Origin of the sequence: Nocardioides sp. (genome assembly GCF_036493135.1) — a bacterium.
In the GTDB taxonomy this organism is placed as follows: Bacteria; Actinomycetota; Actinomycetes; order Propionibacteriales; family Nocardioidaceae; genus Nocardioides.
This window is the reverse complement of record NZ_DASXQG010000031.1, coordinates 1-41,388: the sequence shown is the minus strand read 5'-3', so window position 1 is coordinate 41,388 and position 41,388 is coordinate 1. Positions and strand designations below refer to the sequence as shown.

Below are 41,388 nucleotides of genomic sequence, written 5' to 3'. Positions count from 1 at the left end.
CAGGACGACGCCGCACGCGAGGATAGTCAAGAGCGACAGCACCGCGACGCGCGACGGACCGCTGAGTAGCGCACGGTCACTGGGAGTTGACACCTAGACAGCCTGGCACACGAAGCCGCGCATCCTCGGACCCGCCAACAGCGGCATATGAAGTCGTACCAGGTCGTGCCCCTTTGTCTTCAGCCATGCCTGCAGCACACGGTCTTGATACTGGCCCGCCACGGAGACGCCACCAGCAGCAGGGCCGCTCTCCCAGCCGCACTGGCAGTGCAGCTGATGTTCTGCGGCTGAACCTCTCCGTCGGACCCTCTGTATAGCGGCAGGTAGACAGTCCTTGTTCGGTGGTGGTTCCGGAGGAAGCGCGCACATCGGCATTGAGATCACCAGTCGAACAACGCCTGGCCGGATCGCCCTGAAGTAGGTCGGCCCCACCCCCCGGGACAGACGCCACAGCTCGCGCAAGCGGCTGTTCTGTGGAGACGCAGTCACCGACCTCGCGCAGTTACCCGTGGCGTGGACGTGGACGACATCGCCGACATGGACCGTGACGCGACGCCGCTGGTCCCACGACGACGGGATGAACACCGTTCGACCATCCGTCTTCACGAACGTTCGGGGACCTTCGCAGGTGGTGCGGGTGGAATCTGCGTTCGTGACCGGCGCTGAGCCCGAAACTTCTCGTGCGGCAGTGCCATGGGCTGATGCGCTGGTTGTCACCGGTCCTTTCACGATCACGAGGCTGGATCGAGTGACCGGTCCGCGGACGCGCGCTGACCCGTCGTACCCGCGCGCTGTTACGGTGATCCCCTCATGATGCGCAGCCTCCTCCTTCGCTGCCGCAGCGAGGTCTGACAGGCCGGACCTCCTCGCTGCGGAGTGATCGCGTGCGCGCCGGCCACCCGCCCTCTTGCGAGCAGGACCGGATCATGACCCTCCAGCACTCAGGCTTCACCAATACCCAGCAGCCCAGCCCGATGCCGTTCGGGCGCTATCGCGCCTTCGAGCCCATCGACCTGCCCGACCGCACCTGGCCCACGAGGCAGATCACCGAGGCACCGCGCTGGCTGTCCACCGACCTCCGCGACGGCAACCAGGCGCTGATCGACCCGATGAGCCCGGCCCGGAAGCTGCGGATGTTCGAGCTGCTCGTGCAGATGGGCTACAAGGAGATCGAGGTCGGCTTCCCGTCTGCGAGCGAGACCGACTTCGCGTTCGTCCGGCAGCTGATCGAGCAGGACCGGGTACCCGAGGACGTCACGATCTCGGTGCTGACCCAGGCGCGCGAGGACCTGATCGAGCGGACGGTGCACTCACTGGTCGGGGTCCACCACGCGAACATCCACCTCTACAACGCGCTGGCGCCGCTGTTCCGCCGTGTCGTCTTCCGGGCGAGCGCCGACGAGATCAAGGACATCGCGGTGCGCGGCACCGAGGTCGTGATGAAGCACGCGGAGAGCGTGCTCGGCCAGACGATCATCGGCTACGAGTACAGCCCGGAGATCTTCACCGGCACCGAGCTGCCCTTCAGCGTCGAGGTCTGCGAAGCCGTCAGCGACGTCTGGCAGCCGGACGACGGCCGCGAGATCATCCTGAACCTGCCGGCGACCATCGAGATGGCGACGCCGAACGTGTACGCCGACCAGATCGAGTGGTTCTCCCGTCAGCTGACCCGGCGCGAGTTCACCACGATCTCCCTGCACCCGCACAACGACCGGGGCACCGCCGTGGCCGCCACGGAGCTGGCGATGATGGCCGGCGCCGACCGGGTCGAGGGCTGCCTGTTCGGGCACGGCGAGCGCACCGGCAACGTCTGCCTGGTGACCCTGGGCATGAACCTGTTCAGCCAAGGTGTGGACCCCAAGATCGACTTCGCCATCGACGGAGGCATCGACGAGATCCGTCGCACCGTCGAGTGGTGCACCCAGCTGCCGGTGCACCCGCGGCACCCGTACGCCGGTGACCTGGTCTACACGGCGTTCTCGGGTTCGCACCAGGACGCGATCAAGAAGGGACTGGAGGACCTCGAGCGCCAGGCGGCCGAGGCCGGCCGACCGGTCGGCGAGATGACCTGGGAAGCGCCCTATCTGCCGATCGACCCCAAGGATGTCGGCCGGTCGTACGAGGCGGTCATCCGGGTCAACAGCCAGTCCGGCAAGGGCGGAGTGGCCTACGTGCTCAAGGCCGAGCACAAGCTCGACCTCCCACGTCGCGCGCAGATCGAGTTCTCCCGGGTGATCCAGGAGCGCACCGACGCCGAGGGCGGCGAGATCAGCCCGGCCGCAATCTGGGAGGCGTTCACCGAGGAGTACCTCTCGCGCGAGGCGCCGCTGAAGCTCAACTCCGTGCACACGTCCTCGGCGGCCGGCGAGAAGGATCGGCTCGACGTCAACGTGTACGTCGACGGCGAGCTGCACGAGCTCACCGGCGAGGGCAACGGCCCGATCGCGGCGTTCGTCGACGCGATCAACGCGGTCCAGCGGCCGCGCGGATCGTTCGACATCCGCGTCCTCGACTACGCCGAGCACGCCCTGAGTTCGGGCGGCGACGCGATCGCGGCGGCGTACGTCGAGTGCGCGGTGACGGGTGCGGACGGCGAGACCAGGGTGCTCTGGGGCATCGGCCTCGACGCCAACATCGTCACCGCGTCACTCAAGGCGGTGATCAGCGCGGTCAACCGCGTCGGGTAGAACCGTCGCGGTCGGCCGGCGGCTCACCTCGCGGTGACCGCCCAGGTGCCGGAGGCGGCCCGTCAGTCGCGACGCAGGACCATCAGCTCGATCTGCAGGTCGGAGCCGGGCCGGAGCGGCTCGACCTCGCCGGTGCCGACGAACCCGTAGCGCTCGTACACGATGCGGGCGTCGCCGTTGGTGATGTTCACGTCCAGCTGGGCCGATGTGTCGGGCGGGATGAGGGCGTCCAGGATCCGCCGGGCGTGGCCGCGGCCGCGGTGGTCGGGGTCGGTCCACATGCCCCAGATGTGCGGGGTGCCGTCGTTGTCGAAGGTGCCGCCGACGGCGACCGGGTGCGGGTCCTCCACGACGTACACCGGGCCGGTCAGGCGCCGCCGCCAGTCGTCCTCGCCGTACGGCTGCTCGCGCGCGAGCGTCGAGCCGAAGGCGTCGGGGGAGTCGGCGAGAGCCGCGAGCCGGATCGTCCGGAACGTCTCCCAGTCGTCGGGTCCGAGCCGTCGCAGGGTGGCCATGCGGGTCAGGCTGACACTCTCGGGCGGAGCGGGCGACCGGATTTCAGGCCGGGTGACGGCAGAATGGACCGGGTGCCCCTCTACCGCGACGAGGCGATCGTCCTGCGCACCCACAAGCTGGGTGAAGCAGACCGCATCATCACCCTGCTGACACGTCAGCACGGGCGGGTGCGCGCGGTGGCCAAAGGGGTGCGGAAGACGACCTCGCGGTGGGGCTCGCGGCTCGAGCCGTTCACCCACGTCGACCTGCAGCTGGCCGAGGGCCGCAACCTCGACGTGATCACCCAGGCCGACACGCTCGACGCGTTCCCGTCGCGGCTCGGCGACCACTACGACCGCTATACGGCCGGCACCGTGATGCTCGAGACCGCCGACCGCCTGGTGACCGAGGAGAAGCAGCCCTCGCTCCAGCAGTTCCTGCTGCTGGTGGGCGGGCTGCGCGCGATGACCTCGGGGGAGCGGGCGCCGGCCCAGGTGCTCGACTCCTACCTGCTGCGCTCGCTGGCCGTGGCCGGCTACGCCCCGTCGTTCACCCACTGCGCCCGCTGCGGCGACCCCGGACCGCACCGGTGGTTCTCGCCGTCGGCCGGCGGGGCGCTGTGTGCCGACTGTCGGGTGCCCGGAGCCGCGTCGCCGTCCACGGGGACGCTGGAGGTGATGGGCGCGCTGCTGGCCGGCGACTGGGTGATCGTCACCGCCGCCGACCAGCGACACCTCCGCGAGGCCTCGGGGATGGTCGCGGCGTTCCTGCACTGGCACCTCGAGCGCGGCCTGCGCTCGATGGAGTACGTCGAGCGATGAGGCGCGCCGTACGACGCCCGCACCCGCACCCGTCCGGCGCCCGGCCGCCGGACATCCCGCAGGCGCTGGTGCCACGGCACGTGGCGATCACCATGGACGGCAACGGCCGGTGGGCCAAGGCGCGCGGGCTGCCCCGGACCAAGGGTCACGAGATGGGCGAGGCCGCCTTGTTCGACGTGGTCGAGGGTGCGATCGAGATCGGCGTGAAGGCGATCTCGGCGTACGCCTTCTCGACCGAGAACTGGACCCGTTCGCCCGAGGAGGTCCGCTTCCTGATGGGCTTCAACCGCGACGTCATCCGCCGGCGTCGCGACGAGATGCACGAGCTGGGCGTGCGGGTGACCTGGTCCGGTCGCGCACCGCGGTTGTGGAAGTCGGTGATCACCGAGCTGCAGGTCGCCGAGGAGCTCACCCGCAGGAACGACGTCCTGACCCTCAACATGTGCGTCAACTATGGCGGTCGCGCCGAGGTCGCCGACACCGCACGCGCGATCGCCCGGGAGGTCGCGGCGGGTCGGCTCGACCCCGAGAAGGTCGACGAGAAGACGTTCGGTCGTCACCTCTACGTCCCCGACCTCGCCGATGCCGACATGCTGTGGCGGACGTCGGGGGAGAACCGGCTCTCCAACTTCATGCTCTGGCAGGCGGCCTACGCCGAGCTGGTGTTCACCGACATCCTCTGGCCCGACGTCGACCGCCTGGCTCTGTGGAAGGCGATCGAGCTCTACGCCCGGCGCGACCGGCGGTTCGGCAAGGCCTGAGCACGTGGCGACGGCAGACGACGGGACTGGACATGAGGCGAGGTCGACAGTGCCGATGATGCCGTTGCTCTCCCGCCTGGTCCGGCGCTGGGGAGTCCGAGCCGTCGGCCTGGTGCTGACCGCGATCGGGCTGTACGTCGTCTTCCCGGGCCTGCTGACCCTGTTCGGTTCCTGGCCACGGCTGCGGGACGTCACCTTCTGGTGGTTCTTGGTCGTGGTGGTGCTGGTCGTGGGCAGCATGGCCTCGCTGTGGTGGCTGACGCGACTGGCGCTGCGCCACCGGACGGGACCCGACGACACCTGGTCGACCGTGAGCTGGGGAACGGCCGCCTCCGCGCACCTGGCCGGGAACGCCGCCGGCAAGGTCGTCCCGGGCGGTCCCGCCACCGCCGGGGTCGTCCAGGCCCGGCTGCTCATCCAGTCCGGTCAGCCGGCGTCGGCGGTGGCCTCCGCCATCACCGCGATGGGCCTGCTCACCACCGGGATCCTGCTGATGCTGCCGATCCTCACGATCCCGGCGCTCCTGATCGGTCCGCCACCGGCTCGGCAGCTCGAGTACGGGCTCCTGGTCTCGGTGGTCGTGGCGGTCGTGATGGTCGCTGTGAGCACGGCGATCCTGGTGTGGTCGCCGTTCGTCGTGGCGATCGGGCGGCTGTCGGGTCGCGCTCTCCACGTCGTGAAGCACGACATCACCGCCGACTCCGCCTCCGCCGCGTTGGTCACGGCGCGCGACCGGGTCGCCGCGTCGTTCAGGGGTCGCCGGACGCGCGCCGTCCTCGCCGCGGCCGGCAACCGGATGTTCGACTACGCCGCTCTGGTGGCCGCGCTGGCTGCGCTCGGCGCGCACGTCCGCCCGTCCGAGGTGATGATGGCCTACGCCGTCGCGCAGGCGCTGGCCCTGATCCCGATCACCCCGGGCGGGCTCGGTTTCGTCGAGTCCGGCTTGACCACGCTGCTGGTCCTGATCGGCGTGACCGCGGACCAGGCCGTCGTGGCAACCCTGCTCTACCGTCTGATCGCCTTCTGGATGCCGATCCCGCTCGGGGCGCTGGCCTGGGCCGGGTGGCGGCTCAACCGGCACCTCACCGGTCGCGGAGCGGCGTCGGACGAGGCCCAGCCGGAGGAGTGAGCGAGGGGGGCTGGTGCCTCATCGCTGCGGATTCCGTGGGTAAAGAACGGGTCTCGCTACGGATCGCGGCATTGACCAGCGATTTTCGTGACGTTACGTTGCCCGCACAACGGTTGACCGTCCCCGTGGTCGGGGTGGTGGCGGTCGCTCTCGATCAGCTGGGCGACTCGGGCTCGCCCCGCCTGGGGAGGCAGCGCACGTGAGCTCCGGCGGACACGGATCGGCGTACGACGTCGAGTTCCGTTCGGTCACCAAGCGCTTCGGCGACCTGACCGCTGTGAACGCCGTCTCCTTCCAGGTGCAGCAGGGTGAGTTCCTCTCCCTGCTGGGCCCGTCCGGGTGTGGCAAGACGACGTCGCTGCGGATGATCGCCGGCTTCGAGCAGCCCGACGACGGCGAGATCCTGATCGGCGGCGAGAACGCCGTCGGTACCCCGCCGTACAAGCGCGACGTCAACACGGTCTTCCAGCAGTACGCGCTGTTCCCGCACATGACGATCCTGGACAACGTCGCCTACGGCATGAAGCAGCAGCGCGTCTCGAAGTCCGAGCGGTATGCGCGGGCGCGGGAAGCCCTGGAGCTGGTGCGGCTCACGGGACGTGAGAAGCACCGCCCGTCGATGCTTTCCGGCGGCCAGCAGCAGCGCGTCGCACTGGCGCGGGCGCTGGTCAACCGACCACGCGTGCTGCTCCTCGACGAGCCGCTGGGCGCGCTCGACCTCAAGCTCCGCAAGGAGATGCAGATCGAGCTCACCCGCATCCAGCAGCAGGTCGGGATCACGTTCATCTACGTGACCCACGACCAAGGGGAGGCGCTCTCCATGTCCGACCGCATCGCGGTCATGTCGGACGGCGTGATCGAGCAGCTCGACACTCCCGCGGAGATCTACGACCGGCCGCTGACCGCTTTCGTCGCCGACTTCATCGGCGAGATGAACTTTCTGCAGGGCCGGGTGACAGAGGCCCGCGACGGCGAGTACGACCTCGACACCGGCACCGGAGTCGTCGTCCGCGCCCGCGGTGAGGCCACCCGTGGACAGGCGGCCCGGGTCGGCATCCGGCCGGCGCGGCTGCGGATCGCCGCCGGGTCGACCAACGCAGCGATCCACGGGGCGATCAACGCGGCACGCGCGGTGGTCGACACCAAGATGTACCTCGGGGACGAGGTGCAGGTCGTCGTCACGCTCGACGGCGGCACCCAGATGGTGATCCGGGAGCAGCGCGTCGACTCCGACGAGTCGCACGACGCGATCCGCCCGGGTGACCCGATCACCATCCAGTGGGACCGGACAGCCCCGGTCCTGCTGGCCGAGCCTCCGGCGCCGGACCCGACGCCGGCTGAGGACTGAGGTAACCATGACCGACCACCCCGACCACCTGAACATCCTGGCGCCGATCGAGTCGAAGCCGAAGCTCGATCTGCTGTACCGCGACGTCGTGCGAGCGGCCGGTCGGCCGCTGACGCGTCGCTCCGCCCTCGGCATCGGCGGCCTGATGCTGCTGAGCGCCTGCGGCAGCACGTCGACCGGCAACGACGCGACCGGGAACAGCACGGCGAGCGCAGACGCTTTGGCCGGCAAGCCGATCGAGGACCACCTGGAGATCTACAACTGGTCCCAGTACGACGACCCCTCGACGTACAAGAAGTTCAAGGCACTGCCGGACGTCGCCAAGGCCGGTCTGACGCTCAACGAGACCTACTACTCGTCGAACGACGAGCTGCTCGCCAAGCTCAACGCCGGCGGTACGACGTACGACATCATCGCCCCGAGCCAGAACGCCGTGGCCCAGCTCGTCGAGACGAACAAGCTGCTGAAGATGGACGACGCGCTGATCCCCAACAAGAAGAACCTGGACCCCAAGTTCCTCAAGGCGTCGTACGACCCCACCGGGGAGTACCACGTGATCAAGGACTACGGGATCACGATGTTCTACTACAACCACGGCATCGTCGCCGAGAAGCCGCAGACCATGCTCGACTTCTACAACCTGCTGAACAAGTACGTCAGCAAGGGCCGGACCAACATTCTCGACGGAGCGGAGGAGGTCGTGCCGCTCGCCCTGATGGCCAACGGCATGGACGCCAACACCGACTCCTCGAGCGACTTCAGCAAGGTGTCGGACTTCCTGATGTCCATCCGCAAGGGCGTCACCACAATCAGCTCGGCGGGCTACATCGACGACGCGATCGCCGGGAAGATCATCCTCGGCCAGGGGTGGAACGGCGACGTTCGCCGGATCGTGCAGGGCCGCAAGAAGCAGGGCGACATCACCGCCGTGCTGTGCAAGGAGAAGTCGGAGATCTGGTCCGACAACTGGTGCATCCCGAAGACAGCTCCCGACCCCATCGCCGCGCACGCCTGGATCAACTGGCTGCTCACCCCGTCCACCGCGGTGACCGAGATGGAGTACCACAACTACCCGATCCCGATCCCGACGGCGTTGTCCAAGCTGCCCTCGGACCTGAGCAACGACCCGCTGTTCAACGTCCCGACCAGCTACACCGACAACTACCAGTACATCCTCAACGTGAGCCCTCAGGTGGTGCAGGAGAGGACCAAGATCTACACCCAGTTCAAGGCAGGCTGATGGCGGTCGATCATCTGCAGCCGGCCGAGGAGGCCGTCGCCAGCGACAAGCAAGGTCGCCGCCGGTCGTTCAGCCCGCGCTACCCGGGCTGGTTGACCTCGCCGTCCCTGCTCTACTACGCGATCTTCTTCCTCGGTCCGCTGGCGATCCTGGTCGCGTTCTCGCTGGCCACCCAGACCGGCTTCGACTCGATCAGCTACGGCTTCGACACCAGCCAGTACCACCTGGTCCTCGATCCGCTCTATCTCAAGATCTTCTATCGCACGCTGGTGATGGCGGCGAGCGGTTCGCTGCTGACGATCCTGGTGGGCTATCCGATCGCCTACTGGATGGCGCGCTACCTCACGACGTACAAGCTGTTGGCGCTGTTGCTGATCCTGGTCCCGTTCTGGACGTCGTTCCTGATCCGCACCTATGCCCTCAAGATCATCCTCGACCCCAACGGCTACCTCGCGAAGAACCTCGGGATCGACATCATGTTCACCAAGTACGCCGTGGGGGTCGGGCTGGTCTACAACTACCTGCCGCTGTTCATCATCCCCGTGTTCGCGTCCTTGGAGCGGATGGACTGGTCGCTCGTCGAGGCCGCGAGCGATCTCGGCGCCAAGCCGTTCAACGCGTTCCGTCAGATCACGCTCCGGCTCACGATGCCCGGGGTCGTCACGGGGGCACTGCTGGTCTTCATCCCGATGTCGGGGGAGTACATCATCCCGAACATCCTCAGCGGCGGGAACTACGAGTTCGTCGGCAACGTGATCGGTGATCAGTTCGCCTCCGCCCAGAACCAGCCGTTCGGGTCCGCGATGTCGATCAGCCTGATGATCGCGCTGTCCGGCTTCGTGGCGCTCTACATCCTGTTCGCCACGAAGGAGGAGCGCTTCGGTGCCTAGGCGAGGGAGGATCCTCACGGCGAAGCGGGCGTTCACCGCCTGGGCGGTCGTGGTCTTCGCCTTCTTGTACCTGCCGATCGCGGTGATGGTGCTGTTCGCGTTCAACAAGCCCTCGCCGGCGGCGCTCGAGGGATTCACCGGGTCGAACGTCTGCGATCTTCCGCCGAGCCAGGTCGGCAACGTCACGGTGTGGAACGGGTTCACGACGTGCTGGTTCAACGCCGGCCTGCACGACCCGACGTACATCCCGGCGATCCTGACCAGCGCGAAGATCGCGGCCGCGGCGGCGATCGTCGCGACCCTGCTCGGGCTCGGTGCCGCACTGGCGCTCGCCCGGATGAACAAGTTCATCCGGGCGCCGTTCGACTCGCTGGTCTACCTGACATTGGTGGTCCCCGAGATCGTGATCGCGGTGGCCTCGCTGATCTTCTTCGTCCAGATCCGCAACTACGTGCCGTTCTTCCCGCAGCTGGGTGCGTGGACGATCTTCCTCGGGCAGGTGGTCTTCGGGGCGTCCCTGTCGATGCTGGTGATCAGGGCGCGCTTCGTGGGCATGGGCGACTCGCTGGAGGAGGCCGGGTACGACCTCGGCTCGGGCCGGCTGGCGACGTTCCGGCAGGTCACGCTGCCGCGGCTGTTCCCGGCGATCATCTCGGCAGCCCTGCTGACGTTCACGTTCTCCTTCGACGACTACGTGCTGCCCGCGTTCACCAACGGCACCACCAACACCTGGCCGATCGTGCTGTACTCCGCCGTCCGCTTCGGCATCACGCCGGCGGTCAACGCTCTCGCGACGCTGATGCTGCTGGCCACGATCATCGTCATCGCGATCACCGGGCTGGTCCTCCGCCGGTCGCGGGTCACCTCCACGGTCGAGGCCGAGGCTCCGGCCGAGGCCCCGGTCGCGATGCGCTGACTCGCCGGGCTCGAAAGAACCGCGTCAGTCCGTGCGACAGTCGGCGCAGGTCCCCACGATCTCCAGCGTGTGGGAGAGGTCTGAGAACCCGTGCTCGGTCGCGATCGCCGAGGTCCACTTCTCGACCGCCGGCCCCTCGACCTCGACGGTCGCGCCGCACGACCGGCAGACCAGGTGATGGTGGTGGGTGTCGGAGCAGCGGCGGTAGATCGCCTCACCGTCCTCGCGACGCAGTACGTCGACGAGCCCGTGGTCGGCGTACAGGGCCAGGGCGCGGTAGACGGTTGCCAGGCCGACGCCGGAGCCTTCGCCCGCGAGCAGCTCGTGGACCTCCTGCGCGGAGCGGAAGTCCTCGACGCCGGTCAACGCGTCCAGGACAGCCTGCCGTTGGGGCGTGGGGCGGGGCCCGCCGGGCTGCTCAGTGCTCGTCATAGTGCTTCCCGTCGCCGGTGACATGGACGGCGTGCCGGTGGCCGTCGTGGACGTAGTCGACGTGGTCTCCATGCTCGACCGCCACGTGCCCGCAGCCGGGTCCGTGCACGTGACGGTGCGCCTCCAGGGCCTCCTCGTGCAGTGGCAGCGCCTCGGGATCGAACGGCACGCGGGCGCGCCGCCGCCGCTGCAGCAGCAACCCGACCGGTGAAGTCACGACGAACCCGGCCAGCGCCACCAGCACGATGGTCGCTCCCGGCGGGAGGTTGAGGTACGCCGAGACCACGACGCCGACGAGGGCCGCCACCAGTCCGAACCCCATCGCGGCGAGCATGGTGGTGCGGAAGCTCCTGGTGAACTGCTGCGACGTGGCGACCGGGATGATCATCAAGGCGCTGACCAGCAGGAGTCCCACCGTGCGCATCGCGACGCTCACCGTCACCGCGGCCAGCACGGAGATCAGGGCGTTGTAGAACCAGGCGGGGACCCCGCTGGCGCGGGCGAACTCCTCGTCGTTCGACACCGCGAACAGCTGGGGCATCAGGGCGAGCCCCACCACGATGGCGATTCCGGCCAGGATCACCGAGACCACGACGTCGTCCGGGGCGATGGTCGCGATGGAGCCGAAGAGATAGCCCTGAAGCGCGAAGGCGCCGTTGCCGGCCATCTGTACGAGCACCAGGCCGCCGGCGATGCCGCCGTAGAACAACAGCGCCAGCGCGAGATCGCCCGAGGCACGTCCGGACGCGCGGATGAGCTCGATCAGCAGCGCTCCGATCACCGCCACCACGACCGCGGTGAACGTCGGGGAGGTCCCGGTGAGGAGGCCGAGGGCCACACCGGTGACGGTGATGTGGCCGATGCCGTCGCCCATCAGGGAGAGCCGCCGCTGGACCAGGTAGGTGCCGACCCCTGGCGCGGCGAGCCCGGTGACGGCGGCGGCGATGATGGCGCGGATCATGAACGGCGCGTACAGCAGCTCCCACATCAGCGTTCACCTTCCAGCGGCACCGGCAGCACCGGCCAGCCCGAGGGGTCGCCGAGGTGGTGGTGGCTGTGGCCCTGCCCGTCGATGAGCTGGTCCGCCGGACCGTCGTAGGTCACCCGGCCCTCGCGGAGAGCGATGACGCGGTCGATGAGGGGCGCGAACGGACCGAGCTCATGGAGGACGACGACCACGCTGGCGCCCGCGGCGGCGCGCGTGCCCAGCGTCTCGGCGATGGCCTCCTGGCTGGCGTGGTCGACTCCCGCGTTGGGCTCGTCGAGCAGGAGCAGCTCGGGCTCCCCGGCCAGGGTGCGCGCGACCAGGACCCGCTGCTGCTGTCCTCCCGACAGGGTGGAGACGGAGTGGCCCGCGCGGTCGGCGAGTCCCACGGCCTCCATCGCGGCGGCGACGGTCGAGCGGCCGGCCCTGCTCATCGGCCAGAACGGCCTGCGCCGGGCGATCCGGCCACTGGCCACGACCTCGCGGACGGTGGCCGGCACGCCGGCGGTGATGTTGGAGCGTTGCGGCACGTAGCCGACCCGGTGCCACTGGTCGAAGCGCGGCAGCGGCGTCCCGAACAGCTCGATCGAGCCGGTCCCGAGCGGGTTCAGGCCGACCACGGCCTTGATCAGGGTCGACTTGCCGGACCCGTTCGCACCCAGGACCGCGACGACCTGCCCGGGCAGCACCTCCAGGTCGACGTCGCGGACGATCGGTCGTCCCCCGAGAGAGACTCCGACCCGCGCGAGGGTGAGCACCGGTGCGGTCATGTGCACGCACTCGCCTTCGCGATGGCGGCGAGGTTCTGCCGCATGAGCGTCAGGTACGTCGCGTGGGGGTCGGCCGAGGTCAGCCCCTCGATCGGGTCGAGCACCGCTGTCTTGATGCCGAGATCGCGCGCCAGGGAGTCCGCGAGCGCGGGGCTGGCCAGCACCTCGTAGAAGACCGTGGTGATCTGCCGCTCCTTGATCAGGCCCTGGAGCTGGTGAAGCCGCTGCAGGGACGGCTCGGCGTCGGGCTCCAACCCGGCGATGGGCGCGACGTCGAGATGGTAGCGACGCCCGAGGTACTCGAACGCGTCGTGGCTGACCACGAGCGTGCGGATCCGGCAGGTCTGCAACGTGGCGGCGTACTCGCGGTCCAGGGCCTCGAGCTGACGCGCGAGCGCAGCGCCGCGCGATCGGTAGTAGGCGGCGTGGGCCGGGTCCGCGCTCGCCATGGTGGCGGCGAACGCCGTCGCCGCGTGCGCCATCAGGACGGGGTCCTGCCAGAAGTGCGGGTCCTCGTTGTCCGCCGTCTCCTCGTGGTAGCCCGGTTCCGGTGCATGCAGCGGCACCACGGAGGTGACGTCGAGCGCGTGGTCGGGCGCGTCGTTCTTCATCGCCTGGTCGATGGACGGCGCCATGCCGCTCTCGTAGAACCCGACCAGCGCGGTGTCGACCTGCGCGGTCTGCCGGATGGTCAGCTCGTACTCGTGCGGCTCGACCCCCGGCGGAGTCAGGTCGACCACGTCGTTGTACCGCCCGGCGATCTCGTCGGCGATGAACTGCAATGGATAGAAGCTCGTCACCACCCGCGGTCTCCCCGAGTCGTCGGGGCCGCACGCCGCCAGTAGAGGGAGCAGCGCCACGATCGCCGCCACCCCCGCCCAGCCGCGACCTCGCCGTACCTTCATGAGAACGATTCTCACTGAGAATGAGAATCATTGTCAACCCGACACCGAGTCGTGGTGGAACGACTCGGCGTGAGTCAGCGGTGGCCGGACCAGGTGCCGGCGCGGGCGGCGTGGGCGACCAGGTCGGCCAGGTCGGCCAGGTCGGCCAGATCGGCAAGGTCCGCGAGGTCGGGCTGGTCAGGGCGGGCACCGCCGTTGATGGACGACGTGGTGATCCGGATGTGGTCGGACCCGGGTGGGGAGATCCAGAACGGGTCGCCGCTCGCGGCCCGGATGCCGGCGGCCGCGAGGTGGAGGAGCGCGGCGCCCTGTTCCGCCACGGGCACCCACACGTTGATGCCGTCGCGCCCCGGTACGTCGACCCCGCGCTCGGCCAGCGCGTCCGCCATGGCGGCCGTGCGCGCGGCGTACGTCGCCTGCGCGTCGGCCACGAGCTCCCGCGAGCGCGCGTCGGTCAGCAGCTCGAGCAGGATCGACTGCACCAACCGGCTGCTCCAGCCCTGGCCGAGGTAACGCCGCTCCACGATCGGCCCGACGACCGTCGCCGGCCCGCCGATCGCGGCCAGCCGGAGATCGGGCCCGTGCGTCTTCGAGAAGCTCCGCACCAGCACGGTGCGCTCCGGCAGGAACGCGCCCAGCGACACCGGTGGCCCCGTCGGCGTACCTCCGGCCGAGTCGTCCTCGACGACGACCACGTCGCGGTCCGCCAGGGCGGCCGCGACCTCCTCGGCCCGGCCCTTCGAGACCGACTGTCCCGAAGGGTTCTGCCCCCACGGCTGGAAGAACAGCACCTTCGCACCGGCCTCGAGAGCGGTGACGACGTCCGCGACGACCGGGCCCTCGGCGTCGTACCCGACCCCCAGCGGTACGGTGCCCGCCATCTCCAGCAGGTCGAGCAGCGGGGGGAAGCACGGCTGCTCGACCGCGACCCGGTCGCCGAACCTCAGGTGCGCCGCCACGAACTGGCTGTGCGCGTCCATGGCACCGTCGACGACCGTGAGCGCCTCGACCGAGTTCGGCCAGGAGTCCTCGAGCACCTCGCGCAGAGCGGGTACGACGGGCTCCTCGAGGTAGGAGTGGGCGGTCTCGTCGCGCGGCACCCGCTGCATCGCTGCGTGGAGGTCGGGCAGCAGCCGCGGATCGGGCAGCCCGGTCGAGAGGTCCACCCGGTACCCGGCCTCCGAGTCCAGCGCCCGCCGGTAGCGTCGTGGTCCCACCGAGGCCTCACGGACCCGGGTGCCGCGACGACCGTCGGTCTCGATGAGCCCCGCCCGGGCGAGCTGGGACCAGGCGGCGCTGATGGTGGCAGGAGCGACCTGGAGGTCGCGGGCCACCCGGCGGATCGGGGGGAGGCGTTCGCCGGGCCGTAGGACACCGCGGTCGATGCCGGCGGACAACGCGAGGGCGATGCCCTTCGCCGAGCGGTCGTCCACCGCCTCGACCAGCTCCTGCCACATGTTTTGTAACATAGCAATGAAAGCATTGCTCCAGATAGCGGTAGGTCGATATTTTCGCGGCATGACCACACGCATCACCCACTGGACCAACGGCGCTGCGACCACGGGCGGCTCCGGCCGCTCCGGAGCCGTCTTCAACCCCGCCACCGGCGAGCAGACCGGTGAGGTCGACTTCGCCACTCGTGACGAGATCGACCGGGCGGTGACCAGCGCCGCCGAGGCCGCCGAGACCTGGCGCTCCGCGTCGCTGGCGACCCGCACCCGCGTCCTGTTCCGGTTCCGCGAGCTGCTCGACGCCGGCATCGACGACCTCGCCGCGATCATCACCGCCGAGCACGGCAAGGTGCTCGGCGACGCCAAGGGCGAGATCCAGCGCGGCCTCGAGAACGTCGAGTACGCCTGCGGCGTGGCCGAGCACATGAAGGGTGGCTACTCCGAGCAGGCCGGCACCGGCGTCGACGTCTACTCCATCCGCCAGCCGCTCGGCGTCGTCGCCGGCATCACGCCGTTCAACTTCCCGGCGATGGTGCCCCTGTGGATGTGCGCCAACGCCATCGCCACCGGCAACTCGTTCATCCTCAAGCCCAGCGAGAAGGACCCGTCCGCATCGCTCTTCCTGGCCGAGCTCTGGAAGAAGGCAGGGCTGCCCGACGGGGTCTTCACCGTGATGCACGGCGACAAGGAGGCCGTCGACGCGATCCTCGAGCACCCCGGCATCGCCGCGGTCAGCTTCGTCGGGTCCACCCCGATCGCTCGCTACATCTACGAGACCGGGACCCGCAACGGCAAGCGCGTCCAGGCCCTCGGCGGTGCCAAGAACCACATGCTGGTCCTCCCCGACGCCGACGTCGACATGGCCGCCGACGCGGCCGTCTCGGCGGCGTACGGCGCGGCCGGCGAGCGCTGCATGGCGATCTCCGTGGCCGTGGCGGTCGGCGACGTGGCCGACCCGCTGGTCGACGCCATCGCGGCCCGGCTGCCCAAGCTCCGCATCGGCGACGGCACCGACCCCGACTCCGAGATGGGTCCGCTGATCACCCGCGAGCACCGCGACAAGGTCGCCGACTACATCCGCCAGGGCGTTGACGCGGGCGCGACCGCGGTCGTCGACGGCCGCGAGGCCGACGTCCCCCGCGACGGCTTCTTCCTCGGTACCACGCTGCTCGACCGGGTCAGCCCGGAGATGACGGTCTACACCGACGAGATCTTCGGCCCCGTGCTCTGCGTGGTCCGCGAGGAGTCGTACGACGAGGCCGTCGCCCTGATCAACAGCAACCAGTTCGCCAACGGCACCGCGATCTTCACCCGCGACGGCGGCGCGGCGCGGCGGTTCCAGTTCGACGTCGAGGTCGGCATGGTCGGCGTCAACGTGCCGATCCCCGTCCCGGTGTCGTACTACTCGTTCGGCGGCTGGAAGGCCTCACTCTTCGGCGACACCCACATGTACGGCCCCGAGGGCATCAACTTCTACACGCGTGGCAAGGTCGTCACGTCGCGGTGGCCCGACCCGGCCACATCGACGATCGACCTCGGCTTCCCGACCCACCACTGACCCGGAGCTGGTCTCGACAGGCTCGACCGACCAAGGAGCAGGCATGACCCCGACGTACGACGGCCCGCTCGCGGGCATCCCCACCGACGAGGCGACGGTGCGCAGGCTCGACCGCGCCCACGTCTTCCACTCGTGGTCGGCGCAGGCCCAGATCGACCCGCTGCCGATCGCCAGCGCGGAGGGCTCGCGGTTCACCGACTACGCCGGGAAGTCCTACCTCGACTTCTCCAGCCAGCTGGTCAACGTCAACATCGGCTACCAGCACCCCAAGCTGACCAAGGCCATCGCCGACTACGCCCAGCAGATGACAACCATCCAGCCGTCGTTCGCCAACGACGCCCGCTCCGAGGCGGCCCGGCTGATCACCGGGGTCGCCGGCCACGACCTCGACCAGGTCTTCTTCACCAACGCGGGCGCCGAGGCCAACGAGAACGCGATCCGCCTGGCCCGCCTGCACACCGGCCGCCCGAAGATCCTGGCGATGTACCGCAGCTACCACGGTGCGACCCACGGCGTGATCGGGCTGACCGGAGACCCGCGTCGGTGGGGCACGGAGCCGCACACGATTCCCGGCATCGTGCACTTCTGGGGGCCCTATCCGTACCGCTCGGCCTTCCACTCGTCCTCGCCCGAGGAGGAGACGACCCGGGCGCTGGAGCATCTGCGCGACACGATCATGGTCGAGGGCGCCGCGACCATTGCGGCGATCATCCTCGAGCCGGTCGTGGGCACCAACGGCATCCTGGTCCCGCCGCCGGGCTACCTCGCCGGCGTGCGGGAGATCTGCGACGAGCACGGCATTCTGCTGATCGCCGACGAGGTGATGGCCGGGTTCGGTCGGTGTGGTGAGTGGTTCGCGATCCAGCACTGGGACGTCCGGCCGGACCTCGTCTCGTTCGCCAAGGGCGTCAACTCGGGTTACGTCCCGCTCGGCGGAGTCGTGATCAGCGACCCGGTCGCGGAGACCTTCCAGCAGCGCGCGTACCCCGGCGGCCTCACCTACAGCGGTCATCCGTTGGCCTGCGCGAGTGCCGTCGCCTCGATCGAGATCTTCAAGGAGGAAGGGGTCGTCGAGAACGCGCGCGCCCTCGGCACGGACGTGATCGGCCCGGAGCTGGCCAAGATGGCCGACCGGCACCCCTCGGTGGGCGAGGTCCGGGGGCTCGGCGTCTTCTGGGCGGTGGAGCTGGTCAAGGACCGCTCGACGCGGGAGCCGCTCGTGCCGTACAACGCGGCCGGTGAGGCAGCGGCGCCGATGAACGCCTTCGCCGGGGCGTGCAAGGAGCGCGGGCTCTGGCCGATGACGCACTTCAACCGCACGCACGTCGTACCCCCGTGCACGATCAGCGAGCACGAGCTGCGAGAAGGGCTTTCCATGCTCGACGAGGCGCTCGAGACCGCCGACTCGTACTACACCGGCAGCTGAGCGCCGGCGGCGCGCACCCGATCCTGGCGAGGTGGAGGCGATCGGGCCGGAGCAGGGCTGGCAGACTCGTGCTCACCAGCAGCTGCCAACGCGAGGGGGGCGCCGCCGTGCCCGACTGTGACCACGATTCTGGCGCGGGTGAGTACTTCGACCTGGGCACCCACCACCGCACGATCACGACGTCGTCGCCCGAGGCGCAGACCTGGTTCGACCGTGGCCTGGCCTGGACCTACGGATTCCACCACGAGGAGGCCAGGCGTTGCTTCGAACGCGCGGTCGGCGCCGACCCCGACTGCGCGATGGCGCACTGGGGCATCGCCTATGTCGTGGGCCCCAACTACAACTACGCCTGGGACGACTTCGATCCGGCCAGCCTGAGCTCGTCCCTCTCCACCGCTCGGGAGGCGCGCGAGAACGCCGAGCGGCTCGCCCCCCGGGCCTCGGAGGTCGAGCAGGCGCTGATCGCGACGCTGACGGCCCGCTATCCGGTGATCGAGGCCGCCGAGGGCGACCCCGGCTGGTGCGAGGGTCACGCGGCCGCGATGCGTACGGCGTACCAGTCGTTCCCCGACGACCTCGACGTCGCAGCCCTGTTCGCCGAGGCCCTGATGAACGTCACGCCGTGGCAGATGTGGGACCTCCCGACCGGGCAACCGGCCGAGGGTGCCCACACCGTCGAGGCGCGCGAGGTGCTCGAGCGCGCGCTGGCCACGCCCGCGGCCCGGCGGCACCCGGGCGTGCTGCACATGTACCTCCACCTGATGGAGATGTCCCCGACGCCGGAGGCCGCTTCCGAGGCCGGCGACCTGCTCCGCGACCTGGTCCCCGACGCCGGCCACCTGCGGCACATGCCCTCCCACATCGACGTGCTGACCGGCGACTACCGGGCCGTGATCGAGGCCAACCAGGCGGCGTACGAGGCCGACGAACGGTACGTCGCGGCCGAGGGCGTGATGAACGCCTACACGCTCTATCGCGCCCACGACCTGCATTTCCTGGTGTACGGCGCGATGTTCGTCGGCGACCGGGCCACCGCCCTGGACGCCTCCCAACGGCTGACCGCCGGGATCCCCGAGTCGCTGCTCCGCGTGGAGTCGCCACCCATGGCGGACTTCCTCGAGGCGTTCGTCCCGATCCGCGTGCACGTGCTGATCCGGTTCGGGATGTGGGAGGAGCTGATCGAAGAGCCGCTTCCGGCCGACGACGAGCTCTACGCCGCGACCACGGCCTTCGTCCACTACGGCCGCGGCGTCGCCTACAGCGCGACCGGCCGGGTCGCCGAGGCCGAGCGCGAGCGCGAGCTGTTCCGCGCGGCTGCCGCGCGGGTCCCCGAGAGCCGCATGCTGTTCAACAACACCGTCGCCGACCTGCTCGCGATCGCCGCGGAGATGCTGGAGGGCGAGCTGCTCTACCGCCGCGGCGAGTACGACGAGGCGTTCGCCGCGCTCCGTCGGAGCATCGAGCTCGACGACCACCTCCCGTACGACGAGCCCTGGGGCTGGATGCAGCCGACCCGCCACGCCTACGGCGCACTGCTGCTCGAGCAGGGGCACGTCGAGGAAGCGGCGGCTGTCTACCGGGCCGATCTCGGTCTGGACGACTCCCTGCCCCGCGCCCTGCGCCACCCGCGCAACGTGTGGAGCCTGCACGGCTACCACGAGTGCCTGACGCGTCTGGGCCGCTCCGAGGAGGCCGACGAGGTCAGGACGGACCTCGATGCTGCGCTGGCGCAGGCGACCGTCCCGATCGCCGCGTCGTGCGCGTGCCGGACGGTAGCCTGAAGCATGCGCACCTGGCGGACCAAGACTGCCGCGCTCCTCCGGCAGTGGCGGGTCGCGCGCGAGCAGCGCCGGCAGGCCGCACGCGCCCACCAGGATCAGCTCGGCGCTGACGAGCTCGACCGGGCCCGATCGGGCGTCGACCGCTTCCCGCCCAGCGGTGGCATGTGACGGGGATACCCTCGCCCGCGTGATCGTGGTGAACCGCTTCCGGGTGCCCGAGGCCGAGCAGCCGGCGTTCCGTGACGACCTCGAGCGGGCCCGCGCGAGCCTCGCGATCCAGGTGGGGTACGTCGCCGGCCGGATCGGCCGCAACGTCGACGACCCCGAGCTCTGGGTGCTGACCACCGAGTGGGAGGGCCCGGGCGCCTACCGCCGCGCCCTCTCGGCGTACGACGTGAAGCTGACCGCCGTGCCGACATTGAGCCGGGCGCTGGATGAGCCGAGCGCCTACGAGCGGGTCGAGCCGGGGGAGCCCCTCAACATCGTGGGGACCCGCTCGTTAGGCTGAACTCTTCCGATCTGACCGACAGCCAGCCGGCCGACCCCAGGAGCATCTCCGTGGCCAAGCCACCCACCAGCAAGCTCGACACCGTCGTCTCCCTCTGCAAGCGTCGCGGCTTCGTCTACCCGTCCGGCGAGATCTACGGCGGCACCCGCTCCGCCTGGGACTACGGCCCGCTCGGCGTGGAGCTGAAGGAGAACGTCAAGAAGCAGTGGTGGCGGTCCATGGTCACCCAGCGTGACGACGTGGTCGGCCTCGACTCGGCGATCATCCTGCCCACCAAGACCTGGGAGGCCAGTGGCCACCTCGCGACGTTCGCGGATCCCCTGGTCGAGTGCCAGTCGTGCCACAAGCGCTTCCGCGAGGACCACCTCCAGGAGGAGTACGCCGGGCGTCACGACGTCGCGGACCCCGACACCGTCGACCTCAACGAGTCGGTGCCCTGCCCCAACTGCGGCAACCGCCACACCTGGACCGAGCCGCGGATGTTCAACATGATGCTCAAGACCTACCTCGGCGTGATCGAGGACGAGTCGGGGCTGTTCTACCTGCGGCCCGAGACCGCCCAGGGCATCTTCCTGAACTTCGCCAACATCGTGACCAGTGCCCGGATGAAGCCGCCGTTCGGCATCGCCCAGATGGGCAAGAGCTTCCGCAACGAGATCACCCCCGGCAACTTCATCTTCCGCACCCGCGAGTTCGAGCAGATGGAGATGGAGTACTTCGTCAAGCCGGGCGAGGACGAGGACTGGCATCAGTACTGGATCGACGAGCGGACCCGGTGGTTCACCGACCTCGGCATCAGCTCGGACAACCTGCGTCACTACGAGCACCCGAAGGAGAAGCTGAGTCACTACGCGAAGCGGACTGTCGACATCGAGTACCGCTTCGGCTTCTCCGGCCGTGAGTTCGAGGAGCTCGAGGGCATCGCCAACCGCACCGACTACGACCTCACCCAGCACTCGGAGTTCTCCGGGCAGGACCTGTCGTACTTCGACCAGGCCAGCGGTGAGCGGTACGTCCCCTACGTGATCGAGCCGGCACTCGGCCCCAACCGCGCGATGATGGCGTTCCTCCTGGACGCCTACACCGAGGACGAGGCACCCAACACCAAGGGCGGCCTCGACAAGCGCGTCGTGCTGCGGCTCGACCCGCGGCTCGCGCCGGTCAAGGTGGCGGTGCTCCCGCTCAGCCGCAACGCCGACCTGTCACCGAAGGCCCGCGACCTCGCCGCAGAGCTGCGCGGCGCCGGCTGGAACGTCGACTTCGACGACTCGGGCGCCATCGGCCGCCGCTACCGGCGGCAGGACGAGATCGGTACGCCGTACTGCGTGACCGTCGACTTCGACACGCTCGAGGACCACGCCGTCACGGTCCGCGAGCGCGACTCGATGAAGCAGGAGCGGATCGCGCTCGACCAGGCGCGTGCGTACTTCGCGGAGCGCCTGCTCGGGTGCTGACCGGCGTGCACAATGGCGGCGTGTCCCGACGTACGGCGCTGACCGCCCTCGCCGCGATCTCGGCGCTGGTGCTCGCCGGTTGTGGAGGACGGTCCGGGTCGTCGACGCCGAGCGCCGGCGGCACCGACTCCGGGTCGTCGTCCGGCTCCTCGAGCCTTGCCGCCAGCTCGAGTCCGGGCTCGACCTCGTCGCCCACGGTCGTGGAGGGCGTGAAGCTCACCGCCCAGGGTTCGCGGCTGACGCTCGGCAAGACTGCGCGGGTGTCCTGGAAGCCGGACCAGAAGACCGTCGGTGTCATGGCGATGAAGGTGACCAAGCTCCAGAGGATGCCGATCGGGGCGTTCTCCGAATGGCGGCTCAACCCCGCGACCCGGAAGTCCACGCCGTACTTCGTGCACGCCACCGTGCGGAACCTCGGCAGGAGCAACCTCTCCGGCAAGGCGGTGCCGCTCTACCTGCTCGACCAGCGCAACACGCTGCTCCAGCAGTCGACGTTCCAGGCGGAGTTCCCCCCGTGCCCGAGCCGGCCGCTGCCAGCGAAGTTCACCCACCACAAGAAGGCGTCGGTCTGCCTGGTCTACTTCGCGCCCGATCACGGGAAGCTGGTCGCGATCAGCTTCCGCCCCAGCCAAGACTTCGACGCGATCACCTGGAGAGGCGAGGTCCAGAACGGCGTCCGGCAGAAGTCGAACAGGCACTGACGAGTTGGTCGTGCGGCCCCAGCGGCCGGACAATCGAGCCATGCCCCTGACCCTCGGCTCGCTGACCGTGCCCGTGCCGGTCGTGCTCGCGCCCATGGCGGGCATCACCAACGCGGCGTACCGCCGGCTGTGTGCCGAGCAGGGGGCCGGGCTCTACGTCTGCGAGATGATCACCAGCCGCGGCCTCGTCGAGCGCGACACCACGACGCTGAAGATGTTGGTCTTCGACGACCTCGAGACCACCCGCTCGGTCCAGCTCTACGGAACCGACCCGTCGTACGTCGGGAAGGCCACCGAGATCCTCTGCGCCGAGTACGGCGTGCACCACGTCGACCTCAACTTCGGCTGCCCGGTGCCCAAGGTGACCCGCAAGGGCGGTGGGGGAGCCCTGCCGTGGAAGCGCGGGCTGCTCGGCGAGATCCTGCGCTCGGCGGTCGCCGCCGCTGAGCCGTACGGCGTGCCCGTCACCATCAAGACCCGCAAGGGCCTCGACGAGGACCATCTGACCTACCTCGACGCCGGTCGGATCGCCCAGGAGTCCGGGATCGTCGCGATCGCGCTGCACGGCCGGACCGTCGCGCAGTCCTACAGCGGGCAGGCCGACTGGGACGCGATCGCTGCCCTGGTCGACCACGTCGACATCCCGGTGCTCGGCAACGGCGACATCTGGGAGGCGGGCGACGCGTTGCGGATGGTCCATCAGACGGGTGCCGCCGGTGTCGTCGTCGGCCGCGGCTGTCTCGGGCGGCCGTGGCTGTTCCGCGACCTGGCCGCCGCGTTCGCCGGCGACGACGTCCGAACCCTCCCGACCCTCGGCGAGGTGCGCGCGATGATGCGTCGTCACGCCGAACTGCTGAGCGAGCACATGGGGGAGGAGCGGGGCTGCACGGAGTTCCGCAAGCACATCTCGTGGTACCTCAAAGGCTTCCGCGCGGGCGGCCGGCTGCGTCACTCGTTGGCCCTGATCGACTCCCTCGCCGCGCTCGACGTACTGCTCGACGAGCTCGACCCTGACGAGCCGTTCCCGGTCTCCGAGCTCGGAATGCCGCGCGGCCGCCAGGGCACGCCGCGCGAGCGCGTCGTCGTACCGGAGGGCTGGCTGGACGACACCGACGGCACCTCGCTGCGGCTCACCGAGGACGCCACCGAGACCACGGGCGGGTGACGGACGACACGCCGGTCCCGCGGACCCGGATTTCGGAGGCCCCTGCTCCTGTGCTTGACTGCCATGTCGTGTCCGGATCGTGACCGCGGGGGGTCATCCGGGCCGTCGTCCCCCGACAGCAACGCCAAAGGAATTCAGCGCTGTGGCTCATCCTCGCCACAAGCGGGAAACCAGTCCCCGCCGGCTCGTCGCCCTGACCGGGCGCCGTACCGCCAAGATCGCCATCGGCGCAGCCGCCGCGGCGACCCTCCCTGCGGTCGCCCTCGGAGTCGTCCAGGCCACCCCGGTCGCGTCGATCGACCTCCAGGCCCATCAGCCGCCCCTCCAGCTCGACCCGGAGCGGTACGACTCCGCCCCCGTCTCGCGGTCCTTCAACCGGACCGCGGCCCGCAACTTCCAGGACGGCGTCGCGGCCCAGCAGGCGACGGTCCGCGCGGTCAGGCTGGCCCACCTGAAGAAATGGACGACCGTCGACCTGAACCTCTGGTCGAGCTCTTCCCGAGCCGCCCAGCAGGTCGGGTTGCTCTCGGCCGGCAAGCACGTCCTGGTCACCGGCCGCGTGGCCGATGGCCGCATCGAGCTGGTCGTCGGCGGCAAGTCGCGCTGGGTCACCGCCGGGTACCTCGCCGACGCCCGGCCCGACGCCTCGGCGGCCGGTGCGGCCGGCGCGGCGGCCGCGGGCCTGTCCATGGCACCGTGTCCCGACGGGTCGGTCGAGTACCGCCTCACGCCCGCAGCGGTGTACCTCTACCGCTCGGTGTGCCACGCCTTCCCGCAGATCACGTCGTACGGCGGCTGGGACGCCCACGGCGAGCACGCCTCCGGCAAGGCGCTCGACATCATGACCAGTGACGTCACCCTGGGCAACCAGATCGCGGCGTTCCTGCAGGCCCACGCCTCGGAGCTGCACATCTACGACATCCTCTGGCGTCAGCACATCTGGACCCCGGAGCGTGCCTCGGAGGGGTGGCGGCTCTTCGCCGACCGTGGCTCGGCGACCGCCAACCACTACGACCACGTCCACGCCTCGGTCTACTGACGCTCGCTGCACACTAGTCTCGGCTCGATGCCTGGGGATGCGACGCAGTACGACGAGGCCGCGCGGCGGCGCTGGGTCCACGAGCCACCGAAGCGCGTCCCCGCGCCGGAGCGCACGCCGTTCGAGCGCGACCGCGCGCGCGTCGTGCATGCCGCCGCGAGCCGTCGGCTCGCGGCCAAGACCCAGGTGGTCGGTCCGCAGACCGACGACTTCGTCCGGAACCGGCTGACCCACAGCCTGGAGGTCGCCCAGATCGCACGCGACCTGGCCCGCGCCCTCGGCTGCGAGCCCGATCTGGTCGAGACCGCGGCCCTGGCGCACGACCTCGGGCATCCGCCGTTCGGCCACAACGGCGAGCGGGTGCTCGCCGAGGCCGCGGACGGGTGCGGCGGCTTCGAGGGCAACGCCCAGACGTTGCGTCTGCTCACACGGCTGGAGGCGAAGACGTTCGGCCCGGACGGGCGCTCAGCCGGGCTCAACCTGACCCGGGCCACCCTCGACGCGTGCACCAAGTACCCCTGGCCGCTCGCCGACGCCTCCGTGCCGACGGGTGTGCACGCCGACGGGTCACCGCGGGTGGTGCGGAAGTTCGGGGTGTACGACGACGACCGGCAGGTGTTCGACTGGCTCCGCACCGGCGCGCCCGGGCGCCGGCAGTGCTTCGAGGCCCAGGTGATGGACCTGGCCGACGACATCGCCTACTCCGTCCACGACGTGGAGGACGGGGTCGTCGCCGGCCGGATCGAGCTGACCCGGCTCGACGCCGAGGCGGTCAACGCGGCCGTGCGCGACTGGTACCTCCCCGAGGCGGACCAGACAGATCTCGACGAGGGGTTCGCCCGGTTGCGCACGATCGGCTCGTGGCCGACAGCGGCGTACGACGGGAGCCGGCGGGCGCTGGCCGCGCTGAAGAACCACACCAGCGACCTGATCGGACACTTCGCCGCGGACGCCCGGGCGGCGACCTTCTCGACGTACCCCGGCCCGCTGGGGCGGTACGCCGCGGACCTCGTCGTCCCCGAGGACTCACGGGTCGAGATGGCGATCCTGAAGGGGATCGCGGCTCACTACGTGATGCAGGCCGACGACCGCGTCCGGGCGATGGCGCGGCAGCGTGAGCTGCTCGCCGAGCTGGTCGAGGTGCTCGCCAAGACCGGCCCGGACCACCTCGACCCGGCCTACGCCGGCGACTGGGCGGAGGCCACCGATGACGCTGCGCGGATGCGCGTGGTGATCGACCAGATCGCCGCGCTCACCGACGCCAGCGCCGCCACCTGGCACGCCCGCTTGTTCGGGTCGTCCGCCTGAGGTGCTCGGATAGGGGGCACCGGGGCCGACGACCCGAGAGGGCTAGGGCAGATCCCCCTGCGGACCGGCCATGTGATGGGGCTCCGGGTCGTGGCTGCCGGTGACCTTGGCTGCCGCGGCGCTGGCCGCGCTGGTCACCTTGTCGGCCACCACGGGGGCCTGCTCCTTGGCCGCGTCGACGGCGTGCTGTGCCTTCTCCTGCACGCGCGGGTCGTCCTTGACCTTGTTCACCGCACCCATGATCTGGTCGTAGCGCTCGCGGCCCGCGCGGGCCCCGAGCACGTAGCCGACCCCGGCCGCAGCCAGTAGCAGCAGCTTGTTCATCGTCGTGCCTCCTCGTACTCGCCTGTCGCGGTCGTCGTGTTCCCATCATGCTCGTCCTCCGCACCCTCGGAGGGCACGCGCCGGTCGCCGTACCGCTCGTGGGCCTGTTCGTGCAGCGCCTGCATCCGCACGGCCCGGCCGCGTTCGAGGTTCCTGCGCCGCTTGCGGCGGGTCTTGTGGATCGTGCGGGTGTCGCGGGGCGGGAGCTGAAGGGTCTGCTCGGCGGGCAGTCCGGCGCGCAGCTCACGTCGCCGCTCGAGCTCGGAGTCCAGCTCGGCGCCGAACAGCAGGGCCACGTGCGAGATCCAGAGGAACAGCATCGAGACGACCACCCCGGCCAGTGACCCGTAGGTCCGGTCGTACGACGCGAAGCGCGCGACGTAGAACGCGAAGCCGACCGATGCGGCGACCCACACGACCAGCGCGGTCACGGCGCCGGGGGAGAGCAGCCGGAACCTCGCGGGCCGCACGTTGGGCGTGGCCCAGTACAGGAACGCCACCAGCACGACCGCCAGCACCGCCACGACCGGCCACTTCGCGATCCGCCAGACCAACAGGGCCTGCGACCCGACGCCGAGCTGGTCACCGATCGAGCTCGCGAGCGACCCGGACACCACGACCAACACCAGGATCGTCGCCACCAGCAGGATCGAGACCAGCGTGACCAGGAACATCCAGGGGCGGAGCTTCCAGAACGGCCGACCCTCGTCGCACTCGTAGATGCGGTTCATGGCCCGGCCGAACGCGCTGACCCACCCGGACGCCGACCACAGCGCACCCAGGAGGCCGACGACCAGCCCGATGCCTGCCCCGGGGGAGGACGCCACGCCCTCGAGGGCGGTGCGCACGCTGTCGAGCGTGCCCGCCGAGACCAGCGGCCGGAGGACGTCGATCACGGTGTTCACCGAGCTGTTCGCCTGGCCGACCACGCCGAGCAGCGAGACCAGGGCGATGCCGGCAGGGAAGATCGCGAGGATGGCGTAGTAGGTGAGGGCGGCAGCCACGTCCGTGCATTGGTCGTCCCCGAACTCCCGGACCGCCATCCGTACGGCGTGCCGCCGGGTGCTGCGCGGGGCAGCGCGCCGTCTCTCGCTCGTCGGGGTCCGGTCAGAGATCGACATAGCCATGTGATGTCTCGTACCCCACAGGCGGGGTGGTAACCCTCCGAGCGTGTCGGGCCCCCGCCGTAGACTCCCGGCGTGGCCGGACGGATTCGCGAGGAAGACATCGCGGAGGTGCGTGAGAAGGCCAAGATCGACGAGGTGATCTCCGACTACGTCACGCTCCGGCCGGCGGGCGGGGGCTCGCTCAAGGGCCTGTGCCCGTTCCACGACGAGAAGTCGCCGTCGTTCAACGTTCGGCCGGATCGCGGATGGCACTGCTTCGGCTGCGGCGAGGGCGGCGACGTCTTCGCCTTCCTGATGAAGATCGACGGGCTCGGCTTCAGCGAGGCGGTCGAGAGGCTGGCCGACAAGGTCGGCGTCACTCTGCGGCGTGAGGAGGGCGACCTCCGACAGGACCGCCCGCGTGGACCCCAGCGGGGTCGCCTCGTCGAGGCGCACAAGGTGGCCCAGGAGTTCTACGCCGACGCACTCGACACGCCGGACGCGCTGGTCGCGCGCCAGTTCCTGGGAGAGCGGGGCTTCGACCAGGGCACGGCCGCGCAGTTCGGCGTCGGCTTCGCCCCGCGCGACGGTGAGTCGCTGCTGCGTCATCTGCGGCAACGCAAGTTCACCGACGAGGAGACCGTCGCGGCCGGGCTCGTCGCGATCGGCCGGTCGGCGTACGACCGCTTCCGCGGCCGGCTGCTGTGGCCGATCCGCGACTCGAGCGGCGACACGATCGGCTTCGGTGCCCGACGCATCTTCGACGACGACCGGATCGAGGCGAAGTACCTCAACACCCCTGAGACCGCGATCTACAAGAAGAGCCAGGTGCTCTACGGCATCGACCTGGCCCGCCGCGAGATCGCGCGCTCGTCCAAGGCGGTCGTGGTCGAGGGGTACACAGACGTGATGGCCTGCCACCTCTCCGGGGTCGGCACTGCGGTCGCGACCTGCGGTACGGCGTTCGGTGACGACCATGCGCGGATCCTGCGACGCTTCCTCAACGACCACGCGGAGTTCCCCGGCGAAGTGATCTTCACCTTCGACGGCGATGCCGCCGGGCAGAAGGCCGCGCTGCGGGCCTTCGGCGGTGACCAGAACTTCGTCAGCCAGACCTACGTCGCGATCGAGCCGACCGGCCTCGACCCCTGCGACCTGCGGCTCCAGCAGGGCGAGGCCGCGGTGCGCGAGCTGGTCGCCAGGCGGCAGCCGCTCTATCGGTTCGTGCTGGCGAACGTCGTGAAGAAGTACGACCTCGACCGGGCCGAGGGTCGGGTCGGCGCCGTACGGGAGGCGGCCGCACTGGTGCACAGCAGCCGCGACACGGCGGTGGTGGCGAGCTCGTTCGCCCGCGAGATCTCCTCCCTGACCGGGATGGACCCGGCCGACGTCCAGGTCGAGGTCCGGAGGGCAGCGGGGCGACGGCCGAATGGCGGCGGTGGTTCCGGTGGCCGGCGCGACGTGGCGCAGCAGGGTTCGCAGCAGGGTTCCCAGCACGGTTCCCAGCCGGCGTCGCAGCCTGCGGCGGCACAGGTGCCCGACCTGCGTGACCCGCGGTTCGTCCTCGAGCGCGAGACACTCAAGCTGGTCGTCCAGGAGCCGGCAGCGGTGGCGCGCACCACCCACGACCTCGGTGCCAACGACTTCACCCATCCGACCTACCGCGCCGTCTGGGAGCTCGTCGCACAGAACGGCGGACCCGCGGCCGCCGATCCCGACTGGGCCGGGCGCCTGCGCGACCGCGCCGCGGACCAGGCCGTGGCCGCAGCGCTCTCGGCGCTGGCCGTCGAGCCGGTGCCGTCCCGGAAGGGCGCGGACGACGCCTTCGTGGCCAACACCGTCTACCGCCTGCAGGAGCTCACCGCCCAGCGGCGGATCGCCGAGGTGAAGTCGCGCCTCCAGCGGACCAACCCGGTCGAGCAGACAGCGGAGTACAACCGGATGTTCGGCGAGCTGACCGCCCTCGAGCAGCATCGCCGTCAGCTGCGCGACCTGGCCCTGGGAGCCTCGTGAGGTCGCGATGAGGGTGGGACGACGCACCCGTCCGCCGGTGGAGGTGGCCGCGGGGGAGCGGCTGCTCGCGTGGGCGGCGACGGCCGACGGAGGCTGGGTGGCCGGCACCCGCGATGCGCTGTACCTTCCGTCGGCGCGGCTCCCGTGGGAGCAGGTGCAGGCCGCCGACTGGGACCACGACGAGGGCCGGCTCCGCGTCAGCGAGGTGGGCACGTGGGGTGAGCCGCGGCCGGTACACGCGCTGCTGATCCCGGACGAGGCCGCGAAGGACGCCGACCGGTTGCTCCAGCTCGTGCGGGAGCGGGTCACGGCCAGCGTCCTGTTGTCGCGTCACGTCCCCGTCACCGGTCGCCGCGGCGTACGCGTGGTGGCCCGGCGGGCGCCGTCGGGCCACTCGGCCGTGGAGTGGCTCTACGAGTACGACGAGGGCATCGACCCCGACGACCCGTTCGTCCGGGCCGCTGCGGAGACCGCCCTGGCAGCCGCGAAGTCCGACGTCGGGACGCCGTGACGGGCCTGCTGAGCGGCGCGGGTCCCAATTCGCAGACGCCCGACGCCCTTGCTAACCTGTCCGGGCTCAACGATCCCCTGTAGCTCAACTGGCAGAGCATTCGGCTGTTAACCGAAGGGTTGTTGGTTCGAGTCCAACCGGGGGAGCCACCGGGTCGCTGACCTGCATGGACGGGTCAGACGCGGTTCCTGGGTCCTGGGTGGTGAACGCCATCATCATCCGGAGATAGAGGGCCACGAGACCGTGGCTGGCGCACATCCCGGAAGTGTCGAGGGTCAAGCCCGTTCGCAGGGCGGTGCCCGGTCTCCGGCCAGGCCAGATCTCAGTCGCCAAGGCTCTCGGCGGCGCCTACGATGATGATCTCGGGACTTTCGCTCAATCCACGCCTGGCGGTGGACCGCATGCCCGTAACGACCCGGAAACCTCTTCTGCTGGGCCGCGAGCGGGACATCGCGGAGCTGGACGAGGCCCTCGCCCTCGCGGCGCAGGGAAGCCCGCAGACCGTACTCGTCGGGGGCGATGCCGGGATCGGCAAGACCACGCTCGTCGCGGACCTCGAACGCCGGGCGGGTGAGCTCGGGTTCACGGTGGCCACGGGGCACGGTCTCGACATCGAGGCGGGTATCTCCTTCGCCCCGGTGACCGAAGCGGTGCGGTCCCTTCTCAGCGAGGTCGAGGACCTCCAGTCGCGGCCGTGTGCGCGTCGCATGCTCACGCTGCTGGACCCGGACACACCACGGAGTCGGGAGGCGTTCCGTGTGTTGGACGAACTCACTGCTGCCGTCCTCGAAGCGGCAGCCGCCGGTCCCGTCCTGCTGGTGCTTGAGGACATGCACTGGGCGGACCGCTCGACCCAGGACTTCGCGACCGCGCTGTCCCGGACCGCCCGTGGGCGTCTCTTGCTGGTGCTCACCTTCCGCAGCGACGAGCTGCACCGCGGCCACCCGTTCCGGAAGACCTTGACCGAGGTCAGCCGGGCCTCCGGCTCCCGGCGGCTGGACCTGGGCCCACTGGACCGTGATGACATAGCGGGTATCGTCGCCGCCCGCACCGACGGGTCACCTGAACCGTCGGTAGTCGATGCTGTGTTGGCGCGGTCCGAGGGCAACCCGCTGTACGCCGAGGAGCTTCTGGCAGCCGACACCGAGGGGGTCCCGGGTCACCTCTCCGATCTGCTGCTGGCCCGGATCGACGCCCTCGACCAGGGCCCGCGGGCACTGCTGCGGGTCGCCTCGGTCAACGGGACCCGGCTGGACACCGAGACGCTCGTGGAGCTGGCGGCACTCGACCAGGCCCAGATGGAGTGCTATCTGCGGGAGGCGCTGGACGCCAACGTCCTGCGCCAGTCCGGTGGCTCCCTGGAGTTCCGGCACCCGCTGCTGCGTGAGGCGGCGTACGACGACCTGATGCCCGACGAACGGACTCGGATCCACGCGAGGCTGGCGGAGGTCCTCCAGACGCGGGTCGACGCCGAGCCCGATCCCGGACTGGCGATCCTGAGCCGGCTCGCCTTCCACTGGAACGCCGCCCACGACCTGCCCCGCACCCTGACCGCGTCGGTGCGCGCCGGGCTGGTGGCGAAACGCCTCGGGGCCGCCGAAGCGATCACCCAGCTCGAACGCGCGCTGTCGCTGTGGGATCGGGTCCCCGACGCCGACGCCGTGGCGCACCATCCGCGCGTCGAGATCGTGATAGTCCTGGCCGAGGCGGCAGGCGGGCAGGAGGACGAGGAGCGCGGGCACGCGCTGGTCCACGCGGCGGTGGAGATGCTGGGGCCAGACCCCGACCGGTTGTTGGCGAGCCGCGTCTACTCCGCCTTGGCGCTCGCCTCCCGCAAGGGGGATGAGATCGGTAAGCCCGAGGCGATCAGGCTCGCCGTCGCGTACGCCGGCGACTCCCCGACCGAGCACCTAGCGCGGGCACTGATCGTGCGGTCGCTGTATCTGAACCGGCATACCCAATTCGCTGCCAGTGCCGAAGCCGCCCAACGAGCCGTCGACGCGGCCATGGCGTCGGGTTGCGTCGAAGCCGAGGTCGACGCTCTCTACCTGGGATCCCTGTCGCTTTTCTACCTCGGCCACATCGCTGACGCACTCGCGGGGATGGAACGGTCGCGGGCCGTGGCCAGGGCGGCGGGCATCGTCTGGCAGGTGCTCGACGGGTGTGTCCCGGTTCAGTACATGGAAGCCGGACGGGTCGACCATGGCCTGTCCATGGCGACGGAGGGCTTCGACGAAGGCATGGCCCTGGGGCTTCCGGTACAAGCCGGCGGGTCGGGGGGTGCGGCACTGAAGGCACTCCTGTGGCGCGGCCGCCTCGACGAGGCAGAACAGCGGCTCGAGGAGTTCCGTGAGCTAGGGGTGCCTACCTTCAACGGGCGCTGGTCCATCCCGCTGGCGGAGCTGCGGCTGGCACGAGGTGATACCGACGCGGCCCTCCCCCTGGTGCGCGAGATCACCATCTTCACCGAATCGGTAGGACGAACGCCTTGGGACACCGAGGTCCTGACCGAGCTCGAGCTGGCAGCCATGCTCGACGACCGCGCCGCCGCCTTCGAGGCCGCAAGGTCGTACCTGGTGCAGCTCGATGACTGTGACTCCCCGCTGACGTCGGCCGGGGCTGCTCGCATCGCATTCCAAGCCCTGTGCCTGGGTCGGACAACACTGGAGGCCCGGACCGACGAGCTGCGAGAACTGGCAGCTCGTCAGCTGACGCTGGCACGACGCGGGCTCACCGACGAGTGGCGCCCGACGTACCACGGGGTCCAACTCGCCCTCGCCGAGGCCTACTCCGCCCGGTACGCCGAGAAGCCGGCTGCGACGCAGTTTCGGGAGGCGACGGCCCTGGCGGAGCCGTTCGGCGCCTACTTCGCCCTCGAGCCGCGCCTGAACCTGGCCACCGAGCTGCTCACTCACGGAGGTCGGGACGAGGGCCGCGAGCTCCTCGTCGAGTGCTGGAGGGCTGCCGACGAGATGGGTGCACACGACCTCGAACGCCGCGCCGTCAGACTCGCTACCCGCACCCGGGTCCCGCTGCCCCGGGCGGCAGCACGCGAGGGACCGTTGAGCCGGCTCACACCTCGCGAACGTGAGGTCCTCGAACTCCTCGCCATCGGCGCCACCAACAAGACGATCGCGACCTCCTTGTTCGTCACCGATAAGACCGCGAGTGCGCACGTGTCCAACATCCTCGCCAAGCTCGGCGTCGCCAACCGCGGCGAGGCCGCCGCCCTTGCCCGACGACTCGTCGGCTGACCGGTACGCAGGCAGCCCGGTGGTCGTCTGACGTTCGAGGCTGTCGCATGCTCGAGCATCCCATGCAGTCCCGATCATCCTCGCTCACGGCGAAGCCTCAGCGCCCGATCGGAAGAGCGAAGCGTTGGTTCGAGTCCAACCGGGGGAGCCACCGGCGTCGCTGACCTGGATGAACGGGTCCGTCACCGCTGTCGACGCCGAGGCGATGCTCGTCCAGCGCCCTACGCCTTGCGCACGGGATAGCGGAGGTGTGTGACGCCAACACCCGCGATCACCGTCGGGTTGTCGAGCGTGGTGGGGGTGCGGGTCAGATGGTCGAAGAGACGGAATCCGGAGCCAAGAAGGACCGCTGCGAGGTCGACGTGGATCTCCTCGAGGAGCCCCGCATTCAGGCACTGCTGAATGGTGTCTGCACCGTGAACTCCGACCGACTTCTCGGCGGCGGCGGCCTTGGCTCGGTTCACTGCACTCTCGATGCCGTCGGTCACGAAGTGGACGTTCGAGTCGGGTCTGGGCCATCCCGCTGGGACGTGATGGGTCAGCACAAAGGCAGGTCCCCAGGCGTGATTGCCGCCCCAGCCTCCAGCGGCGTCGAACGTGCGCCGACCGGTGAGCATGGCACCGAGCTCGGACGTGAGACCGCGGAGGTGCTCGGCGCTTGGCTCAGACACCCTGAACGTCATCGCGTCCGAACCTCCGGTGTGGACCTCGACGTCCCCCGAGCCGTCGTACCAGTCGAACACCTCACCGACGCCACCCTCGGGATCGGCCACGTAACCGTCGAGCGACATGGACATGATTGCGACAACTTTCGACATTCGAATCTCCTTGCCCGTGGGGTCCCGATGACGCCCTTCTACCCCACTACGAACGACTTCACGCCGTTTCGACAGCGCTCCACCGCCAGTCGTCCGCGGGGCGGCCTGAGTCCTTCCAGGAGGCCGCGTCGGTGCCGGCGCCCCGGTCCGGGCAGCCTTCGCCTCGACCTCAGGGCATGGTCATGCGGCGAGTTCGACGGTGCCCGCCGTGACGGTCCCCGGGAGGACGGTCCGAACGCAGTCGCAGGTGTCGCTGCACGCGAGATAGGTGTGCACCGCGTGCCCGCAGCGCGGGCAAGGAAGGTCGTGCGACAGGTGAACGTCGTCGGTCTGGCCGGTGTCCCACATGGTCGAGCCCTCCTTGACGTGCAGTGCTTGTGCCCTCACCTGTACGTCGAACGGCACCAGCCGAGATCGACAGCCTCATCGAGACTCTTCTGGTCGGGATCGCCGATCTGGGGCCGTGACGACGTCGACACGGCACTACGGTTCGTGCACCCTTGTGGCCCCCTGAGCGGGGGACGTGGGGGCCACAAGGGGCGTCAAGCCGGGCCCTGAGCCGGTCACCTCTCCCTTGCCTTCTCAGCTCTGCCCGGGTCGTGGGTGCGGTCTTCGGCGGTGTTGTCGTTCGCGCGAAGGATCACCGCCCTGCGCAACGGACGCAGAACGCCGCCCAGGGCCGCAGTTCCAGCCGTTCCATCGGGATCTTCGCCAGGCAGCCCGGGCACGTGCCGTAGCTCCCGTTCTCCAGCCGGGTCAGAGCAGACCGGACTTCGTCGAGGATGCATTCGATGCTCAGCCGCTGGGCCTCGATCACGAGGTCGTCGGTCGAGTCGGGAAGACCGGCCAGCATCGCCTCACGCGTGCGTGCGGCTTCCTCCAGCGCCCTGTGGATGTGGGCGTCGGCGGAGCGATCAGCGGTGGTGCGTTCAGAAGTCTTGGAGATGGTCATGGCCCTACCTCGCATGTGGGATCGGCGCGAACTCGAAGCGAGAACGCGCTGGCTGGCGCGCCGTTGAATGGACCAACCTGCCTGTTGTCGCAACGACAATCAGGGTGCGAGCTCGGTAGGAAGTGCCTCCCCAGAATGCCGGGCCCCGGCAGACGTCGATGATGAGTCGGCAGGGTCGCTCGGCCGGTGATACGTGGCCGGCTCGTCGGCACTGAGCCGCTTCAGCTCAGCACGTGGGAAGGCGTCCAACCGGAGAGGGTAAGTGGGCTAGCTGTCATCGGCGTCGCGCAGGGCCAGGGCTGCTTGGACCAGGGCCGCGTGGGTCAGGGCCTGTGGGTAGTTGCCCAGGTGATGATGCGTGAGCGGGTCCATCTCTTCGGCGTACAGGCCGACCGGGCCCGCCAGCGCGATGAGCTCGCCGAACAGCGACCTCGCCTCGGCGGTCCGCCCACTTCCGGCGAGCGCCTGAACCAGCCAGAACGAGCACGGCAGGAAGGCGCCCTCCCTGCCAGGGAGGCCGTCGTGCCCGGGCGGATACCGATACAGCAGTGGTGAGCCGGCGTCCAGGTCATGGACGATGGCGTCGATGGTCCCCTCCACCCGCGGCGACCCGTGGGCTTCGAACCCCAGTTGCGGCAGGATCAGAAGTGCAGCGTCCACGTCCGAAGCGCCGTAGCTGCGCATGTAGGTGCCCCTTTCGGCATCAAACCCGCACGAGGTGATCTCCTCGCGGAGCTGTGCCCGCGCTGCTGTCCACCGGCGTGTGCGTCGAGCCGCGGTGCGGTGGTGCTCGGCGATGCTCAGTGCGCGGTCCAAGGCGAGCCAGGCCATCAGCTTGGAGTGCACGTGGTGGGTCGTGTCCGAACGCACCTCCCAGATGCCGGCGTCCGGCTGGCGCCATCGGGCCGCGACCGTGTCGGCGAACCCGGCCATCGTCCGCCACGTCTCGGCGTACAGCCGGTGTCCGGCTCTGGTGAGGAGCCACGCGGCGTCGAGGACCCAGCCGTAACCGTCGAGCTGGTGTTGGTCGGCGGCGCCGTTGCCCTGCCGGACCGGGACGCTGTCGGCGTAGCCGGGCCAGCTGTTCAGTTCGCGTTCGGGTGCTGGGTGCTTGCCGTGCAGGGTCAGCAGGACCGGGAGGCGTGGACGATCGAGGCGGGTAGCGCTGAGCAGCCAGGAGAGGAAGGCCCGGGCCTCGTCTTCTTTGCCGACGCCAAGGAACGCAGCGATACCGATGCTGGCGTCGCGCGGCCAGGCGTAGCGGTAGTCCCAGTTCCTAGTGCCGCCGAGGACCTCGGGCAACGAGGTGGTGGGCGCCGCAACCGGCGCTCCCGACGGCGAGTAGGTCAGCAGGCGCAGGGTCAGCAGGCTGCGAACCACCGCGTCGCGTTGTGGAATCGTCCGGTCGATGTCACGGCACCAGGCCCTCCAGCGCAGTTCGTCGCGTTGGAGCACGTCCCAGGCGGCGTCTGGGTCGACGTAGGTGAGGGGTTCGCGGTCGGCGACGGTCAGCACGGAGGTGAACGGTCGGTCGGGACTGACCGTGACCGTGTGGGACTGACCGGGCTGAACCTGCAGGGCCGGGGTTGTCCTGAGCGCGATGGCCGTGGTCGGCCAGCAGCAGACCAGCACTCGGTCTCGGTGCTCGATGCGGGGATGCTGGCGTTCCTCCCCGAGTCGCGGGTCGAACGTGATGACCGCCTCGACCGGGCCGTCCTCGGCAGTCAACCGTCGCACCAGCATCGTGGACGGCAGGAGGCGCCCGCTGACCTCCCCCACCATGCCCTCCGTCAGCGTCAATCGCCCCCCTTCGGTGTTCCAGGTCGTCTCGAGCGTGACGGTTTCGGGGCGGTAGCGGCGGCTCGCCAAGCCGATGGGACGGGCGGGGCCAAGACCGAAGCTGCCTGCGGTCGGTCCGCCGACGAGGCGACCGAACACCGGCCGACCGTCGAAGCGAGGGACGCAGAGCCAGTCGACCGACCCGTGCGGGTCCACCAACGCAGCGCTGCGGGTGTCGCCGAGCAGGGCGTAGTCCTCGATCGGGATGCGAGGAAGGTGGTCGTCGGGGGACATCAGTGCCTCGCCTCAGCGAACACCGAGCAGGAGGCCGAGTGCGATGCCGTAGGCGACGTGGGCGGTGAAGGTGATGAGGGGTGTCTGGGCGCCGTAGTTGAGGCCGAGTAGCCCTGGCGGTTCCAGGACGGCGGTGGACTCGAGGCCGGCACGGCTGGACGCCATCCGCGGATGTATGCCGACCAGCAGGGGGATGAGGACCGTCAAGGCGACGGCGCCATGAAGCGCGCCGAGCAGGCCACCGAGCCACCAGGTCGCCTCGCCGAGGAGTGCGAAACAAGCGGCGTACCCGAGGGCGAACAGTTGACCGACGATCAGGTGAATGACGAACCCGGCGGCTCGTGCCTGGTCGGGGTCCCGGGTGACGACGGTGCCCAGGATGAGGGGCAGGTCCAGTCGGCTCAGCCCGCCCAGCTGGGCGCTGATCATCAGCGCGGTGAGGACGGTCGTGGCGAGCAGCCCGAACAACGCCCACCCTGCCCAGTCCACGTCAGCCGTCCTTGATCACGCCCGACCGGTTTTGTCGATGCCGACGAGGTTGACGATGATGCCGACCAACCACGCTGCCACGACATAGGCACCGACGGCGGGGCGCACGGCCACCAGCAGCACGAACGCCTGGCGAGCCCCGGCCGGGGTGGCCTGGTGTTGGGCATCGGGTGCGGCGAAGAAGCGGATGCCGGTCATGGGACGTCCCGTCCCTTTCTAGAGGCGGATGTTTCGTACGTGAGATCTGAAGAAACGCGGTATCGGCAACACGTGTCTCTGTGACAAGGAGGGTTGCCCTGCCCGTCCTGAACGGGGGCACTGATCAATCCCGCCCGAGGGTCAGTTCGTCCCAGTTGATCGTGGCGTCACCGACACGGCCTCCAAGGAAATAGGGCGTCAGGTCGTCGACGTTCCCCGCACCCGAGGCGAGCCAGGCCGCGTATCCAGCGGGATGTCGGCGTTCGAACTCGTCCAGGTCGATCTGTCGCTGCTCGACCTCGCGCATCACCTGGGCCGGCGATGGCCGACGCCGCAGGTACAGACAGCTGGCGCGCCAGCGTTGGCACAACTCCTCGTCGGTGAGCCCGCGCGGGTCTGGCGGGGGGAGAACCCCGACGTACCCCACATCGGCGTGCGCGAATACACGGGCAAACGCGTCCAGCTGGGCCGCGGAGGGAGTGGGAAGCGAGCGTAGCCCGCGGCCGTAGGTGCGCACGGCCGGCGGTGAGCTGAGCAGGGCGAAGAGACCCAGCCACGCGACACGCTGATCGAGGAGGGCCGCCGGTGACGCATGAATCGCGGCACCGACGCCGATCATGAGTGCGGCGGTACACACGGTCAGCCATCCGGCCCGATACATCGTCATCGATTCCCCCACATGAGGTCTTACTCCCAAGGTGCCGCATCGTGACCACGGAGTCGCCGTGGGCTACCGGCGAACTCAGGGGGCGACTTCTTGCTGGCGTCCGGCAGTCCTGCGATCCCGTTCCGACCGACCAGAGGCGCTGACCTCGACGTTCCAGCCCCGGGATAGTTCGGGCGCGGTCGGTACCACTCCGGTCTGACCGAGTTGCGCTGCTGCCTGGACCGGCGGCCTCTGGAGGCGAGAGATGAGCGAGGTTCCCGACGTACAAGTGCGCAGGATCTACGACGACCCGGCCGAGGACGATGGCATTCGGGTGCTCGTGGATCGGCGGTGGCCCCGGGGGGTGAGCAAGGCCCGGGCCGCGTTGGACGAGTGGTGTACGGACGTCGCACCGTCGGACGAGTTGCGCAAGTGGTACGGCCACGCGCCCGACAAGTTCGACGAGTTCAAGGCCAGCTACCTCGAGGAGCTGGAAGATCCACAACGCGCTGCGGCCCTTCGGCACCTGCGCGCGATGACATCGCACGATCGGCTGACCGTGCTCACCGCGACCAAGAACGTCCCGATCAGCCAGGCCGCAGTGCTGGCCGAACTGCTACGCGCCTGACGTCGTGCACTCGGCTGCCACCTCTCCTGGGTCAGGGCGCCGCGCAGTTCCTGGTTTGCCGACCCAGGCCAGGTGTCGTCTAATGACGATCACGAACGTGAGTGGATGGACGCGCGCATGACCGGACAGAAACGCCCCAAGAGCGGTCCCCGCCCAGGGAGCGGTCCGGCAACAGGCGAGGACGACTCGTGGTTGGATCGGGTCGCCGACCTTGCCAGCCAGGACTCCGGCGGCGTCCCGAGCGACCTCTTGGGCGACTACCTGCCGATGCTCGCAGAGGCGGCAACCTACGGACGGTTCCCGGGGCGTACCCAGATCGACGCCGTGCGTCAGCAGGGCCGCCGCGCCGCCGATCAGGGAGTCGCGGCCGGTCGAGGAGTCGACCTGTATCTGTCCGCGGCCCGACGGGTATGGACCGAGCTGCCCGTCGTGGTCCGGGCTCGCAACAACGCCGCGGTGCGGGCGGCGGCCACCGCGGTGCTGCAGGTCGTCGACGACGCGGTGGCGTCGTTCGCCGAGGGCCATGCCGAAGCTGGTCGCGAACGAGTGCGTCGAGAAGAGACCGTCCGAAGGGAGCTCGTCGAGGATCTGCTCCGGGGCGACGCGCACCTGAGTGAGCTGGTCGAGCGCGCCGAGCCGTTTGGACTCGATCTGACGCGTGCCCACCAGGTGGCCCTTGCCGAACCGCGACAGCGGCTCTCCTCGATCGCGGCAGCTACCACGGCACTGGAACGGGTCGTGTTGGATCGATTCGGTGACCGCGATGTGCTGGTGGCCACCAAGGATGGGCGCGTCGTGGTCCTGGCCCTTGCCGAGGCGACCGGCGCACCAGGCATGTCGGATGGTTTGAATGCCACCGGCGACCTCGGGAAGATCGTCCATGGTGAGCTCAACCGACTCAGGCAGGGTTCCCCGTGGCGCGTCGCGGTGGGACGAGCCCACCCGGGTGCGTACGGGATCGCCCGCTCCTACGAGGAGGCCCGCGAGGGCCTGACCATGGCCACCCGCATGCAGGTGGCCGGGCCGATCGTCGAGACGCGCGACGTGCTGACCTACCGAGTGCTGGCGCGCGATCAACCCGCGCTCGTCGACCTCGTGCAATCGGTGCTCAACCCCCTCCGCGAGGCTCGGGGTGGTGCCGCGCCGTTGGTGGAGACCCTGGCCGCCTACTTCGACTCTGGTTGTGTGGCCACGGCAACCGCGGCCAGGCTTCATCTGTCGGTGCGGGCGGTGACGTATCGGCTCGACCGGGTCAAGTCGCTCACCGGGTTCGACCCACTGGACCCGGCGCACCGGTTCACCCTCCAGATCGCCGTGATCGGGGCAAAGCTGCTCGGTTGGCCGGAGCAGGCGATCACGAACGCCGACTGAGGACGCCGGTAGGGGCCTTTGCCGAGCTACGGCAACGCCGGGGAGGAGTACACGGCCTGGCCCCGGCATTGCCGGAAGGGGTAGCCGCGAGCAGCATGGAGAGATGCTCGAGGCGACCGGGTTGGGGAGTGGACCCCAGGGAGCTCCGGGCCGAACCGTCCTCCACCACGGGACGGCACAGGGCACCTGAAGGGAACTCCTCGTGACGCCCACCCACCTGACACCCGTCCCCGCGCCTGATGGCCTCATCCCGCCGATGGCGGACGTGGACGCGACCGAGGTTCCGGACTGGGACCCGGCGTGGGACATCGTCGATCAATGGGGTGCGCAGTCGTTTCCCGCCAGCGATCCGCCGGCGAACTGGTGACCGGGACATGAGGTCTGCCAGGACGACGCCGACCACGGACACCTCGCCCCGCGATCGCCCGATCGGTTGTCACCCATGACTGCGACGGACACGCCCCGTGCAGTCACCGAACCCACGACGCCCCGGAAGACCTTGGGCCAGGCGCTCGTCCGGATCATCACCTCGACCGACCACAAGGTGATCGGCAAGCTGTACCTGTGCACGTCGTTCGCGTGGTTCCTGACCGGCGGCGTCATGGCGCTGATCATGCGATCGGAGCTGGCGAACCCGGGCATGCAGTTCGTCAACGACGAGGTCTACAACCAGCTGTTCACCATGCACGGCACGATCATGCTGCTGCTGTTCGCGACGCCGCTGTTCTTCGGGTTCGCCAACGCGATCATGCCGCTGCAGATCGGCGCCCCCGACGTCGCGTTCCCCAGGCTGAACATGTTCAGCTACTGGTTGTTCCTGTTCGGCGGCCTGATCGCCGGCTCCGGGTTCCTGACGCCGCAGGGCGCGGCCGACTTCGGCTGGTTCGCCTACGCCCCTTTGAACAGTGTTGTGCGCAGCCCGGGTGTCGGCGGCGACCTGTGGGTGATGGGTCTGTGGATGGCCGGGCTCGGCACCATCTTGGGTGCGGTCAACTTCATCACCACGATCATCTGCATGCGCGCACCTGGCATGACGATGTTCCGGATGCCGATCTTCGCTTGGAACACGCTGGTCACCAGCCTGCTGGTGCTGATCGCGTTCCCGGTGCTGGCCGGCGCGCTGCTCTTGCTCGAGGCCGATCGCCGGCTCGGCGCGCACGTCTTCGACACCTCTCATGGCGGCCCGATCTTGTGGCAGCACCTGTTCTGGTTCTTCGGCCATCCCGAGGTCTACA

Annotated in this window: 39 protein-coding genes and 1 tRNA gene; 26 read left to right on the top strand and 14 right to left on the bottom strand. The window is 69.7% G+C overall.

Annotated features, from left to right (window positions below):
• The first annotated feature begins 926 nt into the window (after positions 1-926).
• Positions 927-2,687, top strand: coding sequence for a 2-isopropylmalate synthase (gene leuA / locus VGJ24_RS05195; RefSeq protein ID WP_331499437.1), 1,761 nt, complete (start codon positions 927-929; stop codon positions 2,685-2,687).
• A gap of 62 nt (positions 2,688-2,749) precedes the next feature.
• On the opposite strand, the gene VGJ24_RS05190 is transcribed toward leuA, so the two are convergent.
• Positions 2,750-3,202 carry a GNAT family N-acetyltransferase gene (locus VGJ24_RS05190; RefSeq protein ID WP_331499436.1) on the bottom strand — a complete coding sequence of 151 codons (453 nt, stop codon included), beginning with the start codon at positions 3,200-3,202 and terminating at the stop codon, positions 2,750-2,752.
• A gap of 72 nt (positions 3,203-3,274) precedes the next feature.
• Between VGJ24_RS05190 and recO the strand changes: the two genes are divergently transcribed.
• The 7 genes from recO to VGJ24_RS05155 all read left to right on the top strand — a co-directional run bounded on the left by recO (position 3,275) and on the right by VGJ24_RS05155 (position 10,287).
• Positions 3,275-4,003 carry a DNA repair protein RecO gene (recO, locus tag VGJ24_RS05185; RefSeq protein WP_331499435.1) on the top strand — a complete coding sequence of 243 codons (729 nt, stop codon included), beginning with the start codon at positions 3,275-3,277 and terminating at the stop codon, positions 4,001-4,003.
• On the top strand, positions 4,000-4,764 hold the full coding sequence (locus VGJ24_RS05180; protein WP_331499434.1) for an isoprenyl transferase: 765 nt from the start codon (positions 4,000-4,002) through the stop codon (positions 4,762-4,764). Before recO ends, VGJ24_RS05180 begins: the two co-directional genes overlap by 4 nt.
• 58 nt (positions 4,765-4,822) lie before the next feature.
• Complete coding sequence (locus tag VGJ24_RS05175; protein WP_331499433.1) at positions 4,823-5,893, top strand: flippase-like domain-containing protein; 1,071 nt, start codon at positions 4,823-4,825, stop codon at positions 5,891-5,893.
• 199 nt (positions 5,894-6,092) lie between these two features.
• Complete coding sequence (locus VGJ24_RS05170) at positions 6,093-7,241, top strand: ABC transporter ATP-binding protein (protein ID WP_331499432.1); 1,149 nt, start codon at positions 6,093-6,095, stop codon at positions 7,239-7,241.
• 7 nt (positions 7,242-7,248) lie between these two features.
• A complete protein-coding gene (locus tag VGJ24_RS05165; RefSeq protein ID WP_331499431.1) occupies positions 7,249-8,481 on the top strand; it encodes a spermidine/putrescine ABC transporter substrate-binding protein in 1,233 nt (410 codons plus the stop codon).
• A complete protein-coding gene (locus tag VGJ24_RS05160; protein ID WP_331499430.1) occupies positions 8,481-9,371 on the top strand; it encodes an ABC transporter permease in 891 nt (296 codons plus the stop codon). The genes VGJ24_RS05165 and VGJ24_RS05160 overlap by 1 nt, the downstream gene beginning before the upstream one ends.
• Positions 9,364-10,287, top strand: coding sequence for an ABC transporter permease (locus VGJ24_RS05155; RefSeq protein ID WP_331499429.1), 924 nt, complete (start codon positions 9,364-9,366; stop codon positions 10,285-10,287). The genes VGJ24_RS05160 and VGJ24_RS05155 overlap by 8 nt, the downstream gene beginning before the upstream one ends.
• A 24-nt stretch (positions 10,288-10,311) precedes the next feature.
• Here VGJ24_RS05155 and VGJ24_RS05150 read toward each other — a convergent pair whose 3' ends face one another.
• From VGJ24_RS05150 to VGJ24_RS05130, 5 genes are all read right to left on the bottom strand, one after another.
• Positions 10,312-10,719 (bottom strand): transcriptional repressor, encoded by a 408-nt coding sequence (locus VGJ24_RS05150; protein ID WP_331499428.1) that lies wholly within the window; start codon positions 10,717-10,719, stop codon positions 10,312-10,314.
• Complete coding sequence (locus VGJ24_RS05145) at positions 10,706-11,707, bottom strand: metal ABC transporter permease (protein ID WP_331499427.1); 1,002 nt, start codon at positions 11,705-11,707, stop codon at positions 10,706-10,708. The genes VGJ24_RS05150 and VGJ24_RS05145 overlap by 14 nt, the downstream gene beginning before the upstream one ends.
• A complete protein-coding gene (locus VGJ24_RS05140) occupies positions 11,707-12,474 on the bottom strand; it encodes a metal ABC transporter ATP-binding protein (RefSeq protein ID WP_331499426.1) in 768 nt (255 codons plus the stop codon). The genes VGJ24_RS05145 and VGJ24_RS05140 overlap by 1 nt, the downstream gene beginning before the upstream one ends.
• Positions 12,471-13,379, bottom strand: coding sequence for a metal ABC transporter substrate-binding protein (locus tag VGJ24_RS05135; protein ID WP_331499425.1), 909 nt, complete (start codon positions 13,377-13,379; stop codon positions 12,471-12,473). The genes VGJ24_RS05140 and VGJ24_RS05135 overlap by 4 nt, the downstream gene beginning before the upstream one ends.
• A gap of 74 nt (positions 13,380-13,453) precedes the next feature.
• Complete coding sequence (locus tag VGJ24_RS05130) at positions 13,454-14,836, bottom strand: aminotransferase class I/II-fold pyridoxal phosphate-dependent enzyme (protein WP_331499424.1); 1,383 nt, start codon at positions 14,834-14,836, stop codon at positions 13,454-13,456.
• A gap of 61 nt (positions 14,837-14,897) precedes the next feature.
• Between VGJ24_RS05130 and VGJ24_RS05125 the strand changes: the two genes are divergently transcribed.
• The 10 genes from VGJ24_RS05125 (at position 14,898) to VGJ24_RS05080 (ending at position 25,770) form a co-directional block, all read left to right on the top strand.
• The gene (locus tag VGJ24_RS05125; RefSeq protein WP_331499423.1) at positions 14,898-16,388 is read left to right on the top strand and encodes a CoA-acylating methylmalonate-semialdehyde dehydrogenase; all 1,491 of its coding nucleotides are present in this window, start codon (positions 14,898-14,900) and stop codon (positions 16,386-16,388) included.
• 43 nt (positions 16,389-16,431) lie between these two features.
• A complete protein-coding gene (locus tag VGJ24_RS05120) occupies positions 16,432-17,814 on the top strand; it encodes an aspartate aminotransferase family protein (protein ID WP_331499422.1) in 1,383 nt (460 codons plus the stop codon).
• 107 nt (positions 17,815-17,921) lie between these two features.
• Positions 17,922-19,595, top strand: a complete 1,674-nt coding sequence (locus VGJ24_RS05115; protein ID WP_331499421.1) for a hypothetical protein — start codon at positions 17,922-17,924, stop codon at positions 19,593-19,595.
• A gap of 3 nt (positions 19,596-19,598) precedes the next feature.
• Positions 19,599-19,763 (top strand): hypothetical protein, encoded by a 165-nt coding sequence (locus VGJ24_RS05110; protein WP_331499420.1) that lies wholly within the window; start codon positions 19,599-19,601, stop codon positions 19,761-19,763.
• A 19-nt stretch (positions 19,764-19,782) separates the two neighbouring features.
• The gene (locus tag VGJ24_RS05105) at positions 19,783-20,103 is read left to right on the top strand and encodes an antibiotic biosynthesis monooxygenase family protein (RefSeq protein WP_331499419.1); all 321 of its coding nucleotides are present in this window, start codon (positions 19,783-19,785) and stop codon (positions 20,101-20,103) included.
• Positions 20,104-20,153: 50 nt separating this feature from the next.
• Positions 20,154-21,557, top strand: a complete 1,404-nt coding sequence (locus VGJ24_RS05100) for a glycine--tRNA ligase (RefSeq protein ID WP_331499418.1) — start codon at positions 20,154-20,156, stop codon at positions 21,555-21,557.
• 20 nt (positions 21,558-21,577) lie between these two features.
• The gene (locus VGJ24_RS05095) at positions 21,578-22,258 is read left to right on the top strand and encodes a hypothetical protein (protein ID WP_331499417.1); all 681 of its coding nucleotides are present in this window, start codon (positions 21,578-21,580) and stop codon (positions 22,256-22,258) included.
• A gap of 40 nt (positions 22,259-22,298) precedes the next feature.
• Positions 22,299-23,423 (top strand): tRNA dihydrouridine synthase DusB, encoded by a 1,125-nt coding sequence (gene dusB, locus VGJ24_RS05090; protein ID WP_331499416.1) that lies wholly within the window; start codon positions 22,299-22,301, stop codon positions 23,421-23,423.
• A 142-nt stretch (positions 23,424-23,565) separates the two neighbouring features.
• Positions 23,566-24,462 (top strand): mucin-2 protein, encoded by an 897-nt coding sequence (locus VGJ24_RS05085; protein ID WP_331499415.1) that lies wholly within the window; start codon positions 23,566-23,568, stop codon positions 24,460-24,462.
• A gap of 27 nt (positions 24,463-24,489) precedes the next feature.
• Positions 24,490-25,770 carry a deoxyguanosinetriphosphate triphosphohydrolase gene (locus VGJ24_RS05080; RefSeq protein ID WP_331499414.1) on the top strand — a complete coding sequence of 427 codons (1,281 nt, stop codon included), beginning with the start codon at positions 24,490-24,492 and terminating at the stop codon, positions 25,768-25,770.
• Between the two features lie 42 nt (positions 25,771-25,812).
• Here VGJ24_RS05080 and VGJ24_RS05075 read toward each other — a convergent pair whose 3' ends face one another.
• Entirely contained in the window at positions 25,813-26,094 is a 282-nt protein-coding gene (locus tag VGJ24_RS05075; RefSeq protein ID WP_331499413.1) for a hypothetical protein, read from the bottom strand.
• Positions 26,091-27,221: a YihY/virulence factor BrkB family protein gene (locus VGJ24_RS05070; protein ID WP_331499412.1), complete on the bottom strand. Its 1,131-nt coding sequence runs from the start codon at positions 27,219-27,221 to the stop codon at positions 26,091-26,093. Before VGJ24_RS05070 ends, VGJ24_RS05075 begins: the two co-directional genes overlap by 4 nt.
• 72 nt (positions 27,222-27,293) lie before the next feature.
• Here VGJ24_RS05070 and dnaG point away from each other — a divergent pair, with 72 nt between their 5' ends.
• The 4 genes from dnaG to VGJ24_RS05050 all read left to right on the top strand — a co-directional run bounded on the left by dnaG (position 27,294) and on the right by VGJ24_RS05050 (position 32,978).
• Positions 27,294-29,213: a DNA primase gene (gene dnaG, locus VGJ24_RS05065; RefSeq protein WP_331499411.1), complete on the top strand. Its 1,920-nt coding sequence runs from the start codon at positions 27,294-27,296 to the stop codon at positions 29,211-29,213.
• A gap of 7 nt (positions 29,214-29,220) precedes the next feature.
• Positions 29,221-29,724: a hypothetical protein gene (locus VGJ24_RS05060; RefSeq protein WP_331499410.1), complete on the top strand. Its 504-nt coding sequence runs from the start codon at positions 29,221-29,223 to the stop codon at positions 29,722-29,724.
• 73 nt (positions 29,725-29,797) lie between these two features.
• A tRNA-Asn gene (locus tag VGJ24_RS05055) sits at positions 29,798-29,873 on the top strand.
• A 252-nt stretch (positions 29,874-30,125) separates the two neighbouring features.
• Positions 30,126-32,978 carry a helix-turn-helix transcriptional regulator gene (locus VGJ24_RS05050; protein WP_331499409.1) on the top strand — a complete coding sequence of 951 codons (2,853 nt, stop codon included), beginning with the start codon at positions 30,126-30,128 and terminating at the stop codon, positions 32,976-32,978.
• A 221-nt stretch (positions 32,979-33,199) separates the two neighbouring features.
• On the opposite strand, the gene VGJ24_RS05045 is transcribed toward VGJ24_RS05050, so the two are convergent.
• The 6 genes from VGJ24_RS05045 to VGJ24_RS05020 all read right to left on the bottom strand — a co-directional run bounded on the left by VGJ24_RS05045 (position 33,200) and on the right by VGJ24_RS05020 (position 38,127).
• The gene (locus tag VGJ24_RS05045) at positions 33,200-33,796 is read right to left on the bottom strand and encodes a dihydrofolate reductase family protein (protein WP_331499408.1); all 597 of its coding nucleotides are present in this window, start codon (positions 33,794-33,796) and stop codon (positions 33,200-33,202) included.
• Positions 33,797-34,436: 640 nt separating this feature from the next.
• Complete coding sequence (locus VGJ24_RS05040) at positions 34,437-34,748, bottom strand: TraR/DksA family transcriptional regulator (RefSeq protein ID WP_331499407.1); 312 nt, start codon at positions 34,746-34,748, stop codon at positions 34,437-34,439.
• A 267-nt stretch (positions 34,749-35,015) separates the two neighbouring features.
• Positions 35,016-36,821 (bottom strand): glycoside hydrolase family 15 protein, encoded by a 1,806-nt coding sequence (locus VGJ24_RS05035; protein ID WP_331499406.1) that lies wholly within the window; start codon positions 36,819-36,821, stop codon positions 35,016-35,018.
• 12 nt (positions 36,822-36,833) lie between these two features.
• Positions 36,834-37,310 (bottom strand): hypothetical protein, encoded by a 477-nt coding sequence (locus tag VGJ24_RS05030; protein WP_331499405.1) that lies wholly within the window; start codon positions 37,308-37,310, stop codon positions 36,834-36,836.
• A 15-nt stretch (positions 37,311-37,325) separates the two neighbouring features.
• A complete protein-coding gene (locus VGJ24_RS05025) occupies positions 37,326-37,508 on the bottom strand; it encodes a hypothetical protein (protein WP_331499404.1) in 183 nt (60 codons plus the stop codon).
• Positions 37,509-37,632: 124 nt separating this feature from the next.
• Complete coding sequence (locus VGJ24_RS05020) at positions 37,633-38,127, bottom strand: hypothetical protein (protein ID WP_331499403.1); 495 nt, start codon at positions 38,125-38,127, stop codon at positions 37,633-37,635.
• Between the two features lie 292 nt (positions 38,128-38,419).
• Here VGJ24_RS05020 and VGJ24_RS05015 point away from each other — a divergent pair, with 292 nt between their 5' ends.
• The 4 genes from VGJ24_RS05015 to VGJ24_RS05000 form a co-directional block, all read left to right on the top strand.
• Positions 38,420-38,782, top strand: coding sequence for a DUF488 domain-containing protein (locus tag VGJ24_RS05015; protein WP_331499402.1), 363 nt, complete (start codon positions 38,420-38,422; stop codon positions 38,780-38,782).
• A 192-nt stretch (positions 38,783-38,974) separates the two neighbouring features.
• Entirely contained in the window at positions 38,975-40,153 is a 1,179-nt protein-coding gene (locus tag VGJ24_RS05010; protein ID WP_331499401.1) for a PucR family transcriptional regulator, read from the top strand.
• A gap of 202 nt (positions 40,154-40,355) precedes the next feature.
• On the top strand, positions 40,356-40,520 hold the full coding sequence (locus VGJ24_RS05005; RefSeq protein ID WP_331499400.1) for a hypothetical protein: 165 nt from the start codon (positions 40,356-40,358) through the stop codon (positions 40,518-40,520).
• 75 nt (positions 40,521-40,595) lie between these two features.
• Positions 40,596-41,388 (top strand): cytochrome c oxidase subunit I (locus tag VGJ24_RS05000; RefSeq protein ID WP_331499399.1); only part of this gene is annotated, 793 nt, incomplete at its 3' end.

What these genes read in the sequence shown, in the direction of transcription:
- leuA (WP_331499437.1), top strand. Translation starts at nt 927, where the DNA reads ATGACCCTCCAGCACTCAGGCTTCACCAATACCCAGCAGCCCAGCCCG.
- VGJ24_RS05190 (WP_331499436.1), bottom strand. Translation starts at nt 3,202, where the DNA reads ATGGCCACCCTGCGACGGCTCGGACCCGACGACTGGGAGACGTTCCGG.
- VGJ24_RS05180 (WP_331499434.1), top strand. Translation starts at nt 4,000, where the DNA reads ATGAGGCGCGCCGTACGACGCCCGCACCCGCACCCGTCCGGCGCCCGG.
- VGJ24_RS05175 (WP_331499433.1), top strand. Translation starts at nt 4,823, where the DNA reads ATGCCGTTGCTCTCCCGCCTGGTCCGGCGCTGGGGAGTCCGAGCCGTC.
- VGJ24_RS05165 (WP_331499431.1), top strand. Translation starts at nt 7,249, where the DNA reads ATGACCGACCACCCCGACCACCTGAACATCCTGGCGCCGATCGAGTCG.
- VGJ24_RS05160 (WP_331499430.1), top strand. Translation starts at nt 8,481, where the DNA reads ATGGCGGTCGATCATCTGCAGCCGGCCGAGGAGGCCGTCGCCAGCGAC.
- VGJ24_RS05150 (WP_331499428.1), bottom strand. Translation starts at nt 10,719, where the DNA reads ATGACGAGCACTGAGCAGCCCGGCGGGCCCCGCCCCACGCCCCAACGG.
- VGJ24_RS05145 (WP_331499427.1), bottom strand. Translation starts at nt 11,707, where the DNA reads ATGTGGGAGCTGCTGTACGCGCCGTTCATGATCCGCGCCATCATCGCC.
- VGJ24_RS05140 (WP_331499426.1), bottom strand. Translation starts at nt 12,474, where the DNA reads ATGACCGCACCGGTGCTCACCCTCGCGCGGGTCGGAGTCTCTCTCGGG.
- VGJ24_RS05135 (WP_331499425.1), bottom strand. Translation starts at nt 13,379, where the DNA reads ATGAAGGTACGGCGAGGTCGCGGCTGGGCGGGGGTGGCGGCGATCGTG.
- VGJ24_RS05130 (WP_331499424.1), bottom strand. Translation starts at nt 14,836, where the DNA reads ATGTGGCAGGAGCTGGTCGAGGCGGTGGACGACCGCTCGGCGAAGGGC.
- VGJ24_RS05125 (WP_331499423.1), top strand. Translation starts at nt 14,898, where the DNA reads ATGACCACACGCATCACCCACTGGACCAACGGCGCTGCGACCACGGGC.
- VGJ24_RS05120 (WP_331499422.1), top strand. Translation starts at nt 16,432, where the DNA reads ATGACCCCGACGTACGACGGCCCGCTCGCGGGCATCCCCACCGACGAG.
- VGJ24_RS05110 (WP_331499420.1), top strand. Translation starts at nt 19,599, where the DNA reads ATGCGCACCTGGCGGACCAAGACTGCCGCGCTCCTCCGGCAGTGGCGG.
- dusB (WP_331499416.1), top strand. Translation starts at nt 22,299, where the DNA reads ATGCCCCTGACCCTCGGCTCGCTGACCGTGCCCGTGCCGGTCGTGCTC.
- VGJ24_RS05080 (WP_331499414.1), top strand. Translation starts at nt 24,490, where the DNA reads ATGCCTGGGGATGCGACGCAGTACGACGAGGCCGCGCGGCGGCGCTGG.
- VGJ24_RS05075 (WP_331499413.1), bottom strand. Translation starts at nt 26,094, where the DNA reads ATGAACAAGCTGCTGCTACTGGCTGCGGCCGGGGTCGGCTACGTGCTC.
- VGJ24_RS05070 (WP_331499412.1), bottom strand. Translation starts at nt 27,221, where the DNA reads ATGGCTATGTCGATCTCTGACCGGACCCCGACGAGCGAGAGACGGCGC.
- VGJ24_RS05060 (WP_331499410.1), top strand. Translation starts at nt 29,221, where the DNA reads ATGAGGGTGGGACGACGCACCCGTCCGCCGGTGGAGGTGGCCGCGGGG.
- VGJ24_RS05050 (WP_331499409.1), top strand. Translation starts at nt 30,126, where the DNA reads ATGCCCGTAACGACCCGGAAACCTCTTCTGCTGGGCCGCGAGCGGGAC.
- VGJ24_RS05045 (WP_331499408.1), bottom strand. Translation starts at nt 33,796, where the DNA reads ATGTCGAAAGTTGTCGCAATCATGTCCATGTCGCTCGACGGTTACGTG.
- VGJ24_RS05040 (WP_331499407.1), bottom strand. Translation starts at nt 34,748, where the DNA reads ATGACCATCTCCAAGACTTCTGAACGCACCACCGCTGATCGCTCCGCC.
- VGJ24_RS05035 (WP_331499406.1), bottom strand. Translation starts at nt 36,821, where the DNA reads ATGTCCCCCGACGACCACCTTCCTCGCATCCCGATCGAGGACTACGCC.
- VGJ24_RS05025 (WP_331499404.1), bottom strand. Translation starts at nt 37,508, where the DNA reads ATGACCGGCATCCGCTTCTTCGCCGCACCCGATGCCCAACACCAGGCC.
- VGJ24_RS05020 (WP_331499403.1), bottom strand. Translation starts at nt 38,127, where the DNA reads ATGATCGGCGTCGGTGCCGCGATTCATGCGTCACCGGCGGCCCTCCTC.
- VGJ24_RS05015 (WP_331499402.1), top strand. Translation starts at nt 38,420, where the DNA reads ATGAGCGAGGTTCCCGACGTACAAGTGCGCAGGATCTACGACGACCCG.